We start from the raw sequence: 44,776 nt of genomic DNA on the forward strand, positions 1-44,776 counted from the left end.
GCCCGGGTGCGCAAGCAGGCCGACCTGCCGGCGGTGTCGATGCCGGACATCTACAAGCACCCGACGATTCGAAGGCTTGCAGCCGCCCTCGCCAACACCAAAACCGACACCAAAACCAGGCCTGCCTCGCAGCCAGCAACTCCGGCGGCTCTCAGTGAGCCGCCGAGGCGGGCGCGCAATGGTGAGTACGTCCTCTGCGGGGCGTTGCAGCTCCTGTTCCTCCTCGGCTACCCCGCCCTTACCGCGATCGTCGCGGTGAAGGGCTACGAATGGGTCTCGGCCAGCCCGACCCTGGTCGACATCTACCTGCGGGCGGTCGCGTACGGCGGCGCGATGTTCCTCGGCCTCTGCGCCCTTCCGATCCTGCTCAAGTGGGTGCTTATTGGCCGGTGGAAGCGGCAGCAGATCCGCGTCTGGAGCATGGCGTACTTCCGCTTCTGGCTCGTCAAGACCCTGGTCCAGCGGAACCCGATGGCGCTGTTCGTCGGTTCACCGCTCTACGTGCTCTACCTGAGGGCACTGGGCGCGAAGGTCGGGCGCGGCGCCGTCATCTTCTCCAGGAACGTGCCCGTGTGCACCGACCTACTCAGCGTCGGCGACGGCGCGGTGATCCGGAAGGATTCGTTCTTCAACGGCTACCGGGCCCACAACGGCATCATCCAGACGGGCGCGGTCAGCCTCGGCAAGGACGCGCTCGTCGGCGAGATGACGGTGCTCGACATCTGGACCTCGCTGGGTGACGGGGCCCAGCTGGGGCACTCCTCCTCGCTGCACGCCGGACAGACCGTGCCCGACGGGGAGCGCTGGCACGGCTCCCCCGCGCAGCCGACCGACGTTGACTGCCAGCGGATCCCCACGATGGACGTCAGCACCCGGCGACGGGTCGTCTTCGCGACCGTGCAGCTGGTGAACCTGCTTCTGGTGGGTACGCCGCTGACGTTCGTCATCGTGGTCCTCGCGCTCACGAAGGTCCCGCAGCTCGTCACGCTGTTGGCCGCGGGACCGGTCTCCTTCACGAGCTGGGCGTTCTACCGCGACGACGCGCTGGTCATATCCGCCGTGCCCTTCTTCGGCGCCGTGCTCGTCGGCCTCGTGTTCGTGGGAACCGTTCCGCGCGTGCTGAACCTCTTCATCAAGCCGGACAAGGTCTACCCGCTGTACGGATTCCACTACTGGATCCACCGCGCGATCGCCCGCACGAGCAACAGCAGGTTCTACATGACTCTCTTCGGTGGCACCTCCTACATCGTCCACTACCTGCGTTGGCTGGGCTACGACCTTCGCGGGGTGCGGCAGACCGGTTCGAACTTCGGCGAAATGGTCAAGCACGACACCCCGTTCCTCAGCGCGGTCGGCAGCGGAACGATGGTCGCGGACGGGCTGTCCATCATCAATGCCGATTTCTCGAACACGTCGTTCCGGCTGTCCCGCGTGTCGATTGGGGCAGAGAACTTCCTTGGGAACATGATCGCCTATACCGCGCAGGGCAAGACGGGCGACAACTGCCTCCTCGCGACGAAGGTCATGGTTCCCGTCGACGGACAGGTGCGGGAAGGCGTGGGCCTGCTGGGCGCGCCCAGCTTCGAGATCCCGCGGTCGGTCAAGCGTGACAAGCATCTCGACGTGGGGAGCAAGGACGAGCTGCGCCGCCGCCTCCGGGCCAAGAACGTCTACAACACCATCAGCATGGCGCTGTTCCTGCTGGTGCGCTGGATCTTCATCTTCATCGTCACCGTGCTCTACCTGGCCGCCATTGACCTCTGGGCCCCCCTGGGTGCGCTCGCGTTTGCACTGGCCACCGCCGGGGTCTTCGTCTTCACCGTCGCCTATAACGTCCTGGTCGACCGGCTGTTCCGGCCGCTGCAGGCCTTGCGGCCGCAGGGCTGCTCGATCTACGACCGCGCCTTCTGGCGGCACGAACGCTTCTGGAAAGTGAGTTCCCTCGCCTATGTCCTCGTCTTCAATGGCACCCCGCTCAAGAACGTGATCTGGCGGCTGCTGGGTATGCGGATCGGCCGCCGGGTCTTCGACGACGGCCTCCGCGTGCCCGAGCGGACGTTCACCACGATCGGGGACGACTGCACCCTCAATGTGGACACCATCATTCAGTGCCACTCGCAGGAGGACGGAGGATTCAAGTCGGACCGCATGGTGATCGGTGCCGGCTGCACGCTCGGTGTCGGCGCATTCGTCCACTACGGCGTGACAATGGGCGACGGCGCGGTGCTCGCCACCAGCTCCTTCCTCATGAAGGGCGAGGAAATGCCACCGCACGCACTGTGGGGCGGGAACCCGGCCCAGAAGATGCGCGAGCAGTCGGCTGACCTTCAGGTGCGCAGGATCAGCCTCGACGACTGCGCCGCCGTGCTCGTCCGCGGCGGCTGACACCCGGCAAACGTGGAACGTAGGGACGATTCGATGGACAATCGGGTTGAAACCGGCCGGGAGTTCTGGCGGGCTGTCCTGCGCGCGGGCGGCGCGACCGCGATCCCGCGGTGGACGCTCGACCCGGCACCGGGCGTCGCCGAGCACGTCGCGACCCTTGATGACGACCTCGCGGCAGGCGTGCGCCAGCTGGCCTACGAGCTGGAGCTGCCGCTGCACTCGGTGGCGCTGGCCGCGCACGCGAAGGTGCTGGCGGCGCTGTCCGGCGAGCAGGACGTGGTGATCGGCTACGCGGCCAGGCCCGGTGGGCGGCCGCTGCCCTGCCCGCTCACGACCGAAGCCCGCTCCTGGCGGTCGCTGCTGCAGGACACCGCTCGGGTCGAGTCGGACCTGCTACAGCACAGGGACTTCGCGGTGGACGAGCTCAAGCGCGAGCTGGGCGTGGCCGGGCCGGCGTTCGAGACCGAGTTCGACCCGATCGGCAGCCTCGACACCGGCGGCAAGATCAGCACTGACCTCGCCGAGGACGCCGTGCTCCGGGTGGCGCTCGCGACCCCCGGCGGCCGCCTCGCGCTGCACCTGCACTACCGCACCGACGCGCTCGACGCGGGCAGCGCCGAGAGGATCGCCGGCTACCAACTCACCGCCCTCGCGCTGATGGTCGCCGGCCCGGGCGCCGAGCACGGGCGGGCGAGCCTGCTGTCGGACGAGGAGCTGCGCTTCCAGCTCGACCGGCTGGCCGGGCCGCGCCGGGAGCTGCCGGACCGCCGGTTCCACGAGCTGTTCGAGCAGCGCGTGCGAATGCACCCGGACGCCGTCGCGGCCGTGCACCGCGACCAGCAGTGGACCTACCGGGAGCTCAACGCGCACGCTAACCGGCTGGCGCGGGCACTGCTGGCGCGTGGCCTGCGCCGCGAGGGCGTGGTCGCGGTGGTGACCGAGCGGAGCCTGGACTGGATGGCCTCCGTCATCGCGATCTTCAAGGCCGGTGGCACGTGTCTGCCGATCGAGCCGTATTTTCCGGCCGATCGGATCGCGACCACGCCGGCGCGGGCCGAGTGCACGCTGGTGCTGACCGAACCCGGCACCACCATGCTCGACAAGGCCCTCGACACGCTGCCCGGCGTGCAGAAGATCATCATCGAGGAGGCCTGCGCCGAGGGCCATGCCGACGACGACCTGGGCGTCGCCGTGGCGGCCGATCAGCTCGCCTACATCTACTTCACTTCCGGCTCCACAGGCGAGCCCAAGGGGGCGATGTGCGAGCACGCCGGCCTGCTCAACCACCTCTACGCCAAGATCGACGACCTTGGGGTGGGCCCGGCGCACGGCGCGCCCGTGGTCGCCCAGACCGCGCCGCAGTGCTTCGACATCTCGCTGTGGCAACTGCTGTCGGCGCTCCTGGTCGGGGGGCGAACCCTGATCGTCGAGCAGGAGGTAATCCTCGACGTCGCGCGGTACGTCGACACGATCGTCCGCGGCCGGGTCGGCGTCCTGCAGGTCGTCCCGTCCTATCTCGAGGTCGTGCTGACCTACCTCGAGCAGTATCCCCGGAAGCTTCCAGACCTGCGGTGCGTGTCGGCCACCGGCGAGGGGCTGAAGAAGGAGCTCGTGCAGCGCTGGTTCGGGTTGTACCCCGAGATCAGGCTGGTCAACGCGTACGGGCTGACCGAGACCTCCGACGACACCAATCACGAGATCATGACGCGGGTGCCCGAGTCCGACCGGATCCCGCTCGGTCCTCCTATCCACAACGTGCACGTCCACGTTGTCGACGAGCACCTGTCCCCGGTGCCCCTCGGTGCCCCTGGCGAGATCGTCTTCTCCGGGGTCTGCGTCGGCCGCGGGTACGTCAACGACCCCGAGCGCACCCGGCGAGCCTTCATGGCCGACCCGCACCGGCCGGGCCAGCGACTCTACCGGGGCGGCGACCACGGCCGCCGGCTGCCCGAGGGCAAGCTGGAGTTCCTCGGCCGCCGGGACACCCAGGTCAAGATCTCCGGCTTCCGGATCGAGATCGGTGAGATCGAGAACACCCTGCTGCGGGTGGACGGGGTCCGCGACGGCGCCGTGGTGGTCGCCGAGCGGGCCGACCGCAGCAAGCACCTGGTGGCCTTCTACTCCGACCCGCGGCCGCTCGAGGCCGAGGTCCTGCGCCACCGGCTGGGCGAGTCGCTGCCCGGGTACATGGTCCCGGCGATCTTCCACTGGCGGCAGAGCCTGCCGCTGACCGGCAACAGCAAGATCGACCGGAAGTCACTGACGGCGCTCGGCGGAGAGCTCGCGGAGCTCGAGGTCGCCGAGGAGGACTACCACGCCCCGAGCACGCCTGCTCGCCGACCGTCAAGGTGAACGCCGGATGACCACGTCCCTCGTGCGACCGTTCGCGGTCATCTCCGGTGCCCAGGTCCACCGCGCGAGTTGTCGAACCCCCGCGTCCAGCGCCCAGGCGATCCCGGCCCTGCCCTCGGAGACGAGCCGGCGCAGGGCCGAGGGCTGGGATTCGTGGGCTGCCAGGCAAAAGCGACAGAAAGGAATCCGCCGAAATGATCATCCGATTGCCGGACCTCGTTGCGAGGTCCGCCCAACGCAACCCCGGCGCGCCCGCCCTGACCGCACGGACGACCACGATCTCCTACACCGATCTGCACGAGCGGACGGAGCTCGCGGCCGCCGGCCTGCGCGACCTCGGCCTCGATGGTGGCGAGCGCGTCGCGGTCTTCCTCGACAAGAGGATCGAGACCGTCGTGGCGCTGCTCGCCTGCTCGCGGGCCGGTGGCGTGTTCGTCCCGGTGAATCCCGTGCTGCGGGCCGGGCAAGTGAGGCACATCCTCGACGACTGCGCCGTGCGGGTACTGGTGACCTCCACGGACCGGCTGCGGACCCTGCGCGCCGAGCTCGCCGCCTGCAAGTCACTCTCCCACGTCCTCGTGCTGGGCGACTCGCTTGTTGAGGACGAGGAAGCCCCTTACCGCGTGCTCCCCTGGTCGAAGGTCGCCGAGCCCGCGAGCCAGGCCGTGTGTCCTCCGACGGGCGGCGTCGACACGGATGTGGCCGCGATCCTCTACACGTCGGGGAGCACCGGGGCCCCGAAGGGCGTCGTGCTGTCGCACCGCAACCTCGTCGTCGGCGCGGAGAGCGTCAGCACTTACCTGAACAACACGGCAGAGGACCGAATCCTGGCCGTTCTCCCGCTGAGCTTCGACGCCGGACTGAGCCAATTGACGACCGGCTTCTGCGTCGGCGCCCATGTGGTGCTCGCCAACTACCTGCTGCCGGGGGATGTCGTCCGGCCGTGCGCGAAGCACCGCATCACCGGGCTGGTGGGCGTACCGCCGCTGTGGATCCAGCTCGCAGCCCAGACGTGGCCGTCCGAGGCCGTGGCCGGGGTGCGCTACTTCGCAAACACTGGGGGGCGACTCCCGCGCGTTACCCTGCAACGACTGCGAGCGATCTTCCCGACCGCAACGCCATACCTGATGTACGGCCTCACAGAGGCGTTCCGCTCCACCTACCTCGATCCCCGGGAGGTCGACCGGCGGCCCGATTCGATCGGCAAGGCCATCCCGAACGCCGAGATCCTCGTGGTCCGGGAGGACGGCGGCCTGTGTGGTCCGGGAGAGCCGGGTGAGCTGGTGCACCGAGGTCCGCTTGTCACGTTGGGTTATTGGAATGACGCGGAGCGCACGGCCGAGCGGTTCCGGCCGCCGCCGAACCGTCCGGTCGAGCTGTGTACGCCCGAGCTGGCGGTCTGGTCCGGCGATGTCGTCGTCCGCGACGAGGAGGGCTTCCTGTACTTCGTCGGACGGCATGACGACATGATCAAGACATCGGGATATCGGGTCAGCCCGCAAGAGATCGAGGAAGTGGCGTACGAGACTGGCCTGGTCCACGATGCCGTCGCGCTCGGCCTCGAGGACGAGGCACTTGGCCACCGGATCGTCCTCGTCGTGACACCCTGCGATCCCGCCGGCTTCGACCCGGCCGCGGTGACCGCACGCCTGCGGCAGGAACTACCCGGCTACATGGTGCCCGCCGAGGTGGTGGTCCTTGGTGTCCTGCCCCGAACGCCGAACGGCAAGTTCGACCGGGCCTTCCTTCGCCACGAGCTCACCGCCTCCCGCCCTCAGGTGCCCGCATGACCGCAGGCGCCTACGCGCACCCCACGATCAGCCGGTTCGCGATCGCCGACGGCATGCTCCGCATCGGCGGCCTCCCGGTCGGGTTGCTCGCTGAGCGCGCCGGTGCCACCCCGTTCTTCACCTACGAGCGCACCGGCCTCACCCGGCGTGTCGAGGAACTGCGCCGCGCCCTGCCGGACGACATCCACCTCAGCTACGCGGTCAAGGCCAATCCGATGCCCGCCGTGGTGCAGCACTTCAGCAGGCAGGTCGACGGCTTCGATGTTGCATCGGCAGGCGAGATGGCTGTCGCGCTGGACACGCCGATCCCTGCTGACCGAGTGAGCTTCGCAGGACCAGGCAAGACTCCTGCGGAGCTGAGTCGCGCCGTGGCGGCCAGGGTGACGATCAGCCTCGAATCGGAGACTGAAGCGTTGCGGGTGGCGGCCATCGGGGAGTGGCTGGGTGTGCGGCCCCGCGTCGCGGTCCGCGTCAATCCCGACTTCCAGGTCAAGGGCTCGGGCATGCGCCTCGGCGGCGGCTCGCAGCAGTTCGGTGTTGACGCTGAGCAGGTGCCCGCGCTCCTCACCCGGCTAGCGGCGATGGACCTCGACGTCCTCGGCTTTCATGTCTTCGCCGGCTCGCACAACTTGTACGCCGATATCCTTGCCGAGGCCCACGGCAGGACCGCCGACCTCGTCGTGCGGCTCGCCGGCGCAGCCCCACAGCCTGTCCGCTACGTCAACCTCGGCGGTGCGCTCGGTATCCCGTCCTTCGAACGCGACCAGGCGCTGGACCTCGCGACCATCGGCGACAACCTCGCTGCGGTGATGTCCGAGCGGCTCCGCCCCGCGCTGCCCGAGGCGCGGATCCTCCTCGAGCTCGGCCGCTTCCTGGTCGGCGAAGCCGGCGGATACGTCACCCGAGTCGTCGACCGCAGGAGTCGCGCAGCCACACCGTCCTCGTCGTCGATGGCGGCCTCCACCACCAGCTCGCTGCCTCGGGGAACTTCGGGCAGGTCATCCGCAAGAACTACCCGGTCGCCATCGCGAACCGAATGGGCGTCCCGGGTGCTGAGACTGTCAGCGTCGTCGGGTGCTTGTGCACCCCGCTGGACCTGCTCGCACGTGATGTCTGCCTCCCGCGTGCCGAGATCGGCGACCTTGTGGCGGTCTTTCAGGACCGCGCCTACGGGATGACGGCCAGTCCCACAGCCTTCCTCGGCCATCCGACACCGACGGAGGTGCTGGTGTAGATCGCAGGCCGCCGGGTCTGCACGACCGATGAGGAGAAGCCATATGACTCGCTCGCCAGAGATCTCGCAGGCGATTTTCGAGGACGTCAAGGCCGTCGTGGTGGTCACGCTGGACATCGAGGACCAGGCCGATGACCTCGGGCCGGAGACGGGACTATACGGCAATCTTCCTGAGCTCGACTCGCTCACCGTCGTCAAGCTCATCGTCGCATTGCAGAAACGGTTCGGGATCGAGATCGAGATCGAGATCGTCGGTGACACCTTCGACACCCTCGGGCGGCTCGCGGCCTTCGTGGAGTCCAAGGTGCGCTGAGAGCCGCTCCGCGGAGTCGAGTACTAAACCCGGATCCACCGTCCGGATCTGTTGAAGAGCGACGTGCCCAGAAGATCAGACGCCCTCTGACCAGGAACGATGTGTCTTGCGACGGAGACATCAACCTGATCGAGAAGGCATCTGACTGGATGCGAGCATCTCATGACCCTTGGCGCGTGTCCGTGACCTTCGACGAGCCGAACCTCGTGCCCGCGGCGGGGCTCCAGCCGGCTGCCCTTGCCGGAAACCTCGTCCGCCCAGGTCACGCGGCATGTTCGTACTCGTGGAGGATGCCGCCCAGGCGTTCACGCCTGCGTATGTCGAGGCGGGTGATCTGCCCTGGATCGGTGATCGCAAGGGGTGCAGCGGTCGCGCGTTCGCGATGCCCTGATGCGGCCTATGGGAAGTTGTAGAACCGCTCGAACTCCTGGAGGCGGTCGACGTCGCTCATACCGATGGGCCGCGCCGCGCCGTCCAGCCGGACCCCGGCACGGGGGATGTGGCGACAGCTGCCCCTGCCCGTGCTGATCCTCGGTGTTCCGGCCGTCGTCGCACTCGGCTGGGCACTGCCTGTCCTGGGAATCACCCTGCTCGGATTCCTTGTTGTGGACATCACGGTTGGGCTCGTCCGGCGCGCCCGCCCTGCATAGCGCCGTAGCCGAGCCAGGCAGCGAGTGTTACCGGCTCGGCAGGCGGGGCCAGGCCGCGAACACCCTATGCCGGCGATCCCGTCCATCGACGCACTGGTCGCTACACCGGGCAAGGCCCCCGTCCGTGGCGAGTCGGGCAACCGCGCAGGAGCGCCGTTCGCCACCTCACGGAGGCGGCCCTTGCCGAACACAGCAAGGTCGCGCCGCCGCTCGGAAGCCGCTCGCCGCGTACCCGCACCACCCCACGTAACGCGAATTGATGCCGAGTGGGAGTTACCGGCTTCGTCGATAGCGCAGGCCGGGACTGGCCGGCCTCGCAGCGAGCGCCGAAAGATCATCAACGGCAGGTCCACAAGATCCGCACCGTAACCCGCGCGCGTACGCGGCGGAGACGTGGCGGGAGGGTGCGCGGAAGGGGTGCCGGTACGGTCGGACCGTACCGGCACCCCTTCGCCGCCCGGAGGAGATTCCGCCCCAGGCAGGAAGAGCTCCCGGCCTGGGGCGGGTGTCAGCTCGTCAGGTAGACGTCATTGACGGTCTGCTCAACGGCGTTGCCCTGATTGTCGACGGCCACGGCCTTGAAGGAGACGCCGCCCCCGCCGCGCGAGGGTTGGTGACCAGGACGGCACCGTTGCGCACCGCCAGCTTGTGCCAGTGGGCACCCTTGTCATAGGAGGCCCGCACACTCAGGGACTTGAGGTTGCGACCGGCCGCGGTTCCCTTCACGCTCACCGGCACCTTCATCTTCGCCCCGTCCCTCGCGGACGCTCACGTCGTCCCGCGTCTGCGGGCCCCTCGCTGGAGTGCCGCTGGCCGGACAGTCGGCTCCGCGGCCGCGGGGATGGTCCCTAGACCACGCGCATGTCCCGCTCGACGGCCGCTGCTGGGCCGAGGAGTTCGACGCCTCCGCCCCTGACACGGCCACCGCCCTCACGTGTGAGCGCTGCTGGAGCAGCTGGGCGAGGGCTGACCGCCAGGGGCGGGACCGGTGATCGGTCGGGGCCGATCCTGGGAGCGCTCAGCTCTCGTCCGGCTCCAGACGCAGCGAGATCGAGTTGATGCAGTACCGCTGGTCGGTCGGGGTCGGGAAGCCCTCGCCCTCGAAGACGTGGCCCAGATGCGATCCGCACCGCGCGCACCGAACCTCCGTGCTGGTGGAGGTTTCCGGGATGAGTTCGACCGCGTCGGTGTCCTTGGGGTCGTAGAAGGACGGCCAGCCGCAGTGTGAATCGAACTTGGTGTCGGAACGGAACAGCTCGGCCCCGCAGGCCCGGCACGAGTATGTGCCGACCGTCTTGGTGTTCGTGTACTCGCCGACGAAGGGGGGCTCGGTCGCTGCCCGGCGCAGCACTGCGTACTCGCCCGGGGTCAGCTCCGCACGCCACTGCTCGTCCGGCTTTTCGACGTCGTACGTCATGAAATACGCCTCCTCGGCTGTACAGGCGGGCCAGTACGTCCGGACCGAAGTCCATAACGTCGCCCGCGCCATGGGAAAGAAAGAACGGGATCGCGGGGCTTCGCCATCCCCGCGATCATCTGATGGCCGCTGTGTCCCTCACCGCCGTGACCGGCCGCCAGAAACCGAACAGCTGCCGAGCACGGCAGTTGATGCCGGCAAGTACTCCGGGTCACCCGCGCCGAACACCTGGTGCCGTATCCGATGACGGCATGCCTGAGCGCGTCCCCGACGCCGTCCCCTGGGCAGCGCGACTACCCGCAGTGGCACGGAGCCGACGGGGAACACGCCGCGGGGCGGCCGGGTTCGTCCGGCCGCGCCCTTGGAAGGTCGTGCAGGTGCGCCGCGCGTTCCTGGAGCCGACCTCACGCCTCCACGCGCTTGGGGAGCCGCCAGTTCGGACGGACAAAGTGGCAGGTGTAGCCGTTCGGGTAGCGGCGCAGGTAGTCCTGGTGCTCCGGCTCCGCCTCCCAGAACTCGTCGGCGGGAACCACCTCGGTCACCACCCTCCCCGGCCACAGGCCCGACGCGTCCACATCGGCGATGGTGTCCTCCGCGACCCGCCGCTGCTCCTCGTCGAAGTAGAAGATGGCGGACCGGTAGCTGGCGCCCATGTCGTTGCCCTGCCGGTTCTTCGTGCTCGGGTCGTGAATCTGGAAGAAGTACTCCAGGATCGTTCGGTAGTCGGTCACGTCGCCGTCGAAGACGATCTCGATCGCCTCGGCGTGGTTGCCGTGGTTGCGGTACGTGGCGTGGGGGACATCGCCGCCGCTGTACCCCACTCGGGTGCTCTGCACACCGGGGAGGGACCGGATCAGGTCCTGCATGCCCCAGAAGCATCCACCTGCCAGCCACGCCTTCTGCTCGTTCATGTTCACAGTCCGTTTCTTCGAAGTTCTTCCATTGAGGACAGGTCCCGTATCCGGTGACTCATACCGGAAGCGGGGCCTTGCAGCGGGGTCGGCCGACCCCGCCGGCCCGCGCGCGCGATCAGACGGCGACCGCGTTGATCGCCATGGGCGATGTTGCCGCGGGTCGCCGTGGAGCACGGGGCGCAGCGGGCTGGGCAGCCCTGGCCTGGTCGACACCGTCGATCTCGAGGTCCAGGAGCCCTGCGAGAAAGTAGCCGTCAGCCCGCGATCGAGGGTTGGCTCGGCGTTGATCTCGGGGCTCCACCACGCTTCGTCGACAGCGCCAGGCCTTCGGCGCACTGGGCCCGGCCGCCACTTACGGTCGGCACTGGCGATTCCGACGGCGATGTCGGTGTTCGATGTCACACTTCCCCCCGAGAGGGAAATGCGATACCCGCCCGGGCGATGACGCTATGGTGCCAGCCCCAGAATCACCTGTCAAGGGGGTGACGGTCTCGGGTCGGATCGGTCCTCATAGACCGTACGGTGCCGTACCAGGCGGGTACGCAGGGTGAGCAGGAGTAGTGGCGGCGGCCTACAAGTGAGCGCGACCATCGGGCAGGGCCAGGTGCGGCTTCGATCATTTCAAGGAACAGCGGTTGGCGACCGGCTGCGGAGCCAGTTGTCGATCAGCCGGCTTGTGAATGTCGAAGGGAAATGACGACACTGTCGAGTCCGCGAACGCGGGACGGTCGGCTGGCCGTCGAACGGGTCCACGACGCGCGACGTCCAGCGCATCCTCAGCACTGAACGACGCCGGGGAGTCTCCGCCCATGGCATTCACCTACCGTCTCCGTACGCTGTGCCTCATATCCGAATGGCGCTACAACGAGACGGCTGAGCAGCTCACCGACTGGGTAACCGTAAAGCGAACCAAACTCAACATCGGTGCGAGAAAGCAGCAAACTCATTTCCCAAGGGTCGTACCCCGATCGTGCGCCGCACGGGGAACTGCTTCTCGGTCCACGCGATGTTCGCGATCAGCACCAAGGGGGCGCATTCACTTCATGGCATTCACGCGGACTTTCGACGCGCGTGTCATGTGCGCTTCCCGGAGCGCCTCATCTGCCGCTTCGACCGCGAGGTCCACCGTGCGATGGACGGGCACTTCGCCCACCGTTCCCGTGCGGTCCGCGACTGGCCGGCCGAGCACGCCTACCAGCTCGAACTGCACTTCCTGCCGTCATACTCACCAGAGCTCAACCCGGACGAGCTGGTCCATGCCGATCTCGAGCACAGTCTGCCCATACGTGGCCGGGCCCGCGACCAGGCCCACCTCTCCGCAGAAACCGCAGGTCTTCCGGTGCCGGCGCCGGCCGCACATCGTCTGCGGCTGTTTCTACGGCCCCCACGTCCGCTATACGATCGAATAGAACCTTTGAGTTTCCGATCAATAAATAGGAACCCGTTTATCGAGAGCTCAGCAAGGCATTTTCAACGGATCACTCCCAGTCCGTTGAGGCCGAGTGTCGCTCGCGCGATCGCCGATCCCGCAGGGGATCAGCGTAGGCTGGTGGGCATTATGGCAGTGGTGGAAGTCGTTCAGCTTTTGGTCTCGCCCGTGCACCGGTGTACGGGGCGGCCCTCCGACGGGCCGTCCCCGGCACATGACGGCGAACTCGTCTCGCGTGCGGAGATCCGGGCGAACCTCGGCATCGTCGGTGACCGCTACTTCAACCGACCGGCCCATCGCAATGCCGCCGTCACGCTCATGGCCGCGGAGAACCTCCCCGTGGACATCAACCCGGCAGTCGATCTCCGGCTGACGCGTCGCAACGTCCTGCTCCGGGGGATCGACATCGACGCTCTCGTGGGCAAAACCGTGTCACTCGACACCGGTGAGGGCCCGGTTCTGCTGTCCGTGCGGCGTCCCGCCAGGCCCTGTGCCTGGATGGACACCTTCATCGGTCCGGGGGCGCACCGCGCTTTGCGTGACAAGGGCGGTGTGCGGTGTACGCCGCTGACGGACGGATGGCTCACTCTGGGGCCGGCTGAGTTCAAGGTGCTGCCCTCCGTCCCGGGGTGAGGCCCCGATCGGTGAGGCCCCGATCACGGCCGACGCCGGCCTCGTCGACGACGGGGTACTGCTGGACTCCAGAAGCACCCGGTACATCCACCCTGCGCAAGGCCGAAGCGTGGCAGTTGCTCAGATGCCTCCCTGCTCGACACCGCCGACCAGTACCGGTGTGCGGGAGGTGCTTCGTGGCGAACGGCACCGTGTCGTCGATCCGGCCGCCCGGCAGCGGTCGCGGGCATCCGTCCAGGTCTTCGGGACATACAGTTCCCGGTCGATCAGCGCGCGCCCCTTGGCCGAGGCATAGACGAGGAAGGTGCCGACACATGGTCACACATCGTCGCGAACCGCGTCCTCTTCCCACTCGGAGTGGTTGAGCAGGCGCTGCACACCGTCCGTACGAAGCTGACCGACCTGCTCGGCCAGGTCCATCCGTTCTTCCTCTCCAGCGGCGCCAGCGGGCACGTCATATAGTCCAGAGCCCGATCACGCGGCTCCGACCTGCCAAAACGTCCCGCGAACCGGGCATGCAACCCTGCTATGCCCTCGGACCAGGACTCAACCTGCTCAACCGTCAGCGACTCGTCACACTGTCAGACAACGAGCACCAACACCGACCCGTCACGCGGACGTGTGACGATCCGTGCGGCTCTCAGTACGGATGCAACGAAGCTCCGGTTGAAGACGGATGACCTTGCCAAGTCGTCGTCCGCAACCGGAGCTTCGATGTGCCGTCAGTCTGCCACCGTCTGCTTGATCAAGTCGCCTTCGCATCAGCACCGCGCGTTGCCGTCGTTTGCCGAGCGTCTGGCGGTGCTGCCCGATCCGCGTCGGCGGCGGGGAGTGCGTCACCTGTTCGTGGCGGTGCTGCTGGTCGCTGCGTGCGGTGATGGCCAGGGCCCGTTCCTGGACCGCGATCGGGCAGCGTGGTCTTCAGCACCGCCGCGAGTGCCTTGGCCGCCGACCAGCACCTCGAGCCGCTGGTCGAGTTCCTGACCGCCCGCTACGGTCGGCGCTTCGACATGCAGGACATCGACCATGCGGCCGACTACCAGGGCTCCGGCCGCCTCAACCCGCCGACCGTCGTGCTTCGTCACTGGGGAAGCGCGGCTGATAGCTGCGGGAGACCTCGTGCACCTGGCGGAGGCCGAGGAACCCGAGGACGACCGCGGTCACGATGGCCGTGGCGGAGGCGACCAGGATCCGCAGGGTGTCCCCGGCGCCAGCGGCCTCGCAGACCACCGCGGCCAGCACGCCGGTGACGACGGAGTTGATGACGCCGACGACAACAGGTGAGCCGGACAGCCAGTGCGTCACCCCGATCCGGCGGCGGAAGCTGTAGGTCGTCCAGATCCCAGGCCGGTCGTCGTGGTGGCTCGCGATGAAGTACGGCTCGAGCTCCGGTGCGAGCTCGACGTACGCGTGCCGCAGCCGGTTCATGCCGATGATTAGCCACGTGTCCTCGATGTCCGCCTCGATCAGACGGAAGTACGTCCCGAACCCGACGAGCAGGACGACCGGCAGCACCAGCAACGCGAACGTCGTGAACCCCGACCCGAACCCGGTCACGTTGGCCACCAGCGAGAGCGCCACCACCGCGGCCGACAGCACCGTCAGATACGTCCCGGTCCGGCTGAAGATCTCGTGCCACGTCATGCTCCGCGTCGCCAGCAGACTCCAGTGCTCGGTCGCCAGAAACTGCGCGTGCGGCGTCCCGGCATCAACACCCTTGAGTTCTCTCATCCCCCGAGTGTGACCTCAGTCGTTCGACGAGTCTGAAGGGCCCGCCGGTGGTGTCAGCGGTGAGTTCGACGAAAAGCTTGCCGCGGGGGAGGTCATCGGTCGAGATGCGTCCCACATGCAGTGCACCGCGGACCCCGCCACCTGCCCGAGCTTCGTCCTTCAGCCGAAGCGGTGGAAGGTCGAGCAGACCTACGGGATCCTGATACTGCACCGGCGCCTGGTCAGCGACTACGAGCACCGGCCGGCCTCCTCCGCTTCCCGCGTCTACTGGGCGATGTCTCATGTCATGGCCCGCCGACTCACCGGTGCGAACGCTCCCACCTGGCGCGACCCGCAGGCGGCGACCGCGTGAACATCCAGCCTCTGTTCGACGCGCTCAGCATTCAGGAGGACGCCGCCCGGACCCTGACCGACGACCTCCGCGCGCAGATCACCGAACTGCAGACCCGGTTGAGGGAGGCCGAGACCCACCTCGAACATCTGGCGATCACCCGGAAGACCGCCATCGCCCTCGCCGACCGGATCCCCGCCCAGGCCAACCCGTTCGACCTGCCCGAGCACCCGGACTACCCCCGCATCCTCGCCGTCGTCAACCAGACAACCGGCCCACTCCGGGGGGCTGCGCGTCCAGCGGGTGTTCGCCGCCCCGTCGGTGATCGCACGGGCCGTGCTGGGCGTGCTGCTCGCCACGCTGCTCGGAGGGTTGCTGGACGATCCGGTCGCCGGGGCGATGGCCGGCGTCGGTGCGTTCATCTGCGGCATCGGCACGCTGCTGAGCCCACTGCGGCACCGTGTGGTGAACGCGCTCGGGATGGCCGCGGCCTTCAGCGCAATGGCGGTGCTGGGGGCCCTGGTGCACGGCACCACCTGGCTGTTCCTGCTGCTGCTCGCGGTCGCGGCGTTCGCCGCCGGGCTGTGGCGGACGTTGGGCGTCGCGCCCGGCATCCGGGGTTGCCTCACGCTCATCGGGCTGATGATCACGGCTGATCTCGCTCCCGACGTGCACGGCGGCCTGGTGATGGCCGGGTGGATCGCGACCGGGACCGGACTCGTCGTGGTGGTGCAGCTGCTCCCGCCGTACGATCCGCGGTTCGCCGCTCAACGCCGCGCCCTGGCAGCCCTGTACCGGTCACTCGCCGAGGGCTCGGTCTCGGCGGACTCCGCCGCCTTGGGCCGGTCTGCTCCGTTCACCGCGTCCCGGCAGGCCCTGGACCTGCTGCCGCAGTTCAGCCGGCCGCCGGCGGCGGCCATGTTCGGACTGCTCGGAGAGGCCGAGCGCATCCGCCGCGCGCTGCAGACCGTGCGGCTGACGGTACCCGCGTCGGCAGCGGCCGGGAACCAGGAGGCACTGGCTGCCGCCGCGCAGGTGCTGGGCGACATCTCCCGTACGGTGGCCTCCGGCCGCGAGCACCGCACCCCCGAGGATGTCTGGGCCCTCCTGGAGTCGTGGGAGGCCACCTCGCCCCTGCGCAGCCCGTGCGACCTGGCCGCGCGGCTACGGGCGGCCGAGGAGCAGCCGACCTGGTCCACCAGGCGGCTGCCGGGCCTGCTCGCGGAGTGGCTGCGGCTGCAGGACCGGCTCCTCCCCGACCTGCTGACCGGCTATGCCGACGTCGGAGCGACCGATCTGGCAGCCGTCGACGAACTGCGGGCGCGATCACGGCAGATCAGGGAGCACCTGGAGGCCGCGGTGGAGCAGTCGCACGCCGAGCCGGCCCGGCAGCGCGACCCCTGGTCGACCGTGCAGCTGGAGCAGATCAGCGCTCAGGTGTCCACGGTCGCCGGGTGCGTCACCCTGCTGCGCGAACACCTGCCGCGCACTGCGCAGGAGACCGTTCCGGAGCTGACCGAACTGGCCGATCCGCTGCACGAACACCTCGGCGCCCTGGCCCGTGCCGCCGCCGGAGCCGAGACCGTGGCCCCGGGAGCACTGCGGTCGGTGTTCGACTCCTTCGCCGCGTCCTCCGGCCTGCCGGCCGAGACGTCCGGCGGCTCCGACAGCGCCGCGGCCAGTCGGGCCGTCGCCCTGAGCGCCGCAACCGTCGACGCCATCGAGGCCCTCACCGCCACCATCGCCTCCCGCCACCACCCCCGTCGCCACGCGGCAGCGTGAAACTCCGCTGGCGAAGCTGAGAGGTGAGGACGTGCAACGGCACCTCGCCGCCTCATCGTGCGGGGAGGTGCCGTTGGCTCTATCGGCTCATCAAGCAGCTTCCGCTTGCGTTGTGCCGGGGATCGCTCCTTGGGCGTGCAGCACGGCGATCTCGTGGGGGCTGAAGCCCAGTTCGGTGAGGATTTCGTCGTTGTGCTCGCCCAGGTCCGGTGCCCGTTTGGCGGGGACCTTCGGTATCCCTCGGAGGGTGACCGGGCTGTTGATGGTGTAGTCGAGCCCGGTGACTCCTTCCAGGGGTACGACGATGTCGTTGGCGCGCAGTTGGGGGTCCTTGGCGGCTTCTTCCGGTGTCTGGATGGGGCTGTAGGTGACGCGTTCCCGGTCCAGGGCGTCCTTCCAGTGGGTGAAGGGTTGTGAGCGGAAGGCGGCGTCGAGCAGTTCGCTCGCTGCGGCGGCGTTCTTGACCAGGCCCTCGATGCCGGCGAATCGGGGATCCTCGCTGAGTTCGGGGTGCCCGATGGCCCGGGTCAGTCCGGGCCAGTTCATGGGTGAGGTTGCCAGCATGAACCATTGGCCGTCCGCCGTTTGGTAGGGGTTGGTCAGCGCGTTGACCGGGGCGTTGCGGTCGTGCAGCTCGAACGGTGTGCCGTTGGCGAGTGCGCCGGCGACGAGGGTTCCGGTGGCCCAGACGCCCGTGGCGAGCAGTGACGTTCCGACGTTGGCGCCTTGTCCGGTCCGTTCGCGGTGGTAGAGGGCGGTTGCGATCGCTGCGTAGATGGCGATTGCCGTGGTGTAGTCGCCGCTGCCCCAGACTGGGACGGTCGGTGGGGCTCCGGCGTCGCGGGTGGAGGCCAGCAGTCCGCTGCGTGACCAGTAGGCGGTGAGGTCGAAGCCCGGTTGGCGGGTGTCGGGGCCGGCGTCGCCGAAGCCGGTGAGGTCGGCGTAGATGACTTTGGGGTTCCAGGTCGAGACCTCGTCGTAGCCGAGGTGCAGCTTTTCGCGTGTGCCGTGCGGGAAGTTGGTGATCACCACGTCGGCCCACTGGACGAGGCGTTTGAGGACCTCGGTGGTCGCGGGGGATTTCAGGTCGATGACCATGCCGCGTTTGTTGCGGTTGGCGAGGTGCCAGCCGTAGTTGGCCTGTGCGCGCGGGCTGGGCGGTACGAAGCTGAGCCGGCGCTGGGGGTCGCCGTGTCCCGGCGGCTCGATCTTGATGACGTCGGCTCCGAAGTCGGAGAGCATGGTGGCTGCGGCCGGTGCCGCGATGAAGCTGGCCACGTCGAGGACCTTCAGGCCGGTGAAGACGGATTCGGTGGTCATTGCTGTCACCCCACGAAGGCGCTGTGGCCGGTGATGGACTTGCCGACGATGAGGGTCTGCATCTGGTGGGTGCCCTCGTAGGAGTAGAGGGCTTCGGCGTCGGCGAAGAACCGGGCGATGTCGTAGTCGAGGAGGATGCCGTTGCCGCCGAAGATCTCGCGGCTCCAGGCGACGGATTCCCGCATGCGGGCCGCGACGTACTCCTTGGCCAGCGCGGAGTGCTCGTCGCGGAAGATGCCCTGGTCCTGCAGCCGGGCGAGCTGTACGAGCATGCCCCAGGAGGCGGTGATGTTGCCGAGGCTCTTCACCAGGAGGTCCTGCACCATCTGGAACTTGGCGATCGGTCGGCCGAAGGCGATGCGCTGCTTGGCGTAGTCGAGTGCGAGTTCGTAGGCGCCGATCATGACGCCCAGGGCCTGCCAGGCGACTCCGCTGCGGGTGAAGCGCAGGATCTCGGCGATGTCCCGGAAGCCCTTGATGTTCTGCAGCCGGTTCGCTTCCGGTACGCGTACGTCGGTCAGGGTGATCTCGGCGTTCTGGACGATCCGCAGTGCGATCTTGCCCTCGATCTTCTCCGGCTTGAAGCCGGGGGTGCCCTTCTCGACGACGAAGGCCTTGACCTTGTTGTCGTCGACGTCGCGTGCGTAGACGACGACGTAGTCGGCGAAGGTGGCGTTGCCGATCCACTTCTTGGCGCCGTTGAGGGTCCAGGTGTCGCCCTCGCGCTGGGCGGTGGTGCGCATGCCGCCGGAGACGTCGGAGCCGCCGAGGGGCTCGGTCAGGGCGAAGGCGCCGATCTTGTCCATGGAGGCCATGGCGGGCAGGAACCTGTCGCGCTGTTCCTGGTCGCCGCCGTGGTAGATGGAGTAGAAGCCGAGTCCGTTGTGGACGCCGAAGAAGGTGGCGATGGAAGCGTCGACACGGCAGAATTCCGCGGCCAGCATGCCGCCGAGCAGGTGGCTGATGGCGGGCTTGTGCTCGCCGTAGCCCTCGTAGGCCAGGGCGTTCAGTCCGCTGCCGCGGAACTTCTCGATCACCTCGAAGGGGAACTCGGCCTTGCCCCAGTACTCGTTGACCAGCGGCCTTATCTCCTTGCTCAGGAAGGTGCGGGCCTTGAGCAGTATCTCGCGCTCCTCGTCCGAAAGCAGCGCCTCGTACTGGTAGAAGTCGGCGGCCTGCTGGTCGTCCAGCTGTGTGAGGGGGGTGGCGGTGGTGGTCATCTCAGTTCTCCTTCTGGTGCTGGTTGCGGCGGTTGTCTTCCAGGGCGGACAGGACGGCGAGTTGCTTGCGGTCGCGGGCTTCGGCGAGGTCGGTGTACGGCGTGGAGGCATATGCCTTCTCCACCGCCTGGATGACTCGCTCCCGGTCCTCGGGGTCCTTCGAGGGTTCACCGAGGGTCATTTGCTGCATGGACTTGCCGATGTGTTCGGTGATGTGGCGGTAGCCGCCGGGGCCGCCGCCCAGGTGCGCGCCGAGGAACGGCCCGACCGTGGCCCAGCGGATGCCGAGCGAGTGGGTCACGACGGTGTCCAGGTCCTCGGGGGTCACCACGCCTTGCTGGACGAGGTAGACGGCCTGGCGGCTGAGCGCGTTCTGCAGCCGGTTGCCCACGAAGCCAGGGATCTCCTGGCGTTCGACGACGGGGGCGCGGCCGAGGAAGGTGTAGAAGTCGACGGCGGCCTGTACGGCTTCCTCGGTGGTGCGTTCGCCGGGTACGACCTCGACGAGCGGGATCAGGTGGGGCGGGTTGAAGGGGTGTCCGATCAGGACCCGGCTCGCGTCCTCGAGCTCCCCGGTGAACGCGGTCGCCGGGATCGCCGACGACGAGCTCAGCAGCAGTGCGTGTGCGGGGGTCTCCCGGACCAGCTGGGCGAACAGCTCCTTCTTGAACTCGACGTTCTCGGGTCCGTTTTCCTGGACGACGTCGGCGTCCCGGACGGCTTCGGTGATGTTGGCCGCGATGTGGACCCGGTCGGCGAGGCCGTCGGTGTTCAGGCCCTGGGCGGCCAGGTGCGGGGTGAACTCCGCCAGCGCGGTGTCGATGGCCTCCTTCAGGTCGGGGCGCGGGTCGCTGACGTGGACGGTCAGGCCGTGTGCGGCGAACAGTGCCGTCCAGGACAGTCCGATGGTGCCCGCGCCGATCACGGCGGCGGTGCGGAAGCGGTGTGTCATTGCGTGTCTGCCTTGAGGTAGTCGAAGACCGGCTTGACCGGGGCGAGGGTCAGGTCGGTGAGGATGTGGCTGGCGGAGACGACCTCCAGGACGGGCAGATCGGCCAGCGGGGCGAGGACGTGCTCGAACAGCTGCAGCCGCGCGGGGCCGGTGTAGGCGGCCTTGACCACGACGTCGGTGATCTCGGTGCGGACCAGTTCCTGGACGCGCGGAGTGCCGTCGTAGCCCGGGATGATCTTGAGCATGAAGGTCGGCACGGTGATCTGTGCTTCGGCCTCGCGCAGGTCGAGCGGGTAGTGCTTGTAGCCCATGGTCGCGGTGGCGACCCGCAGCGTGCCGTAGTCGAGGGTGCCGACCAGCACGTCCTGGTCGACGTACAGCTTCGGTGCGCCGATGACCTTCGGGTAGGCACTGGCCTCGCGTCCGGCCGCTGTTGCCGGGAAGTTGTCGAGGTACATCGCGTGCAGGTACTCGCCGCGCTCGCCGTCGAAGCTGACCTGGATCGCCTGGCCGCCCTCGGTGTAGGGGCCGAACCCGGTGACGTCGTTCATCTTCATGATCTCGAACCGGACCAGCGGTTCTTCGATCCGCAGGGGTTCGGGGACGACGGCGCGCAGTGCGTCGGGGTCGGTGCGGTAGACGATGTTGAGGTACTCGCGGTCGGTGAACCACGGCGCCACGGGTGCGAAGGCCGGGCGGGTCAGCGGGGTGGTCGCATGGCGTCGTACGTCTTCGATCCTCATGTCACTTCCCTGTCCATTCCGGGGTGCGGCGCTCGGCGAAGGCGGTCATGCCCTCGCGGACGTCGGCCGAGGCCATCAACGTGTCCATCACCCTGCGCTGCACCGCGAACGCGTCGGCCTCCGGCACTCCGTCGGCGGTCCGCACGAGGTTCTTCACCGCCGCCAGCGCGAGCGGGGCGTTGTGTGCGATCTGCTCAGCGAGTCCGAGGGCGACGGCCACCGTCTCGCCGGGCGGTGTGACCCGGTTGGCCAGGCCCAGCTCGCCGGCGCGGGCACCGCTCACCGGCTCGCCGGTCAGCAGGAACTCCATCGCCAGGTGGTAGGGGATGCGCTTGGGCAGTCGGATCACGCCGCCGCCCGCGGCGATCAGGCCCCGCTTGACCTCGGGCAGACCGAAGTGCGCGTCCTCCGCGGCGACGATCAGGTCGCAGCCCAGGGCGAGTTCGAATCCGCCGCCCACGGCGAAGCCCTCGACGGCGGCGATCAGTGGTTTGGTCAGTTCGGCCTCGGTCAGGCCGCCGAACCCGCGGCCCGGGATGTTCGGGGACTCACCCTTCAGGGCGGCCTTGAGGTCCATGCCGGCACTGAAGGTGCCCTTCGCTCCGGTCAGGACACCGGCCCGCAGGGCGGTGTCGGCCTCCAGTTCGTCCAGCGCGGCGGCGAGGCCGGTGGCGACCGCGGCGTTGACGGAGTTGCGTGCTTGCGGGCGATCAATCGTGATCAGCAGGGTCGAGCCGACCCGCTGGACACGCACTTCGTTGGTGCTCATAACTGTGCCTCTCCTACGGCTTTCTGCGGCTCAACAGGTGGCTGCCAGCTCGGCGAGCACCTCCGCGGTGTCCTGGCCGGGAACCGGGGCCAGCCGGCGGATCGAGCCGGGCGTGGCGGAGAACTTCACCGGGATCCCGATCGTGCGCACCGGACCCTCGGTCGGGTGCACGACCGTTTCGAGCAGATGGCCCTCGTGGACGTAGGGGTCCTCGTGCGCGTGGTCCAGTTCCAGCACCTGTCCCATCGGGATGCTGTGCTTCGCGCACACCTCGGCCCACTCGGCCGTGGTCAGCGCAGGGGCGCATTCGTCGACCAGGTCGGAAAGGTCGTCGGCGTCGGCCGGGTTGAGGGTGGGGCCGTTGACGCGCGAGTCCGCGGCCAGGTCGGGACGGCCGGCGGCGGCGAAGAAGTCGCGGTAGTTCTGCGGGTTGTACGGGATCACGGCGGCCAGGCCGTCCTTGGTGCGCCGCGCCTTGTGGTGCTCCGACAGCGACTTCGCGTAGCCCGTGGGGCCCGTCGCCGGCTCGAAGGCGTGCCCTGCGAGGTGCTCCACCAGGTTGAACGTGAGCAGGGTGTCGACCATCGGGATCTCGACCTGCTGCCCGCGCCCGGTCCTGTTCCGGTGCACCAGGGCGGCGAGCACGCTGTAGGCGATGGTCAGACCGGAGACCTTGTCGGCGAGGATGGTCGGCAGGTAGAGCGGCGTGCCCAGTGCGCGGTTGGCGATGTCGACCAGCCCGGATGCGGCCTGCACGGTCTCGTCGTAGGCCGCGGCGTCGGCCCGGTCGGAGTCGCCGCGGAAGCCCGCGCCGTGCGCGTAGACGAGACCCGGGTTGGCGGCGGCGAGGTCGTCGTAGGTCAGGCCCAGCCGGGCGAGTGCGCGGGGGCGCATGTTGGTGATCAGCACGTCGGCGGTGTGAATAAGCATCAGGGCCTGCGCGTGCTCGGCCTCGTCCTTCAGATTGAGGGCAACGCTGCGCTTGTTGCGGTTGACGTTGAGATGCATCGGGGTCATGCCCGGCGTGTTGCGGTACTCGCCCACACGCAGGGAGTCCGTGGGGGACTCGATCTTGATGACATCGGCCCCCAGATCTCCGAGGATCTGGGCCGCGTACGGGGCCATGATCACCGTCGAGAGGTCGATGACCCGCACGCCGTCGAGCGGCCCGGTGCTGTGTGTGTCCGCCATTGTTGCGTCCTTCCGTGCCTCGGTCGGCTATGAGAAGGAACGCTAATCGCGAATTGCGGACAATGGAATTATCGTATTGCTAATATCGGTGTGACCGCAGCGGTCACACCGATATCGGCTCGCCTTCGGAGGCTGTGTCGGGAATAAAGACGGCCGGAATCGCCGGCGATCGCAAAAAAGCCCCCCGGCGGCGATCATGCCATTTCAGGGTGTAGCGAACACGAGTGCATTGCCGGCACGGCCACCCCGCTCGGCTCAGACGTGAAGCGGTTCGGCGAAGACCTCGCGGGCTGCTTCGACGAGTTCGTCCAGGTCACCGCCGGAGGCTCGATCGCGCCGCCAGATCAGTACGGTATCCAGTTGGGCCTCGAAATCTGTGAACGGCAGGACCTTCGTATTTTCCATCGCATAGCCGTGCAGGGGGCTTTCCGGGTCGAGCATGGAAAAGTAGAAAGCCATCCCGTTGGAAATCAATTCGGCGATTCCGCCGTATCCGGTGTCGGTCAGTGTGATGCGTTTCCTGATCCCCCGCTCGGCCATTTCCTGGTCGAGCTGCTCGAAATAAGCCGGCCTGACGTCCTTGGGTGCGACGATGAAGCTCAGGTCGGCCAGTTCGGCCAGTGCTACGGAATCCCGCCCGGCGAACTGGTCGGCCGGCACCACCGCTCCCAGCCGTTCCGATATGACGGGCAGTAGTTCCAGTGCGGAGTCGTCGATCGGCGTCCGGGCCAGCGCGAGCGCCAGTCTGCCCTCGCGCACGCCGGTGACCAGAGCCCTGGAGCTGCCGGGCCAGCGCAGGAGCTCGCACTTGTCACTGACGCGCTCGGCGAGCGTGATGACGAGCTCCCTCGGCCGGGGGTGCACCCCGGTGGGAATGCCGACGAACACGGTGCTGCGTCCCGGCGCGGTCGCCTCACCCAGCCGCCACGGGATGGAATTGACCTGCTCCAGCACGTCCCGCGCGATCGGCAGAAGCGCCTCGCCGGCCGGCGTGAGCGTGACATGGTGTGTGTCGCGGTCGAACAGCCGGTGGTCGAGCTCCCGCTCGAGATCCCTGATCCGCTGGCTCAGCGGCGAGGTGGCCATGTGCAGTCGGCGGGCCGCCGCCGAAAAGTTCAGCTCCTCGGCAACCGCAACGAAATAGCGCAAATGCAATATTTCCACTCTGTCACGTTAACCCGGATCCACCAGTCGGTTCCGAGGCGTCGCGTCAGTGCGGCGGCCCTTGCAGCCCGACACTGCACATACGGCAGGCCCCATTACTGCAAAACGACGAGGTCACAGCCCACCAGGGCTGTGACCTCATCACCACAAACGCAATTGCAGTGTTAGGCGTTCATGGTCCGGGGCAGGTGTGCGGACGGGACGGCGAGCTCGTCCTGGATGGTCGGCAGTGCGATGTTTACGGACGAGTCGTCCAGCACCTGCAGTAGCTGGGCTGGCGCGATCACCGGCGGCGGGACCATCTCCAGGCCAGCTTGCGCCAGTTCCTTGATGCCGGGGATTCCGTGTATCGCGGGCGTATGGAAAATCGCATACGCCACCGCAACGGCCCTCCGTCTCCAATGGGGGCATGAGCCACAACGCATGCCTGTCAGCACCGCCCCGCCGCATGCGCAGGATCGTGTTCCTCAGCCTGGCGATCCTCGGCATGGCGAGCGCCGCGTTCGTCGTGCGGCGGCCGCTCATGATGTCCGCTCCGATGTGCATGGCCGGGCGGTGGCACGGCTGCTTCGATACGTTCAACGGTGTGGTGCTCATCACGCTGGTCGCGCTGCCGTTGGCCGCGCTGGTGGTGTGGGCTCTGGCGCGCCGTCGGTGTGCCGCCGGCGTCACATCGGCATGGCGGATGTCGCTGGCCGAGGTGGGCATGGTCCACGGGACGGTGCCGTTCATGTGGATGACCATGATGCCGGGCGCCGGGGCTGGCACCGTCCCTAGCCGGGTGAGCCTGGTACCGCTGCGGGACCTGCTCACGATGGGGCCGGCCGGGATCATCGGCAACCTGCTGATCTTCGCGGCGCTGGGGTTCTTCGTCCCGATGCGGTTCGCGGCCCTGGCGTCCGTGCCGCGGATCCTGGCGCTCGGGGCGGGCTGTTCGGTTCTGGTCGAAACCGCGCAGTACGCCCTGCGGCTGGACCGGGTGTCCTCCGTGGACGACGTACTGGTCAACGCCGCCGGCGCCGTGCTGGCCGCGCTGGCGTCGCGCCGCTGGTGGCGCACTACGGCGGAAGTGCCGTCGGACCAGCCTCGCCCCGCGATGGCACCGGCAGGCTGAGTCGCGTGTCCGGTGCACACGTCTTTGCATACGTCGGCGATATGTTGGGTTGCTTAGGCTTCAGACATGCGCGTACTGATCGTGGAGGACGAGCCCTACCTGGCCGAAGCCGTCCGTGACGGTCTGCGGCTGGAGGCGATCGCCGCCGACATCGCCGGCGACGGCGACTCCGCTCTGGAACTGCTCAGCGTCAACTCCTACGACCTCGCGGTCCTCGACCGCGACATCCCCGGCCCCTGCGGCGACGAGGTCGCCCGGCGCATCGTCGCCTCCGGCAGCGGCATCCCGATCCTCATGCTCACCGCTGCCGACCGGATCGACGACAAGGCTTCCGGGTTCGGGCTCGGCGCCGACGACTACCTCACCAAACCGTTCGAGCTGCGGGAGCTCGTCCTGCGGCTGAGGGCGCTCGACCGCAGACGCGCGTACGCCCGGCCCCCGGTCCGCGAGATCGCGGGCCTGCGGCTCGACCCCTTCCGCAGGGAGGTCTTCCGCGACGGACGCTACGTCGCGCTCACCCGCAAACAGTTCGCCGTGCTGGAAGTCCTCGTCGCCGCCGAGGGCGGGGTCGTCAGCACCGAAGAGCTGCTGGAACGGGCCTGGGACGAGAACGCCGACCCCCTCACCAACGCCGTGCGCATCACCGTCTCCGCACTGCGCAAACGGCTCGGCGAACCATGGATCATCGCCACAGTGCCCGGCGTCGGCTACCGGATCGACACCCGTATGGACACCATCGCCCCCGGCAGGGACACCACCGAACCCGGCAGTACGCATGCATAGACGCCCAGGGCTCAGCGCCCGACTGAAACTCACCCTCAGCTACGCCGGGTTCCTCGCCGTCGCCGGCGCTCTCCTGCTGGCCGTGGTGTGGGTGTTCCTGCTGCGCTACGTACCCGACACCCCCAAGGGCCTTCTCGGGATCGCGCCCAACCGCTACCTCCTTGTGCGCACCTTCGCCCCCGCCGCGGCCGTGGCGATGGTCTTCCTGCTCGTGTTCGGCCTCGTCGGGGGGTGGATCCTCGCCGGCCGGATGCTCGCACCACTCACACAGATCACGGCCGCGGCACGGATGGCCGGGAACGGATCGCTGTCCCACCGGATCCGCATGAAGGGCCGCCAGGACGAATTCCGTGAACTCGCCGACGCGTTCGACACCACGCTCGAACAACTCGAGTCCCACGTCGCCGAGCAGCAACGGTTCGCCGCGAACGCCTCCCACGAACTGCGCACCCCGCTGGCCATCTCGAAGACGCTGCTCGACGTCGCCCGCAAGGACCCCACGCGGGACCGGGGCGAACTCTTCGAACGCCTGCGCGCTGTCAATACGCGCGCCATCGACCTCACCGAGGCCCTCCTGCAGCTCAGCCGCAGCGACCGCGGAAACTTCACCCGCGAGAGCGTCGACCTCTCCCTCGTCGCCGAAGAGGCCGCCGAAACCCTGCTCCCCCTCGCCGAACAGCGCGGGATCACGCTCGACGTCATCGGCACGGCCCAGACCAGCGGCTCCGCGGAGCTCCTGCTGCGGATGGTGACGAACCTCGTCCAGAACGCCATCGTCCACAACCTCCCCGCCGGCGGCACCGTGACGGTCCACACCGAGCCGCACGGCGACACGAGCGTGCTGCGGGTCGAGAACACGGGCCGTCGGCTCCCACCGGAACTGGTACCGACCCTCACCGAACCCTTCCAGCGCGGAACGGAACGCGTACGCACCGACGAGCACGCCGGCGTCGGCCTCGGCCTGGCCATCGTGCACAGCATCGTCCGCGCCCACGACGGGACCCTCGACCTCGTCCCCCGCCCCGCCGGCGGCCTCCTCATCACGGTCCGGCTTCCCGGCCGGCCGGGGTTCGGGCAACTCCCGTAACGGCTCCTACCCCAAGACGCTCACGACGGTGACGGGTCCGGTCAGGGTGGAGGTGCCCAGGGACCGCAAGGCCGAGTTCGAGCCGGTGATCGTGTCCAAGGGCCGGCGGCGGCCGGCCCAGGTCGACGACATGATTCTGTCCCTGTACGCGCGGGGCATGACCACCCGCGACATCACCGCCCACCTCAAGGAGGTCTACGGGTCCGAGGTGTCCCCGGCCCTCGTGTCGAAGATCCGGCAGCCGACAGCGGTGATCGCGTTCAGCGTTCGGATCACCGCCCCGGCTGCCCGCAGCCTTGCCGACGGATACATTCAGCCACCTCGGCGTCCCGGTCAACGGTGTGGTCCACGGCCCGAGACAGGGTGTTGCTCAGCCAGCGTCTCTGATTGGCTTAGGGAACCTGAGTATTGCTCAGGGTGTGAGCCAATCGCCTTCGTGCCCTGGTGCTGAACGGTAGGAGCCGTCAGCCCGCGTGGCACGTCCCTCCGGACGCTGGTCGGCTGGGCCGTATGACCCGACCGAGGAGGGTGCCCGACGTCGCCTGGGCGCCGGGCGTGCACGTAACACTCTGCCACAGGATTGCTACGTTTCGCTAATCCGAATGGTGAGCCTGGAGTTCCAGCCCCGACGGACGCAAGAACGCCCGCATGGCCGGCAGATGGGTGGGTTCCACCAGGTGGCCTCCGTCGTGGGTGAGCAGCTGGACGTCCGCACCGCGCTCGCTCAGCTGCCCGACCAGGGACCGGGCCTGCTCAGGGGGTGCCAGGGGATCCTGCAGTCCGCTGGAGACCAGGACCCGTCGGCCGGTGATGTCCGCGGCGGGCGGCTCGGCCAGCGGCGGCATCGCGGCGATGAGGACAGCGCCGGCCAGCAGTTCGGGGTGGAGGAGCAGCATCGCCGCCGCCATGTTGGCCCCGTTGGAGAAGCCGACCGCGACCAGTGATCCCGGCTCCAGTCCGTACGAGCCGCCGGCGGTACGAATGAACTCGGCGAGCTCGTCGGCGCGTTCACGCAGGTCGGCCTCGTCGAAAACGCCTTCGCGCAGTCGCCGGAAGAACCGGGGCATGGTCCCCTCGAGGACGGTGCCTCGAGGGGACAGCAGCGGCGCTCCCGGTGCGAGGTCCTCCCCGAGTGGGAGCAGGCCGTGCTCGTTGTCGCCGGTGCCGTGCAGGAGCAGCAGCGGTGGCCCCGAGGCGCCGGGACGCCATGCGTGCGGTCGGTCAGCCGCCGGGGCAGTGCTGGTCATGAATGCCTCTCGATCGGAGCAGGGTGGGGTGTGCGGAATGCCCAGCGCTTGGCGCTCACAGCACCTTGAAGCCGTACATCTCGCCGAGCGGGTCGGCGATGAGCTCGATCCGGGCGCCGTCTGGGTCGGTGAAGTAGACCGAGACCTCGCTGTGGATGACGTGGTCGATGCCGTTCTGCTCCAGGTTGTTGATCAGGTGCTGCCAGCGCTCGGGCTCCACAGAGATGGCGATGTGGTGCAGTCCGCCGAGGACCTCGGCGTACGGGCCGAGATCCAGGCCCGGGAAGTCGAAGAAGGCGAGCAGGTTGCCGTTGCCGATGTCGAAGAAGAAGTGGGACGAGCCGGCGTAGTCCCGGTTCTCGATCAGCTCGGTGAGCGGGAACTCCAGGATGTCCTGGTAGAAGCGGATGGTGGCCTCCACGTCACTGCTGAGCAGGGCCGTGTGGTGCAGACCTCGGGCCGAGGAGGCCGGACGCTGGTCCGCGGGGCGCAGATGTGCCTCGCGGATCCGGTCCCGCTCAGCCGTGATGGTCTCCAGGTCGGTGGCGTGCATGCTTGCCTCCGTTGAATGGGGGTGTGAGGTGCGGAGCTCCTTGACCCTGAAAGTTTAACATTCAATCACTGGCGCGCTAGACCCTGTCCGGGTGATCTTTGAGGAGCGGCCCGCGGCGTCGGATTGCGGGTGCCGAGAGAGCATCCGCGCAGGTCGCGGCCTTGATCGCCGGTCTCCGGCTGTGCCTGCCCCTCACCCCAGTGTCTTCACCTGCACAGGGCATCAGCGGCATCATGACGTGTCGTGCTGCTGCGCCTGGCCTGCCTTGCTGCCACCGACACCCTGGCGCTCCTGCGCCTCCTGCCGATGAGCGACCGGAACAAGGACATCGAGATTCTGGCGCTGAGACATCAACTACGGGTTCTGCAACGCCAGGTCGGCAAGCCTGCCTTCACCGACACCGACCGTGCGATCCTCGCTGGCCTGCTCCACCACCTCCCCAAAGACAAGCTGCGGCGCCTTCTGTTGCTGGTCCGCCCGGACACGGTCCTGCGATGGCACCGTGACCTGCTCAAGCGACGACATGTCGCCACCTGCATGCCCAAACGGCGCGGACGCCCGCCTACGGTCCGCTCGGTCCGCGCCCTGGTCCTGCGCCTGGCTCGCGAGAACTCCTCGTGGGGGTATCGCCGGATCCACGGTGAACTCGCTGCCATGGGCATCAAGGTCGCCGCCTCCACCGTCTGGGAGATCCTCGAGGAGCACGGCATCCCGCCCGCGCCGGAACGCCGGAGCACGACCTGGGCCGACTTCCTGCGCAGCCAGGGCGGCGCCCTGCTCGCGTGCGACTTCTTCGAGACCCGCACCCTGACCGGGGCGCGCCTGTACGTCTTCGCCGTCATCGAGCACTCCACCAGGCGCGTCCGGATCCTGGGCGCCACCGCGCACCCCACCGCGGACTGGGTGGTGCAGCTCGGACGTAACCTCGTCATGGACCTCCAGGAGGCAGGCAACAAGGCCAGGTTCCTCATCCGCGACCGGGACTCCAAGTTCACTGCCGCCTTCGGTGCGGTGCTGGCCGATGCCGGACTCGAGATCGTGAGGAGTGGCGTTCGGATGCCGCGAATGGACTCCCTCATGGAGCGCTGGATACAGAGCTGCCGGCGCGAGCTGCTGGACCGTACCCTGATCTGGGGCCAACGCCACCTGCTCCACACCCTGCGCGAGTGCGAGTCCTTCTACAACGGACACCGCCCCCACCGGGCCCTGGGCCAAGCCGCCCCACTCCGCCCGCTACCCAAACCCAGCACCGAACCTGGGCAGATCAGGCACCTGGAGATCCATCGGCGAGACCGACTCGGCGGAACTTTCCACGAGTACCAGCATGTGGCCTGAACTGGGCGGATGATTTTTCGGCACCCGCAACCGGGGATGCCGGCTCCGCTGCCGAGCGCGATGGACAGTGCCAGCAGTGCAACGACGACGCCCATGGGCGAAACTCCGGCAAGCACGAAGAAGACGATGTCGGCCGTTCCCATGGCGCCCGGTACGGGTTGCTCCGCGCTGGGGCGGGCGGAATCCACTGTCACCATTGACGGGTTCTTTCTGTGGTGGTCCGTCTGGACCACTCTAGCAAGCCAGTCAGTCGACCGACTTGAATGAGGACCGTAGTCACGGTGTGATCTGGCCGACAAGAGCCTCGTGAGAAAATTCCGGTCAGCCGGCCGAGTCAGGAGAAACAGATGCCCTATGTCGAGGCCTCGGCGCGAAGCCGGCAGGTGGTGGCCGCCGCTCGTCGCGTCCTCGCCCGGGACGGGGTGGCCCGTACATCGCTGCGGGCCGTCGCCGCAGAGGCGAACGTGCCCCTGGGGACCCTCCAGCACGTCTTCCCCTCGAAGGAGAAGTTGCTGCGGGCTGTGATCGAGGACGTCGTCGGGGAGATCGCCGAGGTGCTCAAGTCGTCGGCCGAGCTCGAGCGCGGGCTGGAGCACGCGATCCGGCAGGGGCTGACGAACTTCTGGTCCCAGCTCGTCGTCGGTGACAGAAACCTCCAGATCATGCAGTACGAGCTGTCCACTCACGCGCTGCGCACGCCGGGGCTCGAAAGCCTGGCGCGCTGGCAGTACGAGCGGTACAGCCGCATCGTCGCCGCATGGTGCCAGGAGGCGGCCGGCAATGCCGGAGAGACCTGTGCGGTGCCGTTCGGCAGGCTCGCCCGGGTGCTCCTCGCGAGCGTGGACGGGCTCATCATCCAGTACGTGTGCAATCCCGACGCCACCCGTTCCGCAGAGGACCTCGAGGACGTCATCACGATGCTCGTCGCCCTGGCCGACGTCCGGCCGGCCGGTCACGGGCAGTAGGCCCCGGCACCGTTCTAGGCGCTCCGAAGGGATCCCTCCGCAACCCTTGCCGTCGAGGCCTGTTGTGGCTTACGTTCTCCAACCAAGTCGTACGACTGTATTGATTGGAGCGGTCATGCGTGATGTCGACGTAGTCGTGGTGGGTGCCGGCCTGGCCGGTCTGACCGCCGCTCGTGCGCTTGTCGCCGAGGGCAAGACCGTCGCGGTCCTGGAGGCACGCGACCGCGTCGCGGGCCGCAACCTGGGTGGCTTCCTCAGCAACGGTGTGCCGGTGGAGATGGGCGGCCAGTGGGTCGGGCCCACCCAGGATGCCGTTCTCGAGCTCATCAAGGAGCTCGGGCTGGAGACCTTCCCCAGCTACGACGACGGTGAGGCGGTCACCTACCTCGACGGCCAGGCTCACCGGTACTCCGATGCGACCTTCGGGCTCCCGCTCGACAGCGCAGCGGAGGTGGGCCGGCTGTGGGAGCAGATCGAGATTCTTGCCGCCACGGTGTCGACCTCGTCGCCGTGGGAGACCGAGGGCGCGGCAGACCTGGACCGCCAGACCCTCGACTCGTGGCTGACCACGAACACCGACGACACAATCGCTCTGCGCTTCTTCCGCCTGCTCGTGCCCGCGCTGTTCTCCGCCGAGGCGCCGGAACTGTCCCTGCTGCACTTCCTGTTCTACGTGAAGTCCGGCACGAGCCTGGAGACGCTGGTGTCCACCACCGGGGGCGCCCAGGAGGAACGCGTCGTCGGGGGTACCCACCGGATCTCCGAGCGGATGGCCGAGGAACTCGGCGACCGCGTGAAGCTGGGCTGCGTGGTACGCACCATCCGCCAGGACGACGAGGGCGTGCGGGTGGAGTACGAAGGCGGGGAGGTCACCGCTGCCCGAGTGGTCGTCGCCGTGCCCCAGACACTCGCGGGACGGATCCGCTACGTCCCGGTGCTTCCCGCCCTGCGCGACGGGCTGACCCAGCAGATCCCCGCGGGTGCGGTCATCAAGTTCCAGGTGGGCTACGAAACGCCGTTCTGGCGCGAGGACGGCCTCAACGGCTTCGTGCTCAGCCTCGACGACGAGTTCAACGTCGTTCTGGACAACTCCCCGCACGACGCCTCCTGCGGTGTCCTGGTCGGCTTCCTGGAGGGGGCGCACGCACGCCGGGCCGGTGAGACGCCCCCCGAGCAGCGCCGCCGGCTCGTGGTCGACACGCTCGTGAAGTACTTCGGTCCCAAGGCCGCCGAGCCGTTCGACATCGTCGAGCAGGACTGGACCAACGAGGAGTTCACCCGCGGCTGCTACGGCGGACGCCTCGGCGCCGGCGTCTGGACCCAGTACGGCAAGGCTCTGGCCGCTCCGGTCGGGCGCATCCACTGGGCCGGATCGGAGACCTCCGACGTCTGGAACGGCTACATGGACGGCGCCGTCCGATCAGGCCGCCGCGCGGCCGCCGAGGTCCTCGCCGACCTCGGCTGACGTCCGGGCCGGCGCCATCGGGTGAGATCGTTCCCGCCGGCGCCGGGCCACCGAATTCGACTGAACAGCCGTCAGCTTCTCTGCTCGGAAGCCTGACCAGGCCCTTCTAGGAGCTTGCCCATGAGTAACCTCGCCTGTCTCGTCGCCGAAGCACCGGCCGACTGGGCCGAACGCCCGGCACTCCGGCTCGACGAGCACGCCCTGACCTACCGTGCGCTCGACGAGGCCAGCGCCCGCGTCGCCGCGATGCTGAGCGGCCTCGGCCTGGTGGCCGGCGACCGCGTCGGGGTCATGCTGCCCAACGTGCTGCAGTTCCCCGTGGTCTACTACGGCATCCTGCGCGCGGGCTGCGTGGTGGTGCCCATGAACCCGCTGCTGAAGTCGCGTGAGGTGGCCTACTACCTCTCCGACGCGCAGGCCAAGGTCGCCTTCGTCTGGCACGGCTTCGCCGAGGAGGGGGGCAGAGGCGCGGAGGATGCGGGGGCGCAAGCCGTCGTGGTGGCGCCGACCGAATTCGAGGCGCACCTGGGCCGCCACGAGCCGACCGCAGGCGTCGCCGACCGGGACGCCGAGGACACGGCCGTCCTCCTCTACACCTCCGGGACCACCGGGCAGCCCAAGGGCGCCCAGCTCACACACGCCAACCTGCTGCGCAACGCCCAGGAGTCGGCCCGGCTCTTCACACTCGGACCCGCCGACGTCGTGTTCGGCGGCCTGCCGCTGTTCCACTCCTTCGGGCAGACCTGCGGCATGAACGCCGTCCTGAGCGCAGGATCGATGCTCACCCTGCTTCCCCGGTTCGATCCCACCGAGGCGCTGCGTGTCCTGGAACGTGACCGCGTCACCGTCATGCAGGGCGTCCCCACCATGTACGGCGCGCTGCTGCAGCACCCTCAACGAGGCGAGTACGACCTGTCCGCACTGTCTATGGGCGCCTCGGGTGGGGCATCGTTGCCGGTGGAGGTCCTGCGCGCGTTCGAGGCTGCCTTCGGCTGCCCGATCCTGGAGGGCTACGGGCTGTCCGAGACCTCGCCGGTCGCCTCGTTCAACCACCTGGACGGAGCGCGCAAGCCGGGTTCCATCGGGACGCCGATCAACGGCGTGGCGATGCGGCTCGTGGACGACGAGTTCGGCGAGGTCGCCGAGGGCGAGGTCGGCGAGATCGCCATCTCGGGGCACAACGTCATGAAGGGGTACTGGAACCGTCCCGAAGCCACCGCCGACGCCGTCCGGGACGGGTGGTTCCGCACAGGAGACATGGCCCGTCGCGACGAGGACGGCTACTACTTCATCGTCGACCGCAAGAAGGACCTGATCATCAGGGGCGGGTACAACGTCTACCCGCGCGAGATCGAGGAAGTGCTCTACACACACCCCGCCGTCGGCGAAGCGGCAGTCATCGGCACGCCGCACCCCACCCACGGCGAAGAGGTGGTCGCCGTCGTCGCACTGAAGCCGGGCGCCACCGCCACTTCGGAGGAACTGCGCGACTTCACCAAGGACAGGGTCGCGGCGTACAAGTACCCGCGCCACGTCCGGCTGGTCGCCAGCCTCCCCAAGGGCCCCACAGGCAAGATCCTCAAACGGGAGATCGTCCCGCCTGCACCGGCCACCCTGGCGAACCCGACGGAAGTTGGAGACGAGCGATGACCGAGCCCCGAATGATGCCCCACACGCAGGCCGAGGACCTCCGCCTCGACGAGGTCGTGGCGCGAGCTCGGGGCGGTGAGCATGCATGGGCGGCGACCTCGCTCGCACGACGGCGAGAGCTGCTGCGCGAGCTGGCCGCGAAGGTCGCCGAGCACTCGGCGGAATGGGTGCAGACAGCCGCCCGCATCAAACAGCTCCCCGCCGACTCGCCACTGGTGGGAGAGGAATGGATCAGTGGCCCCTGGTCGGTGATCAACTACGCCCAGGCGCTCGCCGACACCCTGCGGCTGCTGGACCAGGGAAGCGACCCGCTGGCCGGGTACGGCATCAAGACGGCACCGGGCGGCCGGACGCGCATCGAGGTCCTGCCACACGGGATCTTCGACAAGCTGCTCCTCAACGGCTTCCGTGCCGAGGTGTGGACGGTTCCCGGCGTCGACGAGGCCCAGCTCCGAGCCGAGGCCGGCCTGGCACAGCGCGACCCCGCCACCACGCACGGCGCCGCGCTGGTGCTCGGAGCCGGCAACCTCTTCTCCATCGCACCGCTGGACGTGCTCCACCAGCTCTTCGCGTGCAACCGCGCCGTCGTGCTCAAGCTGAATCCGATCACCGACCCGCTGCTCGACGTCTTCGAGAAGATCTTCGCCTCCTTCATCGACCTGGGGGTTGTCGGGATCATCACCGGCGGGGCCGAGACCGGCGCGGCCCTCGCGCAGCACGCAGGGATCACCACCGTGCACATGACCGGCGGGCAGGCGACGCACGATGCCATCGTGTGGGGTGTGGGGCAGGCCGGAGCCGACGCCCGTGCAGCCGGGGCCCCGCAGCTGACCAAGCCCATCACCAGCGAACTCGGCGGCGTCGGCCCGGTGATCGTCGTGCCGGGCACCTGGTCCAAGGCCGACCTGCGCTTCCAGGCCGAGCACGTCGCCACACAACGGCTGCACAACAGCGGGTTCAACTGCGTCGCCGCCCAGGTGGTGGTCGTCAGCTCCGACTGGCCGCAGAAGGGTGAGTTCGTCGAGGCTCTGCGGACGGCACTGGCGCAGGCCCCCGCACGGCCGGGGTGGTACCCGGGCTGTGAGACCCGGGTCTCCGGTGCGCGGGCACTGCACCCCGCAGCCGAGGCCGTCGGCGGGACGCCCGAGCGCACTCTGCTGCCGGGCCTGGACGCGACCGACACCGCGGAGAGCGCCTTCACCACCGAGTACTTCGGACCGGTGCTCGGCCTCGTCGAGCTGCCCGGTGCCGGAGCCGACTTCCTCGACGCGGCAGTCACCTTCGCCAACGAGCGTCTGTACGGCACGCTGGGCGCCAACATCGTCGTTCACCCCTCGACAGCGGCCCGGCTGGGACCGCACCTGGACCAGTCCGTCGCCGACCTTCGCTACGGCACGGTCGGCATCAACGCATGGACCGGGGTTGGCTACCTCACCCCCCGCGCGACCTGGGGCGCCTTTCCCGGACACACGCTCCAGGACGTGCAGAGCGGCATCGGCGTGGTCCACAACGCGCTGTTGCTCGACCGAACCGAACGCACCGTGGTCCGCGGGCCCTTCCGTCCGGCCCCGCGTTCCCTCCTCAACGGCGAGTTGGCCCTCTCACCCAAGCCCGCGTGGTTCGTGACGAACCGGACTGCTGCGACGACCGGCAGGCTCCTGACCGCGTTCTCGGCGCGCCCGCGCTGGACTGCCTTGCCGGCCATCTTCGCCTCGGCCCTGCGAGGCTGAGTCACGCCGGGACCCTCGGGACCCTCCCTGATCGGTGCGACGCGTTCCGCTCCCGGTGAGTCGACAGAGCCGCCGGCCACGTCATGGGCCGGCCGGGCCGCCTGCGGTTCAGGCGGAGCGGAATGTGGCAGTGCCGTGACGGGGCTGAGTCCTGGCGGACGAGCCGCCGCTGCTGCAGGCGGAATTGGATCGGGCGCTCAACGGCCGCTGCACCGGTCGCTGGTCCACGGGGAGTGGTCGATCAGTCCGAAGCCCCCGTGGTTCGTGTCCAACCGGACCGTGGCCGGCACCGGCCGTCGCCTGGTCGCGTTCCACGCCCGGCCGCGCTGGAGCGCGCTGCCCGGCATCTTCGCCTCAGCCCTCCGTGGCTGATCGCTCACCTCCAACCATCCGAACGGTCCTTCGATCGACGGGCCGACCCAGAAGGGACGTCAACACCATGACCGCAGCCGGGCCAGACCTGATCCTCCACAACGCCGCCGTCTACACGGTTGATCCGGATCGTCCTTGGGCGAGCGCGGTGGCGGTCGCCGACGGCCGCGTCGTCGCGGTCGGGAGTGACGACGAGGTGCTTCCGCTGGCGAAGGAGCGAACGGTCGTCCGTGACCTCGGTGGTCGCATGATGATGCCCGGCATCGTCGACGGACACTCGCACCTCATGCTCGGCGGCGCTGCCGACTACTGGGAGCTCACCATCGACCCCTCGGACTCCCTCGAGAAGATCCTCGACATCGTGCGCGCCGAGGCGGAGCGCCTCGAGCCCGGCACGTGGATCATCGGCGGCATCGTCGGCAGCCTGGTGATGGGCGAGATCAAGGACGCTTCGTACCTGGCCAGACTCGACGACGTCAGCCCGGAGCACCCGGTCCTGTTGCGCGACGACACACAGCACAACCGATGGGTGAACTCGCGGACTCTTGACCTGATGGGCGTGACGGCGGACACGCCGGATCCCGAAGGCGGCTTCTACGTTCGCGACGCCGAGGGGCAGTTGACGGGAGTCCTGTGGGAGCTGGCATGTCGCCATGCCGAGGAGGTTGCCCAGAGCCACATGCCCGATCTGGCGGAACGGAAGGCGAAGTCGGCGCAGCGGGCGATCGAGATTCTGAACTCGTTCGGCATCACCGCGACCCAGGAGGCTGCGACGTTCCGTACGGCGTTGGCGGCCTTCCGTGACCTCGACGAGAGCGGGGCGCTCAACGCGTGGGTGGTGGCCTCGTTGCCGGCGCGCGACTTCGTCGTCGACGTCGGCGAGGTCGGGGACGAGCTGTTCGACGTGGCCGAGGAGTACCGCACCGCGCATCTGCGGCCCGACTTCATCAAGGGCGTGGTCGACGGCATTCCCATGTCGTACACGGCGGCGTTCCTCGAGCCGTACGCCGGAGACCACCATCACCACGACTTGCACTACGCGGGGACGACCTACTTCACGATGCCGGAACTGGTGCGCCTGCTCGACAATGCGCATCGGCGTGATCTTGGCGTCAAGCTGCACGCCCTCGGGGACGGATCCGTACGCCTGATCCTCGACGCGGTCGAGGTCGTCCGGGACCTGCGGGGTCCGGGCCTTCGCGCCCAGATCGCGCACGTCGCGTTTGTGCACCCCGACGACCTGCCCCGCTTCGCCGAGCTCGGCGTCGTGGCAGACCTGTCACCCGCGGTGTGGTGGCCGAACCCCATCACGGAGGCGGTCCGTGCCGTGCTCGACGACGAGCGGATGGACCGCATATGGCCGTTCCGCGACCTGGACGAGACGGGAGCGCTGCTGATCGCCGGGTCGGACTGGCCCTGCGCGAATCCCACCCCGTCGCCGTGGCTCGGCATCGAGGCGATGGTGACGCGCGCCGACCCGACCGGTTCGTTCCCAGGAGAGCTGAATCGAGAGCAGGGGCTGGACCTCGAGACGGTGTTGAGGATCTACACCCACAACGCGGCCGTCTCGATGGGCCTCGGCGACGAAGCCGGCCAGATTGCCGTCGGGCGCTCGGCCGACCTCATCGTCCTGGACCAGAACCTGTTCGAGATCGCCCCCGAACGGATCCACCGAACGCAGGTCGACGAGACGTACTTCGCCGGCCGCCAGGTCTACAGCCGCGGCTGATCCTGGCATCCCGCGGCCAATGTGCGCCGATCGTCCATGGCTGCATGCTCGCAGGTCCGATTTGAGCAGCGGCGAGGTCGAGGCGCGTCGGGAGAGGCATGGCGCGGGACGCGTTGCTCCGGGCTTGGCCGTCGGGGCCACGCGTCGGCTGCGGCAGCAGTTCTCGATCTGCTTCACAGCGAAGATCATCGGAGGGAAGCTGCGCACCAGCAGCGAGAGCAAGGAAGTCGCCTTCGTGTCGCGCGACCGGCTGGACGAGGTGAACATCCACCCGTCGATGCGACTGCGGATCGACCACGGTTTGGTCGATCGGACGGAGCCTTACATCGGCTGAGTACGAGCCGCGCGTGCCTGGTGAAAGCGCACAGTGTCCGACACCCAGACGATCATGTCGTTCGCGATCTCGGACAATCGTGACCCGGTCTCGATTCGGTGCACGCTTCGTACGGGATCGCGGAACTCGATCTCGTAGACGCCCTCTTCAAGCAGCGCGGCAACGATGTACCAGCCGGCATCACCGACACCCTCAACGATCAGATGGCCGTTGTCCGGCAGCTCGAAGTCCCGCATGAGCTCGTAGAGCAGATCCTCGGAGGCATCTTCGTACGTCTCCCGTTCTCGCTCTCCACTCGGCAGTAGGGGCTCCCACTCATGGCGAGCCATCCACGTGTCCGGCGAGGCGAGCGGACGTCCGGTCGACAGCAGCTCCGAGGTACGGCCGAGCCTTGGTGATCGCGGTGTGCACCTCGCTGCCGGGTTCGTAGCGAACCAGGATCTCGTCCATACGCTGGTCGAAGTCGAAGCGTTGCCCGGCCGGGCCGGTGGTCATGTCGGCAAAGATCAAAGCGTCCAGGACCGGCGAGTCCTCGCGCTCGTACACGGCGAGTTCAGCCGAGAGTCCACGCTGCTCGGCCTCGTACACGGCGCCGGAGTGATGCGCGACGAGCCGCACGAGGCGATCGGGCGCACCGAGCGACGCCAGATGCCGTGCACCGTCGAGCGGATGGAACCCGGTGTCGCGCAGCTCGGGTGCGTACCCGATGTCGTGCAGCCAGGCCGCGGCGACAAGGAGGTCGCGTTCGTTCTCGGGCACGGCCTTCGACGCTTCGACGGCCCGCGCTGCGACTGTATGCGTGCGCAGCCAACGGTTCCCGAGCGGCGGCAACAACGACTCGGCCAGCTCGGCCGCTCCCTGGGGCGTATCCAGCGCAGAAGGCATGAGCAGCACGGTAGCCCAGCTCACGGACAGCCCTACAGGCCGAACCCCAGGCCACAGAGCCGGTGCGGTAGAAGTTTCTCTACTTCATCAAGGCGCTCCCGCCGCGCACGGCGCGGCGTCGCGCGGCCCGGCGGCCCGGGCCGACGCTCCTGCCTTCGTCCCGCTTCGGCCCGACCGCCGGCCGCACGCCTCTACGGCGAAGGGCTTGATGGGGTGAACCCCGCTGTGGCTGGGGCGGTCGGCTCCGCGGCTTTACGCTGGCTTTAAGCAGCCACCATGGGGCGAGCCTCGAAGATCGGGGCCCACATCGGGCTATTGCGGGCAGGTACAGAGACTGCCCGATTCGCGGCCAGCGTACGGGCCATGCTCTCTCGCCCCATGGCAGCTCCAGCCCAAAGCCGCTACGCCGACCTCGTTGCAGGCCCTACGCGTCTGCTCAGTCTGCTAGGGCAAAGACCAGGCCAACGAACGATAGGAAGAGCCCGCCCGGAGCAACCACGCCGCCGCAAAGCCGGAAGAACCAGGGCCCAAGACGTGATTCTTCCATGAGCCCGAGTTCCATGGTCCGGGCTCCAACGGCGGCTCTCACCGCGTTCCGTCGCTGAGCCATCCTGTCCGCCGCACCGCGGACATTGAACAGCAAGGCGAATCCCCAGGACGCCACAGCCAAGCCAATGACGGCCAGAAGTACTGCTCCCACTCCCACACTCCCCAACAGGCTCCCAGAGCGGAGCACCAAACCCAACTCTCTGAGCTGGGTGTATCCCCGCGGAGCCTCTCACCTTCCGCGTGTTGCCGACAATCCACAGGTGGCGGCGGACGGTCACCGAGACCAGGCCCCGCCTACGAACGGTGTCGAAAGGCACGAGATCATTGACGAGTGGTAGGGCTAGTGACCGTGGCAGTACAGCAGCCCAGTACCGCAACCCCATCAATTGCCACCGTCCGGTAGCGCCCCTCCAGGGCCGTGAAGCGACCGGTATGACCGTCGCTGACCGATCCGGCTAGAGCTACGGATCAAAAGGTGGCCGTGCCCGTTCGGTCGGGAAACAGCGGGGAACAGCGGTCGCTGGCAGGCAAAGCTCATGAGAACGGCCCCGTGACCGAGTTGCCTGGTCAGAGGCCGTTCACCTGCGGTGGGTGTGGGATTTGAACCCACGGTGACGTCGCCGCCACGACGGCTTTCACGTCTGTTCGCCGCCGGACGGCTCGTCCCCAGCGTCTACCACGAAGGGAGCGTAACCGGCAGGCAGTTCGCCTACTTGGAGGTCGGAGAAGACCAGGGTGAGGTTGTGGGAGTTGGTCTCGATGCGCACCTCATGGAACTCGATTCCCACGGCCTGCGCCCATCGGTTCGCCGACTCCGACTCATGGACGATTGTGGCTCCCGGGTACAGACAGTGCCACTTCACGCCCCACACGTACCCGTCGCGGTCGGCGCCCATCTCAAGGTCGATGAGCCGATCATCCAAGGAGGTCTTCCAGACTTCGGCGTCCACGGCGGTCCGGCAACCAGCCTCCACGCAATACCGAAACAAGTACCGCAAGTAGGTCGGCTGGATGCCGGTGCTCGGGGCTGCCGTCGCGTAGATGATGATCTCGTAGTCGCGCATGTAGTCGGTGAATCCGTGGTACACCAACGCTTGATCAAACACCTCGTCCAGTAGGGACTGAAGGGCCGCATCGTCCATGGCGCAGTTGTACAGCAGCGATGTACCAGCAACCATCATGCCCACCGCCGACCGGCACCGGCCGCAGACCCCAGGATGACCAGCCCCGCAGACCTCAGCAACCGTCCCGCCGATAGTTCGCATCGAGGAGGTCACCGTGCCCGCTGCGTGCCCGTTCCAGGGGGATGCAGCGGGGAGCCACGGGGAACAGCGGGCCCTGCTGCACTCTGTCCCAGGTCGGGGTGTTGGCAGGTCGGCCAGCGTCCGCATACGCCGTCTTCCAAACTAATGCTCCAGGATCCGAGCGCGGCGGCGCTTGACTGGGTCATTGAAACTCCCGGCCAAAGTCGCTACGCCGACCTCGTGGTCCAATGGGCGCCGAGGGGGCGGAATGAGCGAGCAGAGGCTGTCCGAGGCAAGCGCGTGGAAGTACCTGATCGAGACACTCACGATGCTCGCTGTGGACGCGAGGGACCAGAGAACCTGGCTCGACAAGTACCGACTCGAAACCGACGACTTGGCGCTCGACTACGAGAACGCACGAGCATCCATCGTGCTCCTCGCCGAAGCTGGCCGTATCGACGTCGCGATGGAGTCGCGCCTCGCACGCATTGACGCGATCCTCGACGCGATGAGCGGGGCGGAGCAGGCTTCCAGGTGGACGTACGAGGCGCTAACGGCCGACACAGGGTGGCTCAAGGTGCGCCAGCTGGCACGCGAGGCACTCACCGAACTAGCCGGGACTTGGCACCAGCCGTTGCCCACCCTGGGGATCTACGGTGGCTCTCAATAACTGCCGGGGGCCGTCTCTGGGCCGTCCGAGGGCGCACAAGGGTGACCAACGCTGACAACCGCAGACAGCTAAGTCGCAGGTCGCAGCGTTGGTCGATTACGCGGCCGCAGGTCAGAGACCCGGCCCTTCACTTCTTCGGCTTCTGCTCCGAGTGGCTGGGGCAGAATCTTGGTCCATGACCAAGTCCCCTGATCTAGCAGCTCTCTATCCCGACATTGCGGCCGAAGGTAGCCTCGCCGCAGCGCTCCAGACCGTTGCGGCCAGGGACGACATCTCCGTCCCGTTCCAGGTCTCGGAATCTGACACGCTGCTCTATGCCGCCGTGGCGAGCACGGTTCCGCATCGGACGGTCTTGGGCATCTCAGGGTGGGTGGCCGAACGGCGGTGGTCGATCCGCGGCTGCGAGACGTTCCAAGATTTGGCACTCGTCGAGGGAAGGACTGAGGACCTGACCCAGGTCGTCCGTGCTGCGCAAGCCTGGCACGATGGGGCGGAGCTGGCCGACATCCGGCGAGCCGCGCCGTTCGTACATCTCACCGGCCGCTTCGAAGTAGCAGAGTACGATCCGGCGCAACTGACCGAGTCCGAATGGCAGCACTTGCGCACAGAAGCGGGCATGCTGGACTGGCCCGAGTACCACGCGCTCATCGAGGCGGCCTATGCCGAGCCTGCGTTGCGGGGGCTCTACCCGTTCGCCAGCCACTGGACGCTGCGATTCTCTACCAGTACCCGCCCTCACCTAACCGTCGTCCCGGTGTGCCTGGACGCTCATCGGGAGAAGCCCTACACCGTTAACGCCAGCTACATGGGGGAGGTCCTCGCCGAGACGACGACCGCGGAGGAGGCGGTGGCGGCGGCTGTCCGCCATCTGCCCCAGGCGGCCGGCTGACGTGCCCAGCAGCCCTCCCAAAGCCGCTACGCCGACCTCGTTGTACCGTGCGGGAAGCCATCGCGGCAGGACGGGGTATGCACAGCATGAGCAGACGGCGGTACGTGGCCCGAGGCGTACCAGGGGGCTACCGCATCTGGGACAACAAGGGACGCCGCTGGTGGGGCGACCACTACGAGCTGTGCCCTGATGATCTCCTGACCGAACTTAATGGTGCCGCCGACTACGAGAAGATCACTGCTCTTCTCAGGCAGATGTCGGCGGTTCGAAACGGTGCACGCCCACCTCGACGTGGCACCGTGCATCAATTCAGCGGCGTGCCCGGCCGTCGCGACAAAGGCGCTCGTCTTCATGCTCCGGTGAGCGGGCTTCACCGGTTGAGTGCCTCATCCCAAACGTGTCCGCCATCCGCCCAGGTTTGTAGCCATTTCCGCAGTGAGGCTGTCGCGTGGCGCAGGCCGTCGTGCGCGTCTTGGCCCCAGTCGGGCACCCAACCGTCCGCGTCGTAGAGCAACACGGGGTTGCCAACCGCGGTAAGTGAGAGGTGCCACTCCATCGTGCAGCCGCCGTACGTGAGGTGCAGCCATGACGCCGGCACACCCTTCGCGCGGTTGCGCTCGTGGATGCCGACCGCGCACGGCCAGTCGCGCAGGTGCCCTGGGGCCCGGTTGCCGTCGGTCAGCGAGGCCAGGCCGCCTTCGGGGCCGAAGCCCCCGTCGGCGACCTCGGTGTACACGCGCCGTAGCAGTTCGGGAAGACGGCGCCCGATTCTGTGTTCTGCCTTCTCGACATCCGCCATGGAGATCGGCGGAAACAGCGGGCCGCGGGGCGCGTCGGTGTAGTAGACGGCCACCTCCTCGACGTCGGACTTGAGCTGTACCGTCCCGTCGCTGCTGTACGACCTGATCACGTCCCGGCGCTGCTCCAATCGCGTGCTGCCGTAACGCTCGGATATCCACATAGCGGGAACGGCGGCCGTGTCGAATCGCCGACCCGGATCATGCGCCCGAGCGCGCAGCTTCTCGATCAGCACATCGTCGTTCTCCTCCTTGACGCCCGACTCGTCGAGAGACTCCGGCCTGAGCGGCGCGGGACCATTTTGCGAAGGGGAGATCATGTGCGGGAGCCTAGTGCTGAGCTCCGACACTCTTCGGCAAGCGCCGAGCGGGTACCGGGCCGTGATGATGTGCCACAACCGTGCCATATCAGGCGGTCAGCCACGGTCAACGACGGTTCGCCGCAGCCGAGATGACCTGCTGAGCTGGGATCCCTTCAAACCTGGCTTGACCTGTGCGCCTTCGACGGCCCTAACCACCAGGCTTACAAAGCAGATGTCGGCGGTTCGAAACCGTCCGCGCCCACCAGCCAAAACGCCCCCGCAGCGAGCCGCTGCGCGGGCGTTGACGGTGGAACTTGACGGCAGTTGTTGGGTCCCCCGGTGCGTGGCCTCGGTCCATGGGGCTGGTCACATTGCGCAGCACGCTCATCCGCGACAGGGACGACCACGAGCATCGCTGGTGTGAGTAGAAGACTTCTCTACGGGTTTCAAGGCGACTCGCTCCGCTCGCCGCGCGCCCGGCTTGGCGCCGGGCGACGCTCCTGTCTCCGCCCCCCTCCGCCCGGCCGCCGGACGCGCGCGGCGCGAGCTGACGCAGAGAGAACGGCCGGCACGGGGCTGGGGCGGTCGCCTCCGCGGCTTTACGCAGCCACCATGGGGCCAGCCTCGAAGATCATGGCCCCAGATCGGGCTATTGCGGGCAGGCGAGGAGCCAGCCCGATTCGCGGCCAGCGTAAGGGGCCATGATCTCTCGCCCCATGGCAGCTCCGTAAGTTGTTAGGCGGCCCGGGAGGGCCG

At 68.1% G+C, this 44,776-nt stretch carries 34 protein-coding genes and 9 pseudogenes; 25 read left to right on the forward strand and 18 right to left on the reverse strand.

Going from position 1 to position 44,776, the window contains the following annotated elements:
- The 7 genes and pseudogenes from ABT078_RS27810 to ABT078_RS27840 all read left to right on the forward strand — a co-directional run.
- On the forward strand, positions 1–2,385 hold a 2,385-nt coding region (locus ABT078_RS27810; RefSeq protein ID WP_351232348.1), incomplete at its 5' end, for a Pls/PosA family non-ribosomal peptide synthetase.
- Positions 2,386–2,418: 33 nt separating this feature from the next.
- A pseudogene (locus ABT078_RS27815) lies at positions 2,419–4,725 on the forward strand (non-ribosomal peptide synthetase); the annotation flags it as partial.
- A gap of 206 nt (positions 4,726–4,931) precedes the next feature.
- Entirely contained in the window at positions 4,932–6,527 is a 1,596-nt protein-coding gene (locus ABT078_RS27820) for an acyl-CoA ligase (AMP-forming), exosortase A system-associated (RefSeq protein WP_351232352.1), read from the forward strand.
- Positions 6,528–6,580: 53 nt separating this feature from the next.
- Positions 6,581–7,393, forward strand: a pseudogene (locus ABT078_RS27825) (alanine racemase); the annotation flags it as partial.
- Between the two features lie 26 nt (positions 7,394–7,419).
- Positions 7,420–7,761: a type III PLP-dependent enzyme domain-containing protein gene (locus ABT078_RS27830; protein WP_351232421.1), complete on the forward strand. Its 342-nt coding sequence runs from the start codon at positions 7,420–7,422 to the stop codon at positions 7,759–7,761.
- Positions 7,762–7,804: 43 nt separating this feature from the next.
- Complete coding sequence (locus tag ABT078_RS27835) at positions 7,805–8,074, forward strand: acyl carrier protein (protein ID WP_351232354.1); 270 nt, start codon at positions 7,805–7,807, stop codon at positions 8,072–8,074.
- A gap of 479 nt (positions 8,075–8,553) precedes the next feature.
- Positions 8,554–8,724: pseudogene (locus ABT078_RS27840) on the forward strand (PepSY domain-containing protein); the annotation flags it as partial.
- Positions 8,725–9,742: 1,018 nt separating this feature from the next.
- Here ABT078_RS27840 and msrB read toward each other — a convergent pair.
- Positions 9,743–10,141: a peptide-methionine (R)-S-oxide reductase MsrB gene (gene msrB / locus ABT078_RS27845; protein ID WP_351232356.1), complete on the reverse strand. Its 399-nt coding sequence runs from the start codon at positions 10,139–10,141 to the stop codon at positions 9,743–9,745.
- 404 nt (positions 10,142–10,545) lie between these two features.
- Positions 10,546–11,052 carry a peptide-methionine (S)-S-oxide reductase MsrA gene (gene msrA, locus ABT078_RS27850; RefSeq protein ID WP_351232358.1) on the reverse strand — a complete coding sequence of 169 codons (507 nt, stop codon included), beginning with the start codon at positions 11,050–11,052 and terminating at the stop codon, positions 10,546–10,548.
- A 973-nt stretch (positions 11,053–12,025) separates the two neighbouring features.
- On the opposite strand from msrA, the pseudogene ABT078_RS27855 reads away from it, so the two are divergent.
- A pseudogene (locus ABT078_RS27855) lies at positions 12,026–12,283 on the forward strand (transposase); the annotation flags it as partial.
- Between the two features lie 330 nt (positions 12,284–12,613).
- The gene (locus ABT078_RS27860) at positions 12,614–13,117 is read left to right on the forward strand and encodes a molybdenum cofactor biosysynthesis protein (RefSeq protein ID WP_351232423.1); all 504 of its coding nucleotides are present in this window, start codon (positions 12,614–12,616) and stop codon (positions 13,115–13,117) included.
- A 172-nt stretch (positions 13,118–13,289) separates the two neighbouring features.
- On the opposite strand, the pseudogene ABT078_RS42880 reads toward ABT078_RS27860, so the two are convergent.
- Both ABT078_RS42880 and ABT078_RS27870 read right to left on the reverse strand, forming a co-directional pair.
- A pseudogene (locus ABT078_RS42880) lies at positions 13,290–13,683 on the reverse strand (IS701 family transposase); the annotation flags it as partial.
- 490 nt (positions 13,684–14,173) lie between these two features.
- On the reverse strand, positions 14,174–14,848 hold the full coding sequence (locus ABT078_RS27870; protein ID WP_351232360.1) for a hypothetical protein: 675 nt from the start codon (positions 14,846–14,848) through the stop codon (positions 14,174–14,176).
- Between the two features lie 151 nt (positions 14,849–14,999).
- Here ABT078_RS27870 and ABT078_RS27875 point away from each other — a divergent pair.
- Positions 15,000–15,200: pseudogene (locus ABT078_RS27875) on the forward strand (IS5/IS1182 family transposase); the annotation flags it as partial.
- A gap of 282 nt (positions 15,201–15,482) precedes the next feature.
- The gene (locus ABT078_RS27880; protein WP_351232362.1) at positions 15,483–16,961 is read left to right on the forward strand and encodes a hypothetical protein; all 1,479 of its coding nucleotides are present in this window, start codon (positions 15,483–15,485) and stop codon (positions 16,959–16,961) included.
- A gap of 90 nt (positions 16,962–17,051) precedes the next feature.
- Here the strand turns inward: ABT078_RS27880 and ABT078_RS27885 are convergent, their stop codons facing one another.
- The 8 genes from ABT078_RS27885 to ABT078_RS27920 all read right to left on the reverse strand — a co-directional run bounded on the left by ABT078_RS27885 (position 17,052) and on the right by ABT078_RS27920 (position 24,700).
- Positions 17,052–18,281 (reverse strand): CaiB/BaiF CoA transferase family protein, encoded by a 1,230-nt coding sequence (locus ABT078_RS27885; RefSeq protein ID WP_351232364.1) that lies wholly within the window; start codon positions 18,279–18,281, stop codon positions 17,052–17,054.
- Positions 18,282–18,286: 5 nt separating this feature from the next.
- Positions 18,287–19,501, reverse strand: coding sequence for an acyl-CoA dehydrogenase family protein (locus ABT078_RS27890; protein ID WP_351232366.1), 1,215 nt, complete (start codon positions 19,499–19,501; stop codon positions 18,287–18,289).
- 1 nt (position 19,502) lies between these two features.
- Entirely contained in the window at positions 19,503–20,453 is a 951-nt protein-coding gene (locus ABT078_RS27895) for a 3-hydroxyacyl-CoA dehydrogenase NAD-binding domain-containing protein (RefSeq protein ID WP_351232368.1), read from the reverse strand.
- Positions 20,450–21,196 (reverse strand): acetoacetate decarboxylase, encoded by a 747-nt coding sequence (locus ABT078_RS27900; protein ID WP_351232370.1) that lies wholly within the window; start codon positions 21,194–21,196, stop codon positions 20,450–20,452. The genes ABT078_RS27895 and ABT078_RS27900 overlap by 4 nt, the downstream gene beginning before the upstream one ends.
- A 1-nt stretch (position 21,197) precedes the next feature.
- Positions 21,198–21,965: a crotonase/enoyl-CoA hydratase family protein gene (locus ABT078_RS27905; RefSeq protein WP_351232372.1), complete on the reverse strand. Its 768-nt coding sequence runs from the start codon at positions 21,963–21,965 to the stop codon at positions 21,198–21,200.
- A 30-nt stretch (positions 21,966–21,995) separates the two neighbouring features.
- Entirely contained in the window at positions 21,996–23,156 is a 1,161-nt protein-coding gene (locus tag ABT078_RS27910) for a CaiB/BaiF CoA transferase family protein (RefSeq protein WP_351232374.1), read from the reverse strand.
- Between the two features lie 255 nt (positions 23,157–23,411).
- Positions 23,412–24,320 carry a LysR family transcriptional regulator gene (locus ABT078_RS27915; RefSeq protein ID WP_351232376.1) on the reverse strand — a complete coding sequence of 303 codons (909 nt, stop codon included), beginning with the start codon at positions 24,318–24,320 and terminating at the stop codon, positions 23,412–23,414.
- Between the two features lie 164 nt (positions 24,321–24,484).
- Positions 24,485–24,700, reverse strand: a complete 216-nt coding sequence (locus tag ABT078_RS27920; RefSeq protein WP_351232378.1) for a hypothetical protein — start codon at positions 24,698–24,700, stop codon at positions 24,485–24,487.
- 29 nt (positions 24,701–24,729) lie between these two features.
- On the opposite strand from ABT078_RS27920, the gene ABT078_RS27925 reads away from it, so the two are divergent.
- From ABT078_RS27925 to ABT078_RS27940, 4 genes and pseudogenes are all read left to right on the forward strand, one after another.
- Positions 24,730–25,434: a VanZ family protein gene (locus ABT078_RS27925; protein WP_351232380.1), complete on the forward strand. Its 705-nt coding sequence runs from the start codon at positions 24,730–24,732 to the stop codon at positions 25,432–25,434.
- Between the two features lie 66 nt (positions 25,435–25,500).
- Positions 25,501–26,217 (forward strand): response regulator transcription factor, encoded by a 717-nt coding sequence (locus ABT078_RS27930; RefSeq protein ID WP_351232383.1) that lies wholly within the window; start codon positions 25,501–25,503, stop codon positions 26,215–26,217.
- Positions 26,210–27,304, forward strand: a complete 1,095-nt coding sequence (locus ABT078_RS27935) for a sensor histidine kinase (protein ID WP_351232384.1) — start codon at positions 26,210–26,212, stop codon at positions 27,302–27,304. The genes ABT078_RS27930 and ABT078_RS27935 overlap by 8 nt, the downstream gene beginning before the upstream one ends.
- Positions 27,267–27,539 (forward strand): annotated as a pseudogene (locus tag ABT078_RS27940) (transposase); the annotation flags it as partial. The gene ABT078_RS27935 and the pseudogene ABT078_RS27940, both read left to right, overlap by 38 nt.
- Before the next feature lie 358 nt (positions 27,540–27,897).
- Here ABT078_RS27940 and ABT078_RS27945 read toward each other — a convergent pair.
- On the reverse strand, positions 27,898–28,551 hold the full coding sequence (locus ABT078_RS27945) for an alpha/beta hydrolase (RefSeq protein WP_351232386.1): 654 nt from the start codon (positions 28,549–28,551) through the stop codon (positions 27,898–27,900).
- Positions 28,552–28,606: 55 nt separating this feature from the next.
- Positions 28,607–29,104: a VOC family protein gene (locus tag ABT078_RS27950; protein ID WP_351232388.1), complete on the reverse strand. Its 498-nt coding sequence runs from the start codon at positions 29,102–29,104 to the stop codon at positions 28,607–28,609.
- A gap of 243 nt (positions 29,105–29,347) precedes the next feature.
- On the opposite strand from ABT078_RS27950, the gene ABT078_RS27955 reads away from it, so the two are divergent.
- From ABT078_RS27955 to ABT078_RS27985, 7 genes and pseudogenes are all read left to right on the forward strand, one after another.
- Positions 29,348–30,439: an integrase core domain-containing protein gene (locus ABT078_RS27955; RefSeq protein WP_351232390.1), complete on the forward strand. Its 1,092-nt coding sequence runs from the start codon at positions 29,348–29,350 to the stop codon at positions 30,437–30,439.
- Between the two features lie 347 nt (positions 30,440–30,786).
- The gene (locus ABT078_RS27960; RefSeq protein WP_351232392.1) at positions 30,787–31,404 is read left to right on the forward strand and encodes a TetR/AcrR family transcriptional regulator; all 618 of its coding nucleotides are present in this window, start codon (positions 30,787–30,789) and stop codon (positions 31,402–31,404) included.
- A gap of 115 nt (positions 31,405–31,519) precedes the next feature.
- Complete coding sequence (locus ABT078_RS27965) at positions 31,520–32,869, forward strand: flavin monoamine oxidase family protein (protein WP_351232394.1); 1,350 nt, start codon at positions 31,520–31,522, stop codon at positions 32,867–32,869.
- A 120-nt stretch (positions 32,870–32,989) separates the two neighbouring features.
- Positions 32,990–34,519, forward strand: a complete 1,530-nt coding sequence (locus tag ABT078_RS27970) for a long-chain-fatty-acid--CoA ligase (RefSeq protein WP_351232396.1) — start codon at positions 32,990–32,992, stop codon at positions 34,517–34,519.
- The gene (locus ABT078_RS27975) at positions 34,516–36,249 is read left to right on the forward strand and encodes an aldehyde dehydrogenase family protein (protein WP_351232398.1); all 1,734 of its coding nucleotides are present in this window, start codon (positions 34,516–34,518) and stop codon (positions 36,247–36,249) included. The genes ABT078_RS27970 and ABT078_RS27975 overlap by 4 nt, the downstream gene beginning before the upstream one ends.
- A gap of 439 nt (positions 36,250–36,688) precedes the next feature.
- The gene (locus ABT078_RS27980) at positions 36,689–38,350 is read left to right on the forward strand and encodes an amidohydrolase (protein ID WP_351232400.1); all 1,662 of its coding nucleotides are present in this window, start codon (positions 36,689–36,691) and stop codon (positions 38,348–38,350) included.
- A 148-nt stretch (positions 38,351–38,498) separates the two neighbouring features.
- Positions 38,499–38,684: pseudogene (locus ABT078_RS27985) on the forward strand (NUDIX hydrolase); the annotation flags it as partial.
- Here ABT078_RS27985 and ABT078_RS27990 read toward each other — a convergent pair.
- The 3 genes from ABT078_RS27990 to ABT078_RS28000 all read right to left on the reverse strand — a co-directional run bounded on the left by ABT078_RS27990 (position 38,672) and on the right by ABT078_RS28000 (position 41,260).
- Complete coding sequence (locus tag ABT078_RS27990; protein ID WP_351232402.1) at positions 38,672–39,013, reverse strand: hypothetical protein; 342 nt, start codon at positions 39,011–39,013, stop codon at positions 38,672–38,674. The pseudogene ABT078_RS27985 and the gene ABT078_RS27990 sit on opposite strands and share 13 nt — an antisense overlap.
- Entirely contained in the window at positions 39,000–39,569 is a 570-nt protein-coding gene (locus tag ABT078_RS27995; RefSeq protein ID WP_351232404.1) for an HD domain-containing protein, read from the reverse strand. Before ABT078_RS27995 ends, ABT078_RS27990 begins: the two co-directional genes overlap by 14 nt.
- 1,184 nt (positions 39,570–40,753) lie before the next feature.
- Entirely contained in the window at positions 40,754–41,260 is a 507-nt protein-coding gene (locus tag ABT078_RS28000; protein WP_502981357.1) for a YxiG-like protein, read from the reverse strand.
- A 370-nt stretch (positions 41,261–41,630) separates the two neighbouring features.
- Here ABT078_RS28000 and ABT078_RS28005 point away from each other — a divergent pair, with 370 nt between their 5' ends.
- From ABT078_RS28005 to ABT078_RS42885, 3 genes and pseudogenes are all read left to right on the forward strand, one after another.
- Positions 41,631–42,032 (forward strand): hypothetical protein, encoded by a 402-nt coding sequence (locus tag ABT078_RS28005; protein WP_351232408.1) that lies wholly within the window; start codon positions 41,631–41,633, stop codon positions 42,030–42,032.
- Between the two features lie 175 nt (positions 42,033–42,207).
- Positions 42,208–42,921, forward strand: a complete 714-nt coding sequence (locus tag ABT078_RS28010; RefSeq protein ID WP_351232410.1) for a DUF6193 family natural product biosynthesis protein — start codon at positions 42,208–42,210, stop codon at positions 42,919–42,921.
- 86 nt (positions 42,922–43,007) lie between these two features.
- A pseudogene (locus tag ABT078_RS42885) lies at positions 43,008–43,190 on the forward strand (hypothetical protein); the annotation flags it as partial.
- Between the two features lie 101 nt (positions 43,191–43,291).
- On the opposite strand, the gene ABT078_RS28015 reads toward ABT078_RS42885, so the two are convergent.
- Positions 43,292–44,038, reverse strand: coding sequence for an SMI1/KNR4 family protein (locus tag ABT078_RS28015; protein ID WP_351232412.1), 747 nt, complete (start codon positions 44,036–44,038; stop codon positions 43,292–43,294).
- Between the last annotated feature and the right edge of the window lie 738 nt (positions 44,039–44,776).

Origin of the sequence: Streptomyces sp. NPDC002133 (assembly GCF_040296405.1) — a bacterium.
Classification (GTDB): Bacteria; Actinomycetota; Actinomycetes; order Streptomycetales; family Streptomycetaceae; genus Streptomyces.

What these genes read in the sequence shown, in the direction of transcription:
- ABT078_RS27820 (WP_351232352.1), top strand. Translation starts at nt 4,932, where the DNA reads ATGATCATCCGATTGCCGGACCTCGTTGCGAGGTCCGCCCAACGCAAC.
- ABT078_RS27835 (WP_351232354.1), top strand. Translation starts at nt 7,805, where the DNA reads ATGACTCGCTCGCCAGAGATCTCGCAGGCGATTTTCGAGGACGTCAAG.
- msrB (WP_351232356.1), bottom strand. Translation starts at nt 10,141, where the DNA reads ATGACGTACGACGTCGAAAAGCCGGACGAGCAGTGGCGTGCGGAGCTG.
- msrA (WP_351232358.1), bottom strand. Translation starts at nt 11,052, where the DNA reads ATGAACGAGCAGAAGGCGTGGCTGGCAGGTGGATGCTTCTGGGGCATG.
- ABT078_RS27860 (WP_351232423.1), top strand. Translation starts at nt 12,614, where the DNA reads ATGGCAGTGGTGGAAGTCGTTCAGCTTTTGGTCTCGCCCGTGCACCGG.
- ABT078_RS27870 (WP_351232360.1), bottom strand. Translation starts at nt 14,848, where the DNA reads ATGAGAGAACTCAAGGGTGTTGATGCCGGGACGCCGCACGCGCAGTTT.
- ABT078_RS27885 (WP_351232364.1), bottom strand. Translation starts at nt 18,281, where the DNA reads ATGACCACCGAATCCGTCTTCACCGGCCTGAAGGTCCTCGACGTGGCC.
- ABT078_RS27890 (WP_351232366.1), bottom strand. Translation starts at nt 19,501, where the DNA reads ATGACCACCACCGCCACCCCCCTCACACAGCTGGACGACCAGCAGGCC.
- ABT078_RS27895 (WP_351232368.1), bottom strand. Translation starts at nt 20,453, where the DNA reads ATGACACACCGCTTCCGCACCGCCGCCGTGATCGGCGCGGGCACCATC.
- ABT078_RS27900 (WP_351232370.1), bottom strand. Translation starts at nt 21,196, where the DNA reads ATGAGGATCGAAGACGTACGACGCCATGCGACCACCCCGCTGACCCGC.
- ABT078_RS27905 (WP_351232372.1), bottom strand. Translation starts at nt 21,965, where the DNA reads ATGAGCACCAACGAAGTGCGTGTCCAGCGGGTCGGCTCGACCCTGCTG.
- ABT078_RS27910 (WP_351232374.1), bottom strand. Translation starts at nt 23,156, where the DNA reads ATGGCGGACACACACAGCACCGGGCCGCTCGACGGCGTGCGGGTCATC.
- ABT078_RS27925 (WP_351232380.1), top strand. Translation starts at nt 24,730, where the DNA reads ATGAGCCACAACGCATGCCTGTCAGCACCGCCCCGCCGCATGCGCAGG.
- ABT078_RS27930 (WP_351232383.1), top strand. Translation starts at nt 25,501, where the DNA reads ATGCGCGTACTGATCGTGGAGGACGAGCCCTACCTGGCCGAAGCCGTC.
- ABT078_RS27935 (WP_351232384.1), top strand. Translation starts at nt 26,210, where the DNA reads ATGCATAGACGCCCAGGGCTCAGCGCCCGACTGAAACTCACCCTCAGC.
- ABT078_RS27945 (WP_351232386.1), bottom strand. Translation starts at nt 28,551, where the DNA reads ATGACCAGCACTGCCCCGGCGGCTGACCGACCGCACGCATGGCGTCCC.
- ABT078_RS27950 (WP_351232388.1), bottom strand. Translation starts at nt 29,104, where the DNA reads ATGCACGCCACCGACCTGGAGACCATCACGGCTGAGCGGGACCGGATC.
- ABT078_RS27960 (WP_351232392.1), top strand. Translation starts at nt 30,787, where the DNA reads ATGCCCTATGTCGAGGCCTCGGCGCGAAGCCGGCAGGTGGTGGCCGCC.
- ABT078_RS27965 (WP_351232394.1), top strand. Translation starts at nt 31,520, where the DNA reads ATGCGTGATGTCGACGTAGTCGTGGTGGGTGCCGGCCTGGCCGGTCTG.
- ABT078_RS27970 (WP_351232396.1), top strand. Translation starts at nt 32,990, where the DNA reads ATGAGTAACCTCGCCTGTCTCGTCGCCGAAGCACCGGCCGACTGGGCC.
- ABT078_RS27975 (WP_351232398.1), top strand. Translation starts at nt 34,516, where the DNA reads ATGACCGAGCCCCGAATGATGCCCCACACGCAGGCCGAGGACCTCCGC.
- ABT078_RS27980 (WP_351232400.1), top strand. Translation starts at nt 36,689, where the DNA reads ATGACCGCAGCCGGGCCAGACCTGATCCTCCACAACGCCGCCGTCTAC.
- ABT078_RS27990 (WP_351232402.1), bottom strand. Translation starts at nt 39,013, where the DNA reads ATGGCTCGCCATGAGTGGGAGCCCCTACTGCCGAGTGGAGAGCGAGAA.
- ABT078_RS27995 (WP_351232404.1), bottom strand. Translation starts at nt 39,569, where the DNA reads ATGCCTTCTGCGCTGGATACGCCCCAGGGAGCGGCCGAGCTGGCCGAG.
- ABT078_RS28000 (WP_502981357.1), bottom strand. Translation starts at nt 41,260, where the DNA reads ATGGACGATGCGGCCCTTCAGTCCCTACTGGACGAGGTGTTTGATCAA.
- ABT078_RS28005 (WP_351232408.1), top strand. Translation starts at nt 41,631, where the DNA reads ATGAGCGAGCAGAGGCTGTCCGAGGCAAGCGCGTGGAAGTACCTGATC.
- ABT078_RS28010 (WP_351232410.1), top strand. Translation starts at nt 42,208, where the DNA reads ATGACCAAGTCCCCTGATCTAGCAGCTCTCTATCCCGACATTGCGGCC.
- ABT078_RS28015 (WP_351232412.1), bottom strand. Translation starts at nt 44,038, where the DNA reads ATGATCTCCCCTTCGCAAAATGGTCCCGCGCCGCTCAGGCCGGAGTCT.